This window comes from Sporosarcina sp. Y352, assembly GCF_056786535.1.
Map to the genome: position 1 here is coordinate 1 of NZ_JBXCJE010000006.1, position 56,940 is coordinate 56,940.

The following is a 56,940-nucleotide window of genomic DNA, read 5'->3' on the forward strand; positions in this document are numbered from 1 at the left end:
CCCACGCACCCGTACGTCCTACCCTGGCTACTGATATATTAAATCCTATAAAAATAAGGTCAACCAGTAAAAACTGGTTAACCTTATAATACGAAAGCACCCGTCAGTTGAATAAGAGAAATTTAATTCGATTCAATAATCAATAGAATTGGCTATCCCAACTAAAACTTCAGGAGTAATCTTTTCGGACATTCTCTTATCGAAGTTCAACAGTAAATGGTTTTAAATCTTCAGAAGAGACAAAGCTTGAAAAATCGAACAGTAGGATTGTGTTTTCCAGCTTAAAATTCTCAATCCTTTCTTCTCCGTTGAAGTCAAAAGTAGATTGGAAGTGTGCTGTTGCTTTATCAATCATTTCTACTTTATTAAATGGAATTCCGTGGTTTTTAGGAGGCCATGGATTTTCCGGGTCGATCTTGGTTAAATATTCCTTATCGACCAACCAGAAATTGTATTCCAAATTATGGTTAACTATTTCAAGTTTACGTTTACTCAAAGGATTCGGAAGCCCTGTAAATTGATAATCTATTACCAATTTCCCACCTTTTTGAGTAACATCATTTACCTGCAGGCCTAAATTAAGGCGCTCGCTTTTTAAAGTAAATGATTTCCTATCCAATAGCTGCTCTACTTTTGGGTCTGCTATATTTAACTGCGGATAAAAAGTAAGGGAAGTAGCGTTGGAATTTAGCTTGGGCATCACTGTCCGAACGGTACTATGATATCCATCTCCTTGTTCAGAATCCTCGAGGACTGTTTGGTTTCCAAACCTATATACATTTCCTTTATCATCAACAGCTTTTGAAATAATAAAGTCATCACCCTTGTATTTTTCCACAGTCTCATAAACAAGTGAAGATGACGCTTTTGCGGTAAGGATTTCTTTAATACGGATTTTGACTCCATCTTCCGGGTATCCTTGCTCATGATTTAAGGCAAGTGTAGTGTTTTTATCTTGTTGAATAGGTATATTAAAATTCCATTCACCTTTTATACCATTGATATTATGAATGGTTATAGGGAGAGTGAAATTCTCATTGAATGATTTATATGGATATTCCATTTTCCATTGAAATTTATATCCATTTTCCACTTTCTTAATTGCTCTTGGTCCATTTAACCAAGGATCATGATCCCCTTCATTGTGCTCAAAGTTAACATCAAAACTTACTTCCCCTTTTTCATTTCCCCCATTTTCAACTTCTTCGTCTACAAATCCTGTAATTGACACTACACTGCCATCAAAGTACGCACTAGTTAATTTGACAGTCACTCCATTTTTTGTAACGGCTTGATTTAGTTCAGTAACGGCATTTTGATAAGCTAAATCAACACCTGTTGGATCGTTAAATTCTTGGAAGATTGCACCTATTAAAGGTGCATTAGCCAATACATTATTCATGGTAGGATTAAAAAATCCGGAGGCCACGATGATTCCAAAAATAGCAGCCGTAGCTGTTACACCAGCAAGTACCTTCTTTTTCTTTCTCTTTCCATATCCTCGATCCACATTTTTGTTTATCCCTTTGGAAATGGCGTTAAAAACTTTTTCTTTTGGCACAGGTATTTGTTCAATTGAATCATTGAGTTCTTTGTTATCCATGGCATTTGTCCTCCTCACTTTTATAAACCTTTTTCAACTCTGCTTTTCCTCTGCTTAAATATGTTTTGACGGTATTCTCTGGGATTTCCATCACACTACTAACCGTTTTGATCGAGTAATCGTAATAATAGAATAAAATAATGGCTGTACGATAATTCAGTCTTAGCTGCTGAACGGCATGTAGAAGCTGTGAAGACTCTTCAATGTTTGAATTCGATTCATCCGGTAAGTTGGCTAATAATTCATCACTCATTGGAATAACATTGTCCCTTTTCTTTATCACGCGCCCCGAACATCTAATCACAATCCTGGTGAGCCAGGTCGTAAAATACTCCGGATTTCTTAACGAGTTGATGGATGTATAGGCCTGATAGGTTGCCTCCTGGACCACGTCCAATGCATCTGATTCGTTATGTACATAAAGATAAGCTGTCCGGTAGATTCTTTCATAGTGATGTTGAACCAACTTTTCAAAGGCGTTTTTGTTACCTTTAATTGCTTTTTTAACTAATCGGTGGATTTCCGCTTCCATCAATTCACCCCCTTCACCTATTAGTGGACTCTATCATCAATAAAAGTTTCAAGAAATTAAGATTTTTTCAATATCATACAAAAGCACTTCTTATTGAACTAACCTGCCCCTTTAGTTGAACAAGTAAAAAGAGCCGTCTAAGCGGCTCTGCAAGCTGTTACTTTAAGTATTCATTAAACCAAATTATTATTATTTTTTTAAGTCGATGACAATAGGCTCAAGCTCAATTTTTGTATGACCTTTTCCATAATTGAGACTTGCAATTTGAACAGGTTGAATGATAAGTTTACTAGCTCCCTCTTTAATCGTATCGAAATCACTTGTTCCTTTGAATGTTCTACCACTGTCAGGTGAAGTACCACCACCACTAGTTCCATTCATATACACATTACCGAGGTCATCTGTTACATAGAAAACAGGTGTCACACTTTGCCACTTTTTTAGGAGTTCACCAGAAACCACTTGTTCATAGCTAATTACAGTGGATACATCAGTGAACTCAATAGATTTAAGCGTGAAGTTCACATTTTCATTTTGTACCGTTTCATTTAACAATTCTATATTACCTTCTAAACGATTAAGTGAAAAGGCGAATGACCAATCACCTTCTACCTCTAAATCATTTGATAAACTTTTAAAGGCTTCAGGATTCCAAGTAATTTCAATCGTTTCTGGATACTTTTCATCTTCGAAATCGGGAGTGAAAGTTGCCAACCCTACATAGCGATTGTCACTAATCTTTGTAATTTTTTCACTACCTCCCTTACCTCTTGCACCAACAACATCAAACCAATTCATTGCACGGATTTCAATTTCTTGTTCAACTTCTTGTTCTGTTTCGATTGCATATAAAATAGTAACATTCGTTCCATCATAAACCGCATTGTCTATCATAACAGTCGTACCATTGCTTGTCTGTGCAAGACCAATATCAGTCGAGAAGGTTTCGAAATCTTTATAGACTCTCTCCCCATCATTAAAAAAACTAATGACATTATCCATAAATGGAATTTGTGCTGCAATAGACGGAAAAGCAAAAGCAACTGAAGTGGTAGATAACCCTAAAATCATTGCTGCTACTAATGGATTTTTAAATCTTCTCTTTTGTTGCTCTGCCTTGGCTTTTTTTATACCTATTTTAGATCTTTCATGTAGTTCTTTTGGAATTTCTATTTTTTGTAACTCTTGATCTATTTTATTGTTCACAAATATCACCCTCCTTAAATTGTTTACGCAGCTTATCTAATGCACGATAAAGAATAGATTTTGCCGTTCCAAGTGGTATTTCCAATATCTCCGATATTTCTTTAAATGTATGGTTATGATAAAATCTTAAAAGAACAATACCTTTTTCATCCCCGTCTAATCCATCTATCAAATCTTGTAATGATATAGAAAAGGAAATATCTTCATTCTCCGTTCCTAAAAATTCCTCATATTCTGGTTTTAACTGAACAACTTTTTTATTTTTCCTTACTACATTTGTTGCACAGTTCATTGTGATTCTCATTAACCACGTTTTGAAATACTCTGGCTTTTTCAATGTATTTATCTTCTTAAATGATTGATAGGCTACTTCTTGAGCAACATCTAATGCATCTTCTTTGTTTTTTACATATACATAAGCCATTCGATAAATATCTTCTTCATATTGCTGGAACAGCTTTAAAAAAGCTTTGTCATTTCCTTTTTGTGCTTTTTTTACTAATCCAATGATTGGAATTCACCCTTTCTTTTTTGTCTTACATCTATTAGACAAAACAAAGTCTAGTTTGGCTTAAATTTTTCAAAATAAAAAAATAATCGTCCGAATTAAGGACGATTACATTATCTATTTTAAACCTCTTGTTCAACTATTCTGCCCCGTTAGTTCAAGAAGAAAAAGAGCTGTTTTATTAGCTCAATGATTTTCAAGTAAAGCACCCCGTTAGTTTAATAAGAACAGAGACGCTTATTAAATAATCGCGCCCGTTTGTCGAAAACCGGTTTAATAAGTTCTCCCTTTATTGAAAACACATTGACTTTGAGTAGTGTTCTCACCTCAGAATTCACGACCACCGAGAGAATACTTCGATTTCAAAGTGTTCTAAGTCATCTTTAGACAATTTAGCTTTTAAATAATTTTCAACTTCGGGTATATGATTTTTATCGTATAAATCTATCCATATAACCGGGTCAGTACTACCAATTTGAGTGCTTTGTACTTCATATTTATCAAACAAAGTTTTTACAACCAGCTCTGTACTATATGGCTCCTGTTGCGAGTACCAAAATACTACAGACATTGCAATAAGACTCGCTAAAATTAGTGTTCCAAGTTTTCTTTTAACACCCATTTTTTTCTCCTCCGTCATTTGTTATCACAATCTAGCCCGATTGTTGAACACAAGTTAAACAACACTCTTCATTTGCTATCTATCTTGTCCAACAATAACTTTCCAACCTCTTTTTTGCTTCTGAACAGGGAAAGTTAATTTGGTTAAATTTCCCTGTTCAATCAGTTCAATAGTTGCTTCAAACTCCGTTTCATTTACCTTTTTAAGCTCTACTATTTTAGTATCAGTAACATCTGAGTGAATATCTTCGTCAAGAATACTTGAATATTGCTCTTTTTGCTCAGCTTTATCTGGAAATCTTATATCATCAGCATATTTTACCATTGATGATATATCCTTTGTTTCTACAGCTTGTAAGTAATTACTTACAAGGGTTGCAACTTTTTCATCAGTTGTTTTAGTTGAACAACCAACTAAAAATAGTAACAATAAAATCCCCAATACTATAAACTTTCTCATTCTATTCCCCCATTTCATTTAATTAAGTAAAACTATACCATTAATGTTTAAATTAAACTGCCCCGTTAGTTGAATTGAAAAGGGTGCTTAACCCCTAATTGAAGTAAAGCACCCGTTAGTTGAACAACAAATATTGTAGTTGGATAGTTAAACATCCAATTAGTGATTATTACTCTTTGATTTTATAAACTTAAAAATGAATAGAATTATAACTAAAATCATTAGAAACAGACCTAAATAGAGTAGCCCTGTTCCTATGGGGTAGTTTATTGCATATTCTTTTTGAGTTTCCAATAGCTCTTTGCTAGTTAAAAGATGAATATCTTGTATAGGGATAAGGATGGCTTGTAATATAAATCCAATTACTATTAAACAAAATGATAAAAAACTTATGCTGATAAGTGTTATCTTATTGAATATAAATGGCATAATATCACCTCATTTTTTCGCTACTTCTTACATAGACGTTTTAAGATAATAAAAGTTATCCAATACAATGAATATCCCCGAAAAGTTTACAGCATTTTCCTTTAACAGAGACTTTATTAAACACTTTCTTGTTCAACTAACCTGCCCCGTTAGTTCAATAAGAAAAAACTACCCTTACAGGTAGCTACTTATTCCGTTCTCACATTTAGAAATTCAAATAATTTAGATTACTATCTAAATTATTGTATTCCTTATATTGCATTAATGGTAAAACGTCCTTGTGGAGCTTTTATTTCAAAAAAGTATTTTTCTTTTTTCTCCAATCCATCTAATTTAATACTTTTTCCAGGGGATATTTGAAATTCATCAATAATTACATTACCCTTTTCGTCTTTTACTCTTAGTAACACATCACTTTCATTATTCGCACTATTAACAATTTCCTTCTTCCAAAAAAGACTATCATATATTACATAATCTTGATGATTAATTAAATCAGAAGAGAAGCTAATACTTTGCCAATCTTCCATACCATCCTCTATTTCTACAATTGCTATGACTTTTGGAAAAAAGAATTGATGAACGACTCCTACGTTCTGAACTATTTGATAGCCAATAAAAGTGAGCATAAGGGTCATCATAATAGCTGTAATAACTTGAAAACGTCGTTTTTTGTTGATGCGTTTAAACGGTTCCTTCGCAGCTTCCACATTTGTTTCAACTATTTGTACTGTTGGTTGCTTCATCATTTGCATAGTATCTTTGCACCCTTGGCAATGCTCGATATGTCTTTCGACTGCGGCAACTGTTTCTTCGCTACAAATACCGTCTATATAGGACGGTAATAAATCCTTTATAATATTACAGTTCATCCAAATCCATCCTTTCTGCTAATTTGCATTTTGCACGATAATATGTAACCCTCGCCCAGTTTTCACTTCCCTCAAATATGTCACCTATTTCTTTAAAACTTAAATCCAGCGTTGTTCGAAGTAAAAAAATTTCAGCATAAGGCTCCTTTAATTGTCGAATTTCTTGATGAATTACACGTAATGTACTTTCTTTCATCATTGCAATATCAGGTAAATCTTCGTTTGAACGTATATCTACACCTTTTTGCGTTAAATAATCAATACTTGTATGATTTCGATGTTTTGCCTTTTTTAAATAATCATAATAGCTATGCTTGGCAATTTGACATAGCCAGACCGAAATTTTGCATTCACCATTGTAACGATGAATTGACTTGACAGCTTGATAAAATGTTTCCTGGGTTAATTCTTCTGCTAAATCCTCACTTGATGTTAAACAAAGAAGAAAACGTTTTACTTCATTTGCATAGGATTTATAGATTTCACTTAAATCCTCCACTAGATGCCTCCTTCCACTGTTGCGATACTTATATATAGAATGAAACCGATATTCGTTACAAGAAATACCAAATTATTATTGTGAAATTAAAAAAGTATATTATATATGGACTTTCCACCACATAATATACTGTTCAAATGCTTCGTTTAAGCTTATTGCAGAAGCCTGCCCTTAGTTGAATAAAAGATATATTCAACACATTACATCGAAATACCTTACAACTGAAAAAGGTATGTAAAACAACAGTGTTCATATTCTCTTTCTTGGCGATATCTAAATTTATTGCATTTCTTATTCAACTAAACTGCCCCGTTAGTTGAACAAGGAATTAGATCACTGAACGAGTTTGTATAGTCCATACACACCAAGTTGATATAACGCCAGTTCACGGAAGTAGTTAACTTCAATGCTCAATATAAAAGGCTGCCCTGTAAAGGCAACCGATTGTTCAACTAAGCAAATTAAGTTATGGTTCTTTGTAAGTTGTTCTTTTTGGTTAACTTCGTCATTCTATACATTGTCTTTGTAATAGAAAAACCAATCATACTTCCGATTACATTTAATATAATGTCGTCTATATCAAATTGACCAAGTTGCAAAACAAATTGAAGAATTTCGATGGAAAGGCTTAACATGATCGATGCAATAAATACTCTCGATGCGAGTTTATATTTTTTAAATAAAATAGGTAAGAAAAAGCCAAGAGGTAAGAAAATTAATATATTCCCTAGTGTATTATCTATAATAAATCTTTGGTAATAACTATGCGAGCCATAAATGTAATGTATAGTATTTTGAAAAGGTATTAAGTTAGAATTTTCTTGCCAAACTTTCAAATCAAAGAATCCCCCACTAGAGTCCCGCGGATAAAAGAAATAAGGATTATATGGTTCACCTACACGAGCAGATATTGAAATACGTCCAACGATTCGCTTGAATAATAAGAGATACAAAAGAACAAATGTGTACAGACTAAATACAGTCCATGTCGCTCTCTTGAATAATTTATAAAAAGGAATTAAAGATTCTTGATACCCATTGATTAATTGTTTTTGTTCCCCGAAACTTTCTAATGCCTTTTGCGTTGCTTCTTTATGAGTAAAACCTTGCTCTATATATTCACCTTTCAATAAGTATAGGTGATCTCTCATTTCATCAATTATGTCTCTTTTATCTTCCTCGTCACAATTTAATTGACTCACGATTTTATCAATATAGGTTTCGATTTTGTCCATGCCATTCCCTCCGAACAAACTTTGATCAAATTGCTAATCTGATTCCATTCTTGTAATTTCTTTTCCAACTCTTTCTTTCCATCTTGTTTAATTCTATAATACTTCCTTCTCCCACCACTTTCAGAATTCTCCCAATATGATTGAAGCCATTCTTTATTCTCTAATCGTTTTAAGGCAGGATATAACGTACCCTCACTCATGTTATATAGTTCATTACTATTTCCCTTTAATGTCTTTACAATTTCATAACCGTACATATCCCGTTTATTCAAGAGCGATAGTAGCAAAATATCAATACTGCCCTTCATTATTTCTTTGTCCATAACTACACCTCAATTTGACTAAATATTTACAATTACATCGTAACACGATGGTGCATCGCATTACAAGGTTAATATGTAATTTTATCCAATCATACATAACAAAAGGGATACCAGAACAACCTTGTATATGCTATACACAACAGCTTTACATAACACCGATTCACGGAAGTAGTTAACTCCATTCAATTAGAAAAAGCTACCCTGTAAAGGCAGCCGATTCTTAATCTAAGCACCCGTTAGTTGAAGAAGTTATTTTACATTTTAGGTAATATTGCTTTTAGCTCAATTAAGTCATCTATTACCAAATCAGCCATAGCGAGTTCATCTTCTTGTGCAAAATCAAAATTACATCCAATTGCAATTAAACCATTATCTTTAGCCGCATTTATATCAGATAGACGGTCTCCGACTACTGCTGCTTTTTTTATATCATATTTTTTTATAATTCTTTTAACTAAATCTCCTTTATCGAGCGTTTGTATTTGTTGAATACTAAATGTTTCAGTAACCCAATTATCCAAATTATAATAGCTCACAATCGCTTTTAAATATTCCGTTAAACCATTACTCGCTATGTAAATTGAACAATTATTCTCTTTTAAATAACTGAAAATCTCTACTACATTTGGATATAAAGCACCTTTCCCACTTCTTATGTTTTCAACTAATCTTTCCAGAAAATAAGCATCAGTTTGTTCTCTTACTTCATTGGAATGATTAGGTAACAAAGCTTCCCATACTTTAGGTAAAGGCACACCCATAATTTCACGATATTTATCAATAGGGGTTACTGTATCCCATTTATTTTGTGACCGTAAATAGTTAAATGTATCATCAAGGGATAATTCTAAAATCTTATCTGTTTGAAATAGAGTTCCATCCATATCAAAAATCAGTGATTGTACCATTGCTTTCTCTCCCTATTTATCATTGTTGAATAACTACTAAAGTTTAACATAAAGACAGAATAATTTAACCAATCCCTTATTGTACTAAACTGCCCCGTTAGTTCAAGAAGAAAAAAGCTTCACTCCGTCTTGAAGTAAAGCACCCGTTAGTTATACATAAAGACTTACACATTAATTGCATATTATATAAATGATGTGACAATAAGTAATTATTTCTTACCTTTTAGTTCTAAAAGTATAGGTGCTATATTTAGTAAGATAGAAAAAATTGTCAAAAACCATAATACCCTTTCCATACCAGGTACTACATCCCCTAAAGCTGACCAATCTTCCACTTCTACCCACACCGATACAAGACTGTATTCTGCACAAAGTGTTAATGCTGTAAATGATAATCCCATCGCCATAGCAAGCTTATAATCCTTTCCTGCTTTATACATATAAAGATTTATAAAAGTTGCTACTATTGCAATAACCCCAAATATCATAAATAACATTACTAACCTCCATATATTTTTATTTTTGTCGTGTAATAATACTAATGTGCATCATCTCAATTTTTTGATCGTCTGCTTCTACTTCTGCATCAGGTCGAGGAATAGGATCCGAACCCGTTTAATATACGGGTTTGGTTTTTCATTAAATAAACATTAACCGGTCTCATCTCAAAATAGATTGTGTGATTTTGGGTGGTCTTCTTCTGCACGTAGAACAACGGTCTCAACTATTTGTTAATAGCCCCCCCACTAACCCCTTATGCCAACTTTCATTAACGCACTGTACATAGGGAGTTTAGAAGGTATTATTATCAGGATAAAATATTCTTTTTAATGGTTATTTGGCCGAAATATGACCATATAGAAAAAAGAGTAGCGGTTAGGTTAGGCTACCCTGTTAGATACTTTGCTCATATTCTTTTATTTTTCGATATAATGTCGCTTTAGCTAATCCTGTATTCTTGCCAAACTGTACAGCTGTTTGATTACCTTTTTTCCATTTATCATATTCAACTTTCCAATTCTCCGGTAAATCTATTGTTGGTCTGCCAAACTGAACGCCTTCTTTTTTAGCTAGTGCAATACCCTCTTTTTGCCTAATTTTTATGTCTACTCTTTCCTTCTCTGCAAAAGCTGATAATAAAGTTAGGATGATATCTGATATAGCTCTCTGCATAACGTCCGTTGTATCTTTGGTGTTTAACATCGGTTCATTTATAAATTCTAGGTTGATACCCTCAGTTGCAAAGTATGCATATTCATTTTTAATGTCCTCATATGAGCGTGACATACGGCTGATCGAATCAAATATGATTGTATCGCCTTTACGTGCTATACCTTTTAACGCTTGATACTGCGGTCTGTTGGTGTCTTTACCGCTTGCTTTGTCAATGAATACGTCACGTTCATCTATTCCTTTATTAAGCATCGTTTCAACTTGCCTACCCTCATTTTGTTGTTGAGATGATACACGAATGTACGCAAACTTTTTTGTGTTCATATTAACCGCCCCTTCGTCTTATTTGTTATATTTATTATATGATAAGTGCATCAAATAGTATGCTTGATTATGATACGTTTCAAAAGTTATTTCAACACTATATGATACACTTATATTTTGAATAAGAATGCTTAGGTAATGGCTTTCAATTTACGGTTGAAAGTGATTCAATATGTGTACATTACGATACAGCCAGTTCCATCTCTGGTGATTGCTTGAGGTCACTATTTATCCCCAACTAGACACACAGAGGTTATAAAAGAGTTATTCCCATTCATGCTAGTAAAAGCTGTAGTAAATCATTATCCAAGTGAAGTGTGCTACATAAAGAACCAATCCTAATGAGGTAATATGTTACGAAAATACCGCCTTAATTGATTATTTACCTGTTTGCTTATTTTTGAGTGAATCTGACGTTATAGCGGTAGATTACGTCTTAACAGGTGGTTGTTTCTGTTTAATAGGCTCGGGAGTGTTTTTGTCTCGTGGAATAACAGGACTCAATATGCATAGGAGTTCTGCTCTGTTTACATATATAATAAAGAACGTATCCGTGATGGGAGTACGCTCCATTGTTGAATTACTGTCGGCAATGATTCAATTATTTATCTAACGCTACCCTGTTGCTACCAACAACTTGGAAGTTTCTTATCGCGTTTAGATCATGCAAGATAATTCTCCAGCCGTAATCCTCACGCTCAAATGTTAAATGTCCCGCCTGCTGTAATTCGTTCAATTGGATGGATGCAGCATCTACTTTTTTACGGGTATACGCTCCGATTAGTAGGTCAAAGTCGATTGACTCGGGTTTACCTTGTTCCAATAATTTACATAGGTTACTGATTAATTTGTCCATAGTACCGCCTCCAATCATTGTCGTTTGGTTGTGCTGTTCGTCCGCCAGTGTCGTTGACATTTTCCTGTCTGTTTTTCATTTATCTATTAATGTACTTATTGGGGGTACATTTAATAGAGTATCCACATTTTTAATTACAATATATATTTAGATAGTAATTTAATATATTAAAATAAAATCTATATTATATATACCCCCAATAAGTACACTATTAGATTTACACTTAATACGGTAATTCTTCCAATTTAAAATCCAACCTATTTACAGGTTTCCTCTGCGTCTTCAACATCTCAGAGTATTCTTCCTTCTTCATAATTCTAATTTTATTATATGCTACAGGATCTTTACTGAAGGAATCATAATCATTTGTAATATAAGTGTTTGCTTTTCTATCTTTTGCACTCATATTAATTGCAAAAAACTCTTGGTTATGCTTAAAGCTAATTAAATTATGGCTTTTCAAACTACTTAGATACTTGTTTAGTGTTCTTCTAATCATCCCAGCCCCCTCAGATAAATCGTCAATGGAAACATTATACCCATCCGGAAAAATATCATTTTTATGTTTTAGGTAGGCATATAAATAGAAACCGCTACATCCAATAGCACTGTTGCTCATGCAGTAAAGGAATACTTCGAAGGGGATATTATGTGTATTGTCAATTATATAAAACGTCCCCTCTTCTCCGAAACCTTCGTCATCTAAAATTGGTCTGTAGAATGCCTTGTTTGGGTATTTGATGAAAAAGCGTTTCGAGACTTTAAGTAGATAGCTTTCGAATTCTATCATCTCGGATAGCATCGTAAACTCTAGCAACTCATAATCTAACCCCGAATAACTCCAACCAACAGGGAAATCCCTTGTAGATGTCAAGTATTCCAACTCGTCTAACAAACCATTCTTTTTTATAAGATAGTCAAGGGTTTGTGTTTTTGGATTATACCCCAAAACCTCTTTTATTTTTGCATTGTCAATGGCCTCCCCACCGACAAAGTACTTGGTATACCTGTAGAGCCACGTTACAAAATAGGTATATGTGTAAGCAAAGGCAATATGAGGTGTTTTCTTGATGTTGTTCTTTAAATCCGTGAATATTTCATTTGGCATGTGCAACTTGGATTCGTATCGTTCATCATAATTGATAAGATTATAGATTTCATCGTATTTCATTTTGTTGACCCCTTTCTCATTTTGATTTGATTTAATATTGGCGAAACGCTTTATTTAATTGACGGTATTCCTCCGCTTCCCGTAACTTCTCTATCTTTGCATAGGGGTTAATCTATTCCCATCCTTTTCCTTTTAGGAATTGGCCCATGCAACTGTATAACAAAAAAAGAAATCGTTTTATGTTGGTGACTCTGAAATACTTTTCATGCAGATTCTCCTTCCTTCATAATCCTCGATAGTTTAACTTATTGTTAAACTGGTTGAATAAGGATTCTTGTAGCAATTCTCATGAAGCTTAATGAGTTAGCCATATAACTCCCCTTCTTCTTGCTGAATTTTTTAACTGACATCTCACATAAAAATCCACGAAGAACAACCTTCCAATTAATGGTCCCCTTACACTACTTACTATCTCGGCAAAGCCCAGAAATATCAACAAGAATTTGAAATTCTTTTGTATGATTCACAAATATATATTTCAATCGTTTTCTTATCTCTAAATAGCTTGCCCTGCCATTTGTTGAGTCGTTGATTAAGTTCAATGGGGTTAGTGCGCTGAAACTGTATTCATATTTAAGTAGAGTCGATAGAATCGAGCTGTGATAGGTCTGTGAGAGTGTATAGATATGGGAGACTAAAATGGCAAATGAAAAAGGATACTTAAATGGCATCCTTTAGTAGTAGACTATTAGTTTTGAAGATTAACTTTTAGACTGTAGAACCTCTACAAATGATTGTTTGATCCAGTCTCTGATTTCTTCTTGTCTTTCTTCTGTGGATTGTGACAGTGCAGTCATACCACCTATCCTTAAATCATCTATTAATCCTAAGAATACTTTCAATGAATTATCTTGGTATAACGCCACAACGTCGGACAGAATTCTTAGCGTTTGAATCGGTGACAATAAACTCCCATCATACAACATAAAGTGGAAGGCATCAGAGTCATTGAAGTGTTTTAGATTGATTTCTGTATGGACTCCTTCTTTATCCATTACGGTTCTTTCTTCGAAAATAAATTTGTCTTTTAGCAAAGCCTCATCATAGTACAGAATTGTTTCCTCTTCATTTGTAAAAACGCGTTTCAAGTTAATTCTTAGCATTCTCCATCGTCTCCTTTTAGTTTGATATTTAGATGTTGATTTGGTTAAATCGGGATTCTTGCAGCCTTCTTGTAATATTTCTCAACTGACATCTCACTGATTTAACCTCTACACTACTTACTATCTAGGCAGAAACAGAAATCGTCAACAAAGTATTATAAATAGTTAAAAAGTACTACCTGCTATTGCTTTCTTAAAGTGATCCACCCTAAAATCAATCCATATTTACCATTCTCCTTTTGATTTTATTGAACGCAAAAAAGAGGACAGTAACTTCCCAACCTCTTCATACTCTTTTGAACTCTATACTAATAGAGGAGGTAAATTAGAAAATCCAATAAACCCCTCCATTAATGCGTTTGTAACCACTTCAAGTGTTTAATCTATATACTAAACACCCTATTAAACACCCCATCGACTTAACGTAAATCTAATAACATATGTATTTGCACTACCTATAATAAAGGTTAATTTTATATCTATTTCTAAAAAATTTAAGTTAATATAATCACAAACGCTATGCTCTGTATTATATATAGGGAAAATAGATATGTTATTAGAATTCTATAGTTTAAAACATCTGCCTTGCACCTTAGGTTATCGCTACGTTAAACGCCTTTTTCTATCAACAATTCAATATAGTTTTTTTATTCATGATTTATTTGATTTTTAGTTATATTTATCATCACGTTTTATTTAATTGAAGGTATTCGTCCAATGCTTCTAACTTCTAAATACAAAAAAGCCTCTGCTTATCGGTTAAATCATCCGACTCTACAAATACTTTTTGCATCCTTCATAGACGGCTACTAACCCAAGCTTCACGACTTTTCCTACTCAACGTACCGAGTTTAGCATCATGCTTATCAGCTAATGCAGCAAGTGTTATTTTTGTGGTTTCCCACTCCTCTGAATTTCATTCCAGTTTGGCACATCACATCACCGTCCAACTCCGTTATTTTTAGGCATAGAAAAAGCACCACAATGGGTGCTTATATTAATTAATAATATATTTAACGGCTATCTTCTCCGCTCCATCTAGAATTAATCCTAATTTACTCCTGTTAAATTCATCAGCTTTGTTCATGTCTTCATATTCCTTTATAAGCTTCATGATTTCGTCTAAAGCTGTTTGATTGCCACCAAATTTTAGTAAGCTACTCTTTAAAAACTCGTACAATAAATCCGCACTAGCAATTGAATCAATTTGACTTGGGTCAATTTCTTCCAAGATTTCGCGAGCATTCTCACCAATGAATGTTAAGTATATTTCAGACAGGTCAAAGTACTTTATCTTCTCTTCCTCTGTCAAATCACCCTCAGGCTTAAATTGATCTATGTTGAAACATTCAGCGATGATATAAGTAAGATCTCGACTTCTAAATTTATTTGCTATACTTTTAGGAATCACTGGTATATCGAACTCTTGCTCAAGCCCATTCTTAATTATTCTGACATTAAAATTTGCAATTCCATTTTTAGGCGATACATGAACAAGATTATCTTCTTTTTTTATTGTCCAAAACGACAATGTATTAGTCTCAAATATCAATTCATCATTTTGGAAGATTATTTTACTAAGTTCATATCCATCATTTATTCCCTGTAACACCTTTAAATGTTCCTCAACCGATTTTGGAACCTCCATATAAATCACCCCTTAACATTTACCTCGACACAAAAAATCGGAATTAAAATAATCTTTCAAGAATAGAAAAATCACCCTGAGAGATGCTTTACATGTTTTTATAATCTTGATCAAGATACATTCTAACTTTCCACACAAAAGTCACATCATCTTTATCAACATTTGCATCAACTGTTAGTGAAACAGGAAATACTTTCTCTTGAAAAGCTGTTATATATTGTCGCTTGGCTATAACGTTCTTTAGCACATAAATTTGTGGTTCTCCTTCGTCTGTGTACCTTAGGTGAGTAGCAATCCCGGGATTCACTTTTACTTCTTCATATCGCTCCCTATGCGGGATCATAAACTCTTCTTTAACATAATCTTGAAAAGCACAATCTTCACCAATCGCACCTGTTGTAATCGCTGACCTATACATTCCATAAACACGAGCTTGATCCACTTTACTAATGATATCCCAATATTCATCAACGCTATCACCAAATAAGGCTTGCAAAAAACTGAAAACTAAATCAGATTGTTCAATAGTTACCTCAGTATGTTTAATTTCCGATTCCATTTATTCACCCCTTCACTGACAACATTCGCCAAATAAGGTAGAAACCCTCTAACTATGTATAAGAAACAACCAATAAAACGTTCCACGGTTCTATCAGGTGTTTCCTTCGTATCAAGAACAAGCCGGTTACCCACATGTTGTGTTAACCCGTCAAACACTTGGATTAACGAGTTCACGATTCGTCCTATATGGGGGAACTGACATGTTTGGACGCTCGAACGCATCCCCTCTTTAATTCTCCCCTTCATATAGGCGTATGACAAGAAATATTTAACCGACTCTTTCCTCAACCTTTTTCTTCGCTCAGTTAATATACATTTGAACCGTCGCTTTACTGACTCCCAATGTTGCCTTCCAGTCTCCATCCATTCCATTGAGAAGGACATATCATCCATCATGCTGTTAAGTTGCGTTAAATCCATTCCGCTAGACGGATCATTCCTATCTAATTCGCTCACCATACACCCTAAAACTTTTATGCCCAATTCGTCGTCATGAAAGTCCCCCTATCACGGTCTAAAATAGCTACCCTTTTTCCTCGCATACGTCGGTCGATTTGACCCCATCTACTCAGCCCACTCCCTATTCGTCAGCTGTCCCGACGACTTGCCCCTTGTCCCTAGTACTCTTTTGCTCTACCTTGTCTGTACGAGCATCAGAAAGCCCTTTTTCAATCAGTTCCGCTTGCAACGACCTCATATCCTCACTCCTTTTTTTGAAATGAAAAAGAGGACAACAAATGACTCAGCGCAATGCTGTAATCAATCGTTGTCCTATGGTTGGCCAGGGGGACTTATTTTATTTTTTATAGCTAAGTTTTTTATCTTCACTTGCGAGTTAAAATCTGGGTACTCCATAGAGTCCCACCAAAATAGTATTTTTTCTTCGACTCTTTCATCAATTTTAACGATTAAATCTACACAATACTGCAATTGGTTTGCGACGACCTCTATATCTATATTTAATAACGGCTGTAACTCTGAAATATTTGAGTTGTCATCCATAAATGCGGAAACATGTACGTATCGATCTCTTAACTTAACAACTTTTTTATACTCTTCATAATAAACATTTATTTCTTCAATTGCGTCAGGGTAAGTTTCAAATATTAATTTTTCAATTATTTCTTTATCATTTATATTTCTTCGGTCATTCCTGTTAATCAAAGTATTATCTTTATATTTACCGCTCGACTTTATGTTGTAATAATAATAATAAAGATAACTTTCGACATAATTAACACCCAATATAATGCTCGTGCGAATAGAAGACCAATAAGAGTGGCTAATTGTTCTATATTTTTCATTTTTGTAAGACATTTGTTCTTTTTGCATTAACATTTTTTTTTCAAGTACATCATTCCAAGTATTTATTAAATCTTGATAAGCAAAGTATTCGGGAAAAGTCAGTATGGGTTCAAATTCAAATGGTTTTAGATCAATCCACCAATGCTTTAAGACCGTTACCCCCGGATAAACTCTTCCGATATCTAAAAATGAACTCAATTCTTCATGTCGATAAAGAGTTTGTTTTTCTTCCGAAAATAACCGTATATATTTTCTTACGAAATTTATTACATCGTCGATATTGTCATCGGTAATTTTTAAGTTATACTTTTCGAATAACAAAGCCCTACTTGATTTTATTGTTTCTTCAATGAGATCATCTTCCATGCGCAACTTGTCATTTCCCACAATCGACCTTTCAAAAATATGCATCACTGCTACGTATGTTTCATTGAAAAACTTCGAATCATTGAAAATCATAGTCCCGAAAAGCTCTAAAACAATGTGCTTATACAGTTTTTTAGGATTTGAATAAAGCTTTCTCACATTTTTCGCCTTAATAAATTCATCAATATTTAACAGTAGTTCCTCCACTGGAATATCATCAACAACATTCGGTATCAAAACTCTTCCCCCTCTTCCCTCCGCATCCTTCTAACTATCCCCTGATGCGTAACAATCTTATACTCCCCATGCTCCTAAGGATAACAAATGACACAGCGTAATGCTGTAATCAAATGTTGTCCTATGGTTGGCCAGGGGGACTAACTATATTTCTTCCAGTCGAGTTTCGACCTCTTTTAATTCTGCAATACTTTCTTTCCATTTTTCCGTCGTCGTCCACAAATCAGAAAAATCCTCTTCCGTTTCTTCCGGTCTAGTAACAATGTTTATATGCTCGATATCCATTAAAATGTTATTAACCAATTCTTTAATAATCGTCATCATTATAAACTCATCCGCAGGTATATACATCCAGTTAACATTGTTCATTGTTAGTTCTAGTTTATCGGCTCGCCGCTTTACACCTACTTGTGATAAATCGTAAATTTGACGCAATCCACTTTGTTTTTCTTCCTTGGCTTCGAAAAACATTTCCAAGTACCTTCTAAACATATAAACTTCTGTTCTGATTATTTTAATCGTTTTCACACTTTTTTCTAATTCTCTATTATTATTACTCTCAATTTGTTTCCCAACAGAAACAACAGCATATTTACCAGCTACTTTTGCTCCAAAATATGCTCCGAACACAGTACCCAATACAGTCATTATAGTATTGACATTCAACGACAATTTATAATCCTCTTCATAGAAATAGTAAATTAGAACAAAGATGAACAATAATGAAGCTATACTAAAGTAAAAATAAAAATTATCTCTTCGCTTCAAAACTCTTCCCCTTCTTCCCTCCTCATCCGTCTAACTTTCCCCTGATGCGTAACAATCCTATATTCCTCGTGCTCAGACAGCTCTCTCACTTTCGCCACACCCTCCGAAATAACTACCACACAGTTCATTGGTAGTTCCATTATACCAATTCCTAACAATAATGCATCCTGACTGATGTTCCTACCTGAGGATTCTTATGATGGCTGACATTAATTGTCGGCTTTTAATTTGTCCAATTTTAATAAACGCATAGCTTAACTGGGACATCATAATCCATAAAAGCATCAGCAAATATAGACTTATCAATCAGTTCCTTTAAAACACCTGAATAATAGCCTACAATATTGCGTAAAGTTTTCTTCTTGCTCGCTTGCGTTGTGATATTTAATGCTCGTATTGCCAAATCTTCGAATATCTCACCTTTATCCTCATGTATACTGAATCTCATCATTCGAATTGACTGTGACCTGTAGACTCCATAGAGCCTTCCTGCAAGCTTTTCATCTTCACCGACCGTTGATTTCAATAGTGACTTAAAGCGCTCATAAAGAGTCCTAGGCAGCTCTGGAAGATACGTATCATGTAATGATGAATTTTTATTCTCATAAGTTATTAAAGATTTAAGAGATAACGTATCGCTTTCGGATTTGGACGCTTGGTGACTTGGCGTATCTACCTTCCTAGTGACTACCCGAGTATTCATTTCCGACTGTTCATTGAATGTAAGAATGGCGTAGATATTAGCTCCAAATCCTTTCAGAACGCTTCTTATAGTTGTTCACGTTCTATGATATTGAGCCGAGTAAGCTTAACGATGGAACGTCTAATAGTAGAGACTGACTTTCCCAGTGAATTTGAGATAGTAATATGCTTCAAGTGTGCTGCTCCATATTTTACAGAATATCTACGGATCATATCTAAAACTGCCCTATCAGTTTTGTTAAGCTGATTCCAATTGGCTGAGATATGCTGATTAGTCTTTGTCCATATCGTGTTTGTTGAAGTGTACGCAATTCGATTAATAGATTGACATGAGTGAGAGTCCCCTTTTGCACATAGACAATCAAAAAAGGAGTCTCCACCGAATTGAAACGGTAAAAACTCCCCATGTGAAATTCCTGAATCTTCACTGTGTTTTTGATACAATGGGTACAACAAGAAGTTATGTAGGTGTTTTCCGCTGTGTTTGGTACAGTGGATTAACGGTTGATTCTCGGACGACAATCCGATTTCAACGCTCATGACTTCTATTTTTTTATGCCTAAAATGTGCTTATAATTGCTACCAAAATCAATTGGTAGAAACCCACACCCTTCAAAAAGGCTGATATAGAGCCATTTGCAAAGATGGTTGTCTTTGATAGCAATTATATTGATGTAAGCTGCGCAGCCTTTTTCATCAATTGACTTAGAATGTTTTGTGACATTTGGAATGGCAATGAGAATGAGAACCGAGATGATTAATAATACGATCATCATTTCGATTAATGTGAACCCTTTTTCATTACGAATTAATTTCATATAACCCCTCCTATAATTTATCCATCATTCCGTAAACGGGTAATAATAACGCGAGATACGCTGCTAAAATACAAATTGCGATGATACTGAATAAAGCTGGTTGAAGAACCGCTAAAGCCTTTGTCAGATTTTCGTCGATTGTTTCACTGAGTTGCTCGCTGTACAGTTGCAACTCTTTCGGTAGAAAACCGCTATCCGCACCATGTTTGGCAAATGCAGATAACTGCTCCTTTAATCCCTTTGTTCTGCTGACAGCAGTATGAAATGATTCTCCGAAAATGACTTGTTCTTTTACATTTCCAGCAATTTCACTTAACACTGAATCCACTTTTTGATGAATTAATATATCTAGCGCGTCTTGCATAGATAATCCCGATTGAAGTAAGCTTCCAACTTCACTTGAAAAGTCTCGGGTCTTTACTGTTGAAAAAAAAACTTCCTGCGATAGGAATAGTCATCATTACTTGTATTTTAGTTTCGGGTAGCAGTTTACTATAAGCAAAGATGCCAATAACCGTGAGCAGTGCCGTTATTAACGCAATACTTATAATGACATCAGGAATTTTCGTAACAAGTGAGGGCAACATTGAAACGAACCCATCCCCTTCATTTCCCCTTGAAATTGCAAGGTTTTCCATATTGGGCAGAAAAAACTTACGAAACGCTATTAGCAGTGCTGAAATAATAAGAAAAAGGAAAATCGGATAAATTAAAAGGTTTTTTAATTTTTTCTTTTTTTCTTCAGCTCTTTCGAGACGTACAGACACCCCCTCCAAAGCTTGTGCAACGCGCCCATCTATTTCCGCAATCGCAACAGGAAGGAGTACCCCCGATGAAAATCCTAACCGCGCCAACACGTGGGTCACCCCAAAACCTTCTTTAAAATCGGCATCCATCATTTCCAACATTGGATGAAAATCCTTCATATGATGCGGCAATAGTAAAGTAACGCCATCATAGAATGTATAGCCTTCTGTTAGTAAAACAGATAGTCTTTTCAGAAATACCGGTCGATTTTGAAGAATTCTCTTTTTACGCGACATTGATTTACTTAAACGTCTATCCATCCCGTATCACACTTGAGCGGCTATACTTCCGGATGAGCGACTCCACTTTTAAATCATCCGGTACGATTACTCTTTCCCCGCTCATAATTGAGTCAGTAATTTGGGCAAGCCTATCTCCTTGAATAATTTCAAATACAGCCCCTCTTTCTCCGGAACTATTTCGAATTAGGCGTTGAGCTGAAATGCATACGATTGTTTGCCGTAATTCTTCCGCGGAAACACCAAAATCCATCATCCTATAAAAACAACCGACAGGATCCTTGGAGTGAACTGTAGTTAATACCAAATGACCGGTCAATGCTGCTTGAACCGCGATTTTAGCAGTTTCACTGTCTCGAATTTCACCAATCATGATCACATCAGGTGAATGGCGCAATATCGCTTTAAGGCCAGCGGAATATGTCATGCCGGAACGCTCATTTACTTGAATTTGAAGGAGATGTGAATGATTATTTTCAACGGGATCTTCCAATGTAATCACATGTCGCTCAAGATTATTTACACAATGGGCCGTTAAAGAATAGATAGTGGTCGTCTTCCCGCTTCCAGTCGGACCGGTCAATAGAAGCAGTCCCTGCGGCTCAGACATCGCCTGACGCAATTTATCTGCCCATTCTTTCTCCATACAGAGCTCGTCGATGGAAACAATCCGGTCATGCCTTTGCAGCCGAATGACAACACTTTCTTTCATTTGAATTGAAGGGATTGTTGATACGCGAAAAGAAAAATTCTCTCCTTGGAATTGTTTGTGAAATGAACCACTTTGGGGTTTACGTTTATCGCTGATGTCGAGTGAGGACAAAAATTTGTAAAATGAAATCATACGGCCCGCTAACTGTGGGGGAATTGTTCCAGACCGATCCAGTTTCAAATCTTTTTTGAAGGATATATCATATCCTTCCTTCGTGGGGATAAGGTGGATATCTGAAGCTTCATATTTAATCGCTTTTTCTAAGAGTTGAAAACTTTTCTGTTCTACTACGTTGTCATTTCTAATCATTAAACACCCCTCTTTCTTTTTAAATGTAACGGTATTTAACTGTTTAATAGGTTGAATAATCTGCATTCAACCTATGTCATATTATACGATTTTGAATTGCAGATTGGAATACTTTCCTTCAAAGTCGAATTGTGTATCACGGAAAAGAAGGGATATTTCATATTTGACCTTTTTTCACCTAGTAAATCTCATTTTTCATAAAAATACAGCTTATACACGTCTTTGTCACAATGAAAGAACGATTGGAGTTTACATCTGCAGTTGTTATCCTTTATAATGAATGGGAGCTTATTGTAATGTTTTATTAAGGAGGGACGCACATGGATAACATGTTTAAGTTGATGGGCTTCTGGACTGGTATTTTCGCAGTAATGTTTTATATTGGAGACATGCTGCCAGCCGCACTTCTTTTTGTTGCGAACACAGGGTTCTTCCTACTACTTGGATATTTGAACCTGACAGAGCGTATGTACATGTACCTATTCGGAGCTTATCTGATGGTGTTTATGGTTGGTTTCAGCTACTACTCAACGTTTATTCACGTACCTGGCGCTGGCCACTAATAGTACATACAAAAAAACAGCCTATTTCTGGCTGTTTTTTTGTTTTAAATGAATCATTCGCTTAAAATCCGTTCAAAAAAGGGTTTGAGTCTTTTTCATCCCCGGGATTAGTTGGAGCTCCATGTCCAGGGTAAATAACAAAATCATCATCTAAAGATAATAACTTGTCATGAATAGATGTTAGTAAAACTCCCGTATTTCCTCCAGGTAAATCCGTCCTACCAACACCTTGCTTGAATAATGTATCTCCTACAATCGCGAAGCGAGATGATGTAAAGACGTACGAAACACTTCCTGGAGAATGGCCAGGTGTATGCCTTGCCTCAAAGGTAAATGGTCCAATAGACATTATTCCTTCATTGAAAATAATTTCATCTGCTTTTTTGCAATATATATCCGGTAGTTGTGGATATTTGGCAGATCCATTCAGTTTTGGATCCAGGAGCCAATCTTGCTCCTCTTCATGAATATAGACTGGAATGTTATAGCGATCTCTAATACTCTCAACTGCTCCGATATGATCGAAGTGCCCATGAGTCAGAAGAACCGCAATTGGGGTTAGTTCCTTGCTTTTTATCTTATTAATAAGCCGTCCACTTTCTTCACCAGGATCTATGATTAGGCAATTACCTGCTTCATCACTTATGATGTAACAATTTGTCTGTATCGGTCCAAGCGAGTATGTATTGATTTTAAGCATGGCCTCCACCTCCTTCAAAACATATTACGCAAGATGAAATACAATTTCAAATAATCGTCACTTATATACCTCGACAAAAATGATTGGAAACAGTACAATAGAAGAGGAATATCGCTAAATCGGCATTCATTTTTTATTGTTGAAAGGAGTGTCATCCCTATGAACTTATTGATGGTCATTTTTGGACTCATCGCAATCTTAGCGGTTGTTGGTACAGTCCAAGCATTCAAGCAACGAAACGCTTTAAGTATTTTATTTAATCTTGGAGCTGCAGTTATTTTCGGCGGCTTCACAATTGCTACACTTGTTTTTCAAGGGTTCCCACCTACTGCATAATTAGAACAAAAAGTCTCTCCTGCATTAATTCGCAGGAGAGACTTTTTTTGAATAGAACTATTAACTTCTCAAAATATAGTCAATTCACAAATCCATCCGGGTCGTGCTTTAGCAGACGCCCAGTCTTAGTGTTCTATCATTCAGTAAAATTTAGCCACAAATTCTCAACCGCAGAAACTACATCAATCAAATTTTCCGAGGAATTGCCTGTTAAACATTTTTCTCCCGAAGGTGAACAACGAAGAAGGCCAGATGCGATTTCATCAGCTACAACATCTTGACGTCCTTCAGTTACTCGTATTAGTCGATAGGGTGAAAGGAGTTCATCAAGTTGCCCCCCCTCTACAGGAGAAGGAAGCAATACGGTATCCTTTGAAATCCATTCAACTTTAGGGATAACCCATTCCGAATAATTACTAATAACAGGCATCATCCATTCAGAACGAATCTTTCCGTCCTTGTCCATAATGGAGTAATGCGCATCTGTCTCCTCATTCACTGTAACAACAAGCAGTGACTCTTCATATGTATCAAAATAAACGACTTCATCCACCTCTAATTGGTCCCATTTTTCAGTGGCGGGCTCAAAAATATGTATTTCTCCTCCATCAAGTATGTGCCCCTCAATTTGACTGACTGCAACCTTGTCTTTGCCAAGCCATTTCGGAAAAGGATCTTCAATCGCTAAAAGTTCTAGAGATTTCTTTTCCCCATTATATAATAGCAAATCGAATGTCCAATCTTCATGAAAAGCTGTGAAAAGGATGAGTGATGGATCGATATCGTTCCATTCAATTTCCAGCTCTGTGGATGCAACTTTAATTTCATCATGTATCGCGCCATCCATACTTACTATCTTAATTATTGCAGACGTGGAATTATCGCTAGTATGTAGTAAAAAATAATTCTTAGAAGGGTGGATTAGAACATCAATAATTATAGAACTTTCTTCATGAACAATATCTGATTGACCTGATTCCAAATCAAATGTTTTCAATAGATAAAGCCCATTTTCCTTTTCGACATAGACAATCTTGGTCTCTGTTAACCAATCCACTACAAAATGGAACTTTGCGGAGTCAGCTGTTAATGTCTTACTAATTTCTTTTTCTTTCACTTCTTTAAACGCATTTTCTTCAAGGTCTTTTGAGTTTTCAATGATTTCATCAGTCTCTTCTGTACATCCTGTTACCAACAGGAGTGCTACACAAAAGATGAATAACCTTTTTCTCACCGCGTCTCCCCCTTTTCCGTATTTAGGTTAAAAAAAGGCTGCACGGAGAGTTCCGTGCAGATCCAATTCACTTTTATTCTTTACTATTTACTGCAGGTAAATTTGTCTGTTCATCTTTAAATCTAAGTAAGTCTCCGTTAATAATCATATCCGAATAATTAAGCTCAGTCATAGCACGTTCAATAAACGGCTCACACTCGCTTATATCAGTTTCCTCTTCGGTTTCACTATCATAACAAACCTCTTGCGTGTAGACATTTTTATCAGTTACAAAACGTCCATCACGGAAAATTGTAAATGGTTCATGACTTGGAGAGAAGATGTCAGCACCAAGTTGCATATCATCCTTGGTATCTATACCCATTAAGTGAAGAATTGTAGGTTTCAAGTCTACTTGTGATGAAACTTGGTCAACTGTTTTTCCTTTTCCATGACCTGGAATATGGATATACAGTGGAACCCTTTGCAGTTTCGCATTATCAAAAGGTGTAATCTCTTTGTCCAAGTACATTCCCATTGCCTTATTATGATTTTCGGAAATGCCGTAATGATCGCCATACATGACGATAATTGAATTATCATACAAACCGTTTGCTTTCAAGTCATCGAAGAGAACTTTGATAGCCTCATCCATATATCGCACGGCTTGGAAATATCTATTCAATGTGGCTGAATTGGATGTATACTCTGGAATAAGTTTATCTTCTTCATCCAATGTGAATGGATGGTGGTTAGTTAATGTAAGCAATCTCGAATAGAAAGGCTGCGGCATATCTTTCATAATGTCCACTGACTGTTCTAAGAATGGTATGTCTTTCATACCCCAGTTGACTGCTTGCCCCTCACCCACACTGTAACTTTCTAAATCATAGAATTTATCGATTCCTAGAGAGTTATACATGATATCTCTATTCCAGAAACTCCGATTATTTGCATGCATTACATTTGTGAAATAATCTTCTTCGCCAAGTCTTTCAGCCATTGAATTGTACGTATTTCCACTATTCGTGAAGAATACTGCGCTACCATTTCTAGGGTAAAGTGAATTTTCAAGAATGAACTCTGAATCCGACGTCTTTCCTAAACCGGTGTTATGATAAAACTCAGGAAAATAGAATGTATCAGGATCCTTCGATAATTCATTTAAAAATGGTGTAATGACATGTCCATCCATCTCTTCATTAATGACAAACGACTGTAAGGACTCTAGAGAGATGGCAATTACATTACGACCTTCCGCAGCACCAAACATCTCTGGATCGGGAGCAGCGTAGTTCGCATTAATATAGTTACTTACTTCGACAAGTTCACTGCCATCTGCAAGCGCACGTTGAGCGTGGGTCTTGGACTGAATGAACAAATCATAAATATGGTAGTTATACGTTCCGATATTTTTCACGAGAAGTTCTCTATCAAAACTACGTGTTAATAATTGTGGTCTTTCCATTTCGGCAAGGCCCAAATTCACCATCATAATTGCAGCTGACATGACAAAGTAAAGTTTGCGTGCAATTTTACTCCGTTGTTCAACGCTATTATTTTTCGGAATAAAGCGGATTGCCAACAAGATGATTAGCACGTCCGTGAAAAAAAATATATCCGTTGCATGAATATTGGCAGTAACCGATGATGTAAGATCACTGAAATTACTCGTTTGAAATAGAACAGGTACAGTAATGAAGTCATTAAAGAATCTATAAAAAACTGCATTACTAAACATAATAATTGAAGTTAACATACTTACTGTAAGTAAATAGAAGTTACGTCTTTTCGTACTCTTGATGAATAGCGCAATACCATATACGAATAGAAGAAAACTAAGAGGATTCAAAAACAGAATGAATTCCTGCATCATATTATCGATTTTCATATTAAAACTTGTAATATAACCGAAATATGTTGTTAACCATGTTGCGACAATTGCGACGATGAGTACGGAATGTTTAGGCCATACTATTTTTTTCATTCCTTCTCTTCCTTTCAAAAAAAATGATATAAAAACAAGTCGTTCTTAATCTTACTACATTTTAGACGTTGTAACTGAACAATAGTTTCACAATACGTTGAAAAAAAGTTCATGAGAATGATATTCCCAGTCCCTATTTCATAATTTAGCTGCTTCTTGACGTAATATGAGGATAGCTTTCAAGTAGTCTTCCTTCATCAGGAGTCCACTTTCGTATAAGTCCTTTACTTCGGATTGTACAAAATCAATATCATCAATTTTATTTCCTGTATAGACATATATGCCAAATCGCTTTAGTAATTGGAGGACCCCATAAAAGTCTTTCACTCACAGTCTCCTCCATTTTGGCTGATGATAACCTTTTCTTCGGTAAAAATTTTATTGACAGGAACATCGTGGGATTCAATAGGGACCTCTTGACCTGTCTGGCATAAAAATGCCAATGATAATGTAGCACCTTTAAAATCGCTCATGTAACGGTCATAATAACCCCCACCAAAACCAATTCTGTAACCCTCATCGGAAAAAATTACGCCGGGTACAATTTGCAAATCAATTTCATGTTTTGCAACAGGAACCGTTTCTTCGATAATTGGTTCCAAAAGATTGACATAGACCGTTTCTAAACTGTTGAACGTAGTAATAGAACGAAAATCCATTTCACGGGTTGCATGCAAACATTTAGGTACAGCAATTCGTTTCCCAGTTTTCCAAGCCGCTTCGATAAGCGCACGTGTGTCCACTTCGGGATAACGAGAAATCGTTATCCCGATTGTGCTCGCACTTTGAAATTCATCCGATTCAAGTACTTTTTCAGTAATTTCCAACGACTTCTTTTTGTGATCTGCGTTGCTCATATTATTCAATGTAACTAGCATTTGTCTCCTCAAAAAATCTTTACTCAATTTTATTACCCCCAGTTCTGAAATGAAAAGACCAAAACCGATGAAGGTTTTGGTCTGAGCGATTATTTCGTTTCACGATGCAAAGTTTGTTTCTTTTCACGTGAGCAGTATTTTTTCATTTCAATCCGTTCTGGATTGTTACGCTTGTTTTTCTTTGAAATATAATTGCGCTCACCGCATTCTGTGCAAGCAAGTGTAATATTTACGCGCATTGTTGGTCCCTCCCACTCATCAGGAATGTAAAATTTTATATGAGCATGATTTATACGACTAATTAAGTGTACCACATCAGAAGTATATGTCCACTAGAAAGATTGAAATTACCATAACGAAATGCATATGGTAAAATGGTAGCAAAAGAAGCAAGCAAAGGAAGTGATGAAATGGACATTCCGATAATTCTTCTTGTTATTGGACTTATAAGTATACTGGCATCATTTTTTATCGGTAATTCCGCGTCCCACTATGCGGACGAATTGGAGAAAGTTTCAATTAGTCTCCACCAAGAAACGAATAGCCTAAAAAAAAGAGTAAAAACTATCGAAGAAGAGTTAATGATTGGTGCCGGTTCTCTCCCTTCAAGCAATACAGCTAAAAAGCAAACAAAACCAGTACATGAAATCATCGTTAACCAAATCTTGTCTTTACATTCCCAAGGATATTCCGTTAATGATATTGCTAAACGCTCTTCCTTAACAAACGGAGAGGTAATCGCAGTATTGCAATCTAGAGGTGTGGTTTCATGATAAAGGATATGTTACGCATACTCGGGACCGCGTGTATTCTTACCGGAGGGATTCTCTATTTCTTTAACGAAAGCGAACGTATAACTCCTTCCAAAGCACAGCAATCGCAAAGTGAAATCGTAGAACTTCGAGAGGAACTCACCAAAACAAAAGAACTTTTAGCTATCGCTCAAACCATATCAACCGTTAAGGAGCCTGACCTAGCGAAGAATGAGGAGAAAGTGAATGACAAGCAAGATTTTGTAACTGAAAGTAACTCCCCAACCACAGACACTGCTACATGGACAATTTTAAGGATTGAATCGGGTTCGAATTCTGCAATCGTCTCAGCTGATTTGGAAAGAATGGGTATTATAGAAGATGCATCCATATTTGATACCTTTCTTGCTGGTAATGGGCTAACGGGTAAAATTCAGATTGGTGAACATAAAGTAGATTCGTCAATGGATTTCCATGCGATTGCTAAAGAAATAACGACTGTAAAATAGAAAGTAGGGAAACCATTTTTCTGGCTTCCCTACTTTCTTTCTATTTACCAGTTTCCACTTCAGGTGTCTGGATGATTGGTTGAGTTACGCTTGGTGTGATTCCTTCTGAAGCCCTTGTTGCCTTCAGAGTGAAATATTTGTCCACAGCTTGCTGAATAATTTCATTCTGCGCATATGGATAGCTTCTCTGATTTGTCGATATGTTAGGAATTATGATTGCATATGCAATTTCAGGGTTTTCAAAAGGGGCAAAGCCGACATGTGATAAATTGATTGTCGGTTTTCCTGAACTGAATGCTTGTGCGGTTCCCGTCTTCCCACCGGCATCATAATCTTTTCCAGCAAAGAGATTCTTGGCTGTCCCGTTTTGACCGTAATAGACATAGTGCATACCGCGCTTCACTTGGTTGATCTCCGCTTCAGTATTTTTTATTCTGTTTAAAACATTAATGTCCGTCTCCTGAATAAGTGGACCTAGAGTTTTTCCATCTTCAGAAGGTTCGCGAATCTCCTTAAGTACCTTAGGAGCTATCCGATAGCCGCCATTTGCGATCGTAGAGACAAACTGGGCGAGCTGAAGTGTTGAATAAGTATCGAACTGTCCAATGGATAAATCCATTAAAATACCTATTGAATTACTATCGCCAATCAGGCCGCCTGACTCACCCGGTAAGTCAATGCCGGTTTTTGTTCCTAATCCGAAAGATGCAAAAGATTGTCGGAAAGTATCAAATGCATTTGCTCTAATAAGTGCCGAATCTTCAGAACTATAGTTAGAATTCGCCAAGGCCAATGCAATACGGAACATATAAACGTTTGAAGACCTACCGATTGCTTGAATATCATTTACAGCAACCCTACCGTTTTGATTAAACAGTGATCTTTTTGTAAAACCACCGATTCTAATTGGTTCATCTATCTTCGTTTCGCCGATACGTGCCACATTTTCCTGATACCCCGTAAGAAGCGTCGCCATCTTGATTGTTGAACCCGCTTCATGGAGTGCAGTGAACGTACCAAATGCATAATCCCAAATTTCGAGCTTACCTGTTTCTTTATTAGTAACGACTTGCTTTCCAACAAGTGAAAGAACCTCGCCATTATTAGGATTCATCATAACTAAGAAAGCCTTATCCAGTTCCCCCGAATTTGGTCCCCTTTTCAATTCCAAAAGTTTATCAGACACAACTTTCTCGAGTTCCTGTTGCAGTTCACTATCAATCGTTAATATTAAATCCTTACCGGGTTCGCCTTCGTTTATTGTCTTTGTTTCGACGACACGGCCGCTGCGGTCTTTAATATTCTTTACAATTGTTTTCTGCCCTTTTAGCAGTTCTTCATAATATTGTTCGATGTAACTTCTTCCAACCCTGTCATTTCTAGAGTAATCTCTTGCCAAAAAGTAATCTTCCCTAGATTTAGGAATACCTTCAATCGGACTTGTAGTTGATCCAAGTATCGTATTATCCGATTTTTTAACTCTTTCCCAGTCCGTCGTTGTATCGACACCTGGCAATTCTCCAAGGCGCTCGGACACCACTGCGAATTCCTCTTCCGAGACATTTCCACTTTTAACGATTTGCGGAGAATAGGCATAACCTGACATCATTTCCCTGTAAATCGCCAACACCTCAAGATCTTTTTCAGAGAAAGAATCTATTTCCTTTTTTGTAACTCGTTCTCGTGTAAGTCCATTTATCTTCCGCTGAACTTCCATTCGTGAAAGTGAACTGTCCTTCTGAATCGTCATCAATTCTTTTTCAGAAACTTTTTTAACTGCTTCTTCGGGATGATTTAATATCCAAAAGTCCCTTTTATCGCCCGCCGTTATCCTTTTCGTATCTTGTTCAATCAATTCGGATAGTTTTTTAGCGATATTCAGCATTTCTAGCGAACTGGTAGATGTCGTCTTCGTATATGTAATGGCATTTTTCGGATCATTATCAACAAGGACATGTCCCATTCTATCAAATAACCTGCCCCGAGGTACGCTTGTATTAACGGCGATTTCTTCCGTTCTTTCCAGCGCACGGGAATAATCTTCACCTTTGACGATTTGTAAATAGCCAAGACGGAAAATTAACATTGAAAACAGGATAAAAATAGAAAAGAATAGGAAGTTCATCCGAAAAGCGATATGTTTCCGTTGGCGTATTTTAGCTTGATCCGCCTTACCTATCTTCTTTTTCATATTGTCCTCCTTTCTCCGTTTATCCATGTTGAATTATAACATTCAAAAATAGAAAAGCACACATCTTGACGAACAAGATGTGTGCTTGGTTCCTTTTCATCGAAGAATTTAGTAGATTAAAAATTAATTACTGAAACGTTTTGCTACCGCATCCCAATTAACAACATTCCAGAATGCTGAAATGTAGTCAGGACGACGGTTTTGATAGTTCAAGTAATATGCGTGTTCCCAAACGTCAAGACCGAGAAGAGGCGTTTTACCTTCCATGATTGGTGAATCTTGGTTTGGAGTTGACGTGATTTCAAGCTCTCCGCCGTTTAGTACAAGCCAAGCCCATCCAGATCCGAAACGAGTTGCTCCTGCTTTAGCGAACTCTTCCTTGAATGCATCAAAACTACCGAATTTCTTATCTATCGCTTCCGCTAGTGCACCTGAAGGATTACCGCCGCCTTCTGGTGAAAGTAGTTCCCAGAATAGTGAGTGGTTCGCATGACCTCCGCCATTGTTGCGGACAGCAGTACGTTTGTCTTCTGGAACTGCATCAAGATTCGCAATTAGATCTTCGATTGATTTGTTTAGAAGTTCTTCATTTCCTTCTAGTGCGTTATTCAAGTTCGTCACATATGCATTATGGTGTTTCGTGTGGTGAATATTCATCGTTTCTTTGTCAAAGTGTGGTTCAAGTGCATTTTCTGCATAAGGTAGTTCTGGTAGTTTGTAAGCCATTTGTACATTCCTCCTCGAGAGATTCATAAATACGTTACGCATTCAACATTAGCAAAATTATTGAAAACGTTCAAACAAAATGGACTATTACATCATTTTTTATCTAACATAGAATACAAATACAATAATCATAATAACCATAACCAGCCCTTTTGTCACCACTGAAGTTAAAAATCCGACTAGCGAACCAATACCTGTTTTCACCGCTTGCTTCACTCCCGCGCGCGATACGGCTAGTTCTGCAATGACTGCTCCTAGAAATGGGCCAATTAAAATACCCGCAACCGGAATAACAAAAGGACCAATTAAAAGTCCGATTGTACTTCCCCACATACCAGCCTTAGAACCACCGAACTTTTTCACACCGACGAGATTCGACAATGTATCTGCGCCGAACAACAAGATAACGAACAACACTTGAATAATCCAAAACCATATAGTCATTCCGTCAAATGTATCGATAAATCCATATAGGAGGAAACCTCCAACTATAAAGAGGGCTGACGGAATGATTGGATATACGAGTCCGGCAAAAGCAATAATAAACATAGCAATCGCAACAATCCAACCTACAAACTCCATAAATTCATCCCCCTAAAAAACGATTATGCTCTGTTTCCAAGAATTGCTTCCGCGATATTCACAGCATGGTCACCGACTCGCTCTAAATTAGAGACAATATCTACAAACACCATTCCCGATTGCGCTGTACAACGACCCTCATTTAGCCTTAAAATGTGATTCTTTCTGAATTTCCGTTCCATCCTATCAATGAGAACCTCTTTTTCAGCCACCATTCTGGCCAAATCAACATCATTCGAGTTAAGTGATTCGACGGCTTTTTGAACTGTTTCAATCGTTAATGTGAACATTTCAGTTAAGTCATCCATTGCATCTGCTGTCAGTTTAACTCGGTTTACATCGCGGTAATCAATAAGTTCTACAATGTTTTCGAAATGATCACCTATCCGCTCAATATCACGCACAGTATCCATAAGCATGAAGTGACGTGCAGATTCTACCGGCGAAATACTTACTGTTGTAATCTCAACTAAATAGTCTGTAATTTTTCTATCAAGGTTATTGATGGCATCTTCAATGTGATATGCCGTCTCCGCATGTTTTTTATTGCCTGTCTTTAAATACTCAAAAGACTCTTGCAAACCACGCACCCCAAATTCGCCCATTCGAATGATTTCTTCTTTCGCTTGTCCAATTGCAACAGCTGGTGATTGTTCTATAAAATTCCTGTCCAGATGTTTCGGTTTGTACTCGATCGTAACATCTTCGCCGGGAATCAATTTTGTAACCAACCAAGCCCAAGCTCCAATTAAAGGAAACTGAATAATCGTATTCACAATATTGAACGTACCGTGCGCAAAAGCAATTTGCATTTTATTTTCAAGATTGAGTACATCTGATAACCACACTACATATGCCGTGAAAGGTACCAGTAACAACATAAAGATAATTGTCCCAACAATATTAAACAATACATGTGTAGCAGCCGCACGCTTTGCCGCTACTGATGCGCCGATTGACGCAAGAACCGCTGTTATTGTCGTTCCAATATTATCACCAAATAGAATTGGCAGAGCTCCGTGAATGTCTACAAGATTTTCAGCATAAAGACCCTGTAATATTCCAACGGTAGCACTCGAGCTTTGAACAATTAGTGTAAATACCGTTCCAACAACGACACCTAACATTGGTTGGTCACTCATGGAAACCATAAGATCCGTGAATGTTTCCAATTCCCTGAGAGGCTTCATACCTCCACTCATTAGTTCAAGGCCCAGGAATAGACCTCCAAAGCCAAAGATGACTTCACCCAAGTTTCTAATTGAGCTCTTTCTAATGAAAAAGATTAGAAATGCACCAACAGCCATAATTGGAAGTGCATACGCCCCTACATCTAATCCGATGATAAAAGCCGTAATCGTTGTCCCGATATTTGCACCCATTATCACGCCAATCGCTTGACGAAGTGTCATGAAACCGGCACTGACAAGTCCCACCGTAATGACAGTTGTACCTGAACTAGACTGAATCAAGACTGTAACAATAATTCCGACCAATACGCCCATGAACGGGTTCGTCGTGAAACGATCAAGAATTGCACGCAACCTATCCCCGGCTGCTTTTTGAAGTCCGTCTCCCATATACTTGATTGCGAACAAGAAAATTCCGAGTCCACCAAGAAACTGGAACAACATCTCCTGCCAGTTAACTTCCATTATGCAGTCGACCTCCATCTAACTTTATATAGTGCATCTTATTATGGGAATAGCTGTATCGAATTGTAAATAGAAGCAATCCAAACTTTACAATCCCTTTACAATCAGTTTTAGAAGTGTCATCATACTGTCAGATATTGTTGTGGACAAAATGATAGAATTAGAATAGATGGAGGAGGTAAAAAATGAAGTTCCACCAGCTATTTAAAGCATCCCTATTTGAACCCAAAAAACTTGCTGCATTCCGCTTACTTCCGATTGGCAAGGTGTTCAGCTATATATTCATTTTTGTTGCTATTTTTACAACCCTCTCACTCATACGTTACCTGGGAGGGAACGAGGTTCTCTTCGAGGCCTCACCCGAACAATTGGAACACGGTGAAACAATTGGCGGACTGGTGTATCCAATGGCTTTCCTGCTCCAACTCGTCATCAGCACTTCCTATATATTCCTCAGGGTTAGTCTTTTTGGATTAATAGGAATAATTGTGTTGAAACTGATGAAAAGACGTGGTGAGTATCGTCATATGTGGAGAACTTCTGCTATTGCGATTACCTTACCAATTCTTATGACGATAGGACTCGATTTCTTGCCTGCACTAAAGACCTTCAGTACAGTAATCACATTTTCTATTCATCTAGCATATATCGCAGCGGCGGCTAAGTATTATCCAAAAATAACTAGATGAATATTCCCCCCTTACGTGCATATAGTGGCGGAAGGGGGAATTTCCATGAGAATACTACTACTCGCAGTTTTACTTTTCGTAACGTTCCATTTCATCCGAATTGATTTAGTGGAAGGCACTATCCCACTCGCTTCTTTTAAGAATGAACAAAAACAATGTGAAGAAGAAAAAAGTACATCCATAACTGTTACGACAGTTGCTGGGGACACTATTGAAACGCTATTTGCACTTTACCCGGATACTGAATCCAGTTTCATCGATAGGTTGTCTTCCTTCTATTCCTTTAATCCTCATCTTCAAAACCAGCAGATTATTGGCGGAGAAAAAGTTGTTCTACCACTATCCAGTCTGCTAACGGAGAAGTGTGCAGGTTCTAATTGATAAGGGTTGTCCCTTGTCTTTTTGGCATGAAGATTGCTAAAATAGTTATAGTTATAAGGCTAATTGCCAACTAAGGAGAGAAACAAATGAGTGCAATGATAAATAGAAAGAACACACGTCCCGTAAAAGTCGGTAATTTGACTATTGGGGGAAGCGATGAGCTATTCATTCAAAGTATGACGACTACCAAAACGCATGACATTGAAGCGACAGTAGCAGAAATTTTGCGCTTGGAAGAAGCAGGGTGTCAAATCGTACGAGTTGCCTGTCCGGACGAACGTGCAGCTTATTCAATCGGTGAAATAAAAAAACGGATTAACATTCCTCTCGTTGTCGATATCCATTTCGATTACAAGTTGGCGTTAATCGCTATTGAACAAGGTGCCGATAAGATTCGCATCAATCCTGGAAATATCGGTAGACAAGCCAAAGTCGAAGCAGTCGTCAACGCTGCAAAGGCAAAAGGCATTCCGATTCGAATCGGTGTTAATGCCGGTTCACTTGAAAAGAAAATTCTTGAAAAGTACGGGTATCCAACTGCTGATGGTATGGTAGAAAGCGCTTTGCACCATATCAAAATTCTTGAAGACCTCGATTTCCACGACATCATTGTGTCATTGAAAGCTTCAGATGTAAATTTAGCGGTCGAGGCCTATCAAAAAGCGGCGGCAGCATTCGACTATCCATTACACCTGGGCATCACGGAGTCTGGAACACTATTTTCAGGGTCTATTAAAAGCTCTGCCGGTTTAGGTACACTTCTATCCGCAGGCATTGGCAACACGATGCGAGTCTCATTAAGTGCTGATCCTGTTCAAGAAATCAAAGTAGCTCGCGAATTACTAAAAATATTCGGTCTTTCTTCCAATGCAGCAACACTTATTTCATGTCCAACCTGCGGAAGAATTGAAATCGACCTCATTACCATAGCAAATGAAGTAGAGGAATATATTTCACATATTAAAGCCCCACTAAAAGTTGCAGTTCTCGGCTGTGCAGTAAACGGTCCCGGCGAAGCACGTGAAGCCGATATTGGAATTGCAGGAGCACGTGGTGAAGGTCTCCTCTTCATGAAAGGGAAAACAGTTCGAAAAGTTCCAGAAGCAACTATGGTGGAAGAATTGAAAATTGAAATAGACAAACTCGCAGAAGAATATTTCGAAAAGAAAAGACAAGAAGAACTTCTCATACAAGCTGAGAAAGTCGAATGAGAAACCTTCGCTTCGGCATTGATATCGACGGTACAGTAACTTGCCCTACTTCTTTACTGCCACATATCAATGAGCAATTCGGATGCAATCTTGTTCTAGATGATATAAAAGAATATGATCTGACAAAAGCATTTCCGGTTGATGAAAAAATCTTCTTCGAGTGGTATAAAGGAGCCGAAACGAGCATTTACGAAACTTCTCCTGCACAAAAATACGCTAAACAAGTTTTGACCGATTGGAAAGCAATGTTCGAACTTTATTACATTTCTGCAAGGGGTCATCAAGTATATGATTCCACACTTGATTGGTTCAAATTGCAGGATATTCCTTACGATCATATCGAACTCATCGGTAGTCACAATAAAATTGCAACAGCGAAAAAGTTTGATGTTCATGCATTTTTTGAAGACAAGCATGACAATGCAGTTGAAATTCATGAAGAGCTTGATATTCCAGTCATATTATTCGATACACCGTATAATCGGAATCCCATTCCCGATGGTGTCATCCGAGTTTATGACTGGCAAGAAGCAAATAATGTTATCAAACAGCTATTCCCAGTTTTGATAGCTTAAATCGAATATAAAAACGGTGTGAATCTCTATTAAAAGAGATTCACACCGTTTTCTAGTTTATGACACATAATGGACATTTGCCGTATATCTCAAATTTATGCCCTTCCACTTCATAGTCAGGTAAATTGACAGTAATCATTTCCATGGGGCAATGTGTTATGCTTCGTGTCTTTCCACATGTTGTACATATAAAGTGATGATGATGAACGCCCGGATCACACTGCATTCGGAAGTGCCGGTCTCCATTTAAATCGGTTTCTTCTAGTATACCTAGTTCTGAAAAGGTTGATAAATTACGATAAATTGTATCGAAGCTAATTCCAGGATTATCGTCTTCCATAAAGTTTTTAACTTCCAGAGCTGTTAAATAACGATCATTTTCAGAGAATAACTGTAATATGGTATCTCTATTTTTTGTTCGTTTAAACTGTTTTTCCTGGAGAAGACGCCAAGCCTCATCAAGTGTCATACCAATTCCTCCTTAACCGCATGGGCATTGCGCCCTCCCTGTATTTTCTTCCAAACAAGAACGACTAATAGAACCAGTACTGACGTAACGACAATTGTTCCCCCCGGTGCGATATCAAGATGATACGCGGAAATAAGTCCAATAATAACAGCCAATTCGCCAAATATAATTGAATAGATCATCGCACCCTTAAAGCTTTTTGCGAGTTGAATTGCCGATGCCACTGGAATCGTCATGAGCGATGAGACTAACAAGATACCAACAATCCGCATAGAAGCCCCAATGACAAGAGCTGTTATAATCATGAGGATCATTTGGATATACCGTGAATTAATACCTGAAACCTTTGCATACTCCGCATCGAATGATAAGACAAATAATTCCTTATACAGAAAACGGATATATAATACCACGATGATTCCAATAACGACAACAACAAGTAGGTCCTGTCTGCTAACCGCCGAAACGGAACCGAATAAATAGCCGATTAAATCGGAGCCGAACCCTTGCGATAATGAAATGAAAATTGCTCCGACCCCTATTCCCGCAGACATGATAACCGGAATAGCTAGTTCCTCATAATGACGATATGCACCTCTTAGTTTTTCAATTAGCAACGATCCGCCCACAGCGGATGCAATCCCAAAGTAAACAGGGTTCAATGCACTGAAAAACAGCACCTGCTGGCTCAAGTAAAGGCTTCCGGCGATTCCAGCAAGAGCAACATGGCTAAGTGCGTCAGCGATGAGTGAAAGCCTTTTGACGACGATAAACAAGCCAAGTAAAGGAGCAATAACTCCGATGATTAATCCGGATAAGAATGCATTCTGTAAAAACTCATAGGATAAAATATCATTAATCATCGTTTTACCTCATTCGTTTGCTGGTGAACGCGTCGAACAGGGTGGCCATACCATCTTGAAACGTCTTCGTCTTCCATTTTTTTATAATCTGATTGTCTGCCATGAAAATGAATCGACCGATTTAAACAGGCTACATGCGTTGCGAGATCCGTCACGAGGTCAATTTCATGTGTTACAAGCAAGATTGCTATTCCATGCTCACGGTTTAGTTTATTAAGCATAGAATAAAACGATGCCACATTCTGTTGGTCAATTCCAACAGTGGGTTCATCCATAATAAGAAGATCCGGTTCCCCTGCAAGCGCTCTTGCTATAAAAACACGCTGCTGTTGGCCACCAGATAATTCACCCATATTCCGACTGACAAAACGATCCATTCCAACGATGCGAAGTGCTTCCAATGTTCGGTGCTCATCTTTTTTCGAAAAACTCTTGAACAATCCTACTTTTCGAGTCAAACCGCTGCGCACGACTTCACGGACTGTCGCCGGAAAACCAGAATTGAATGAATTAGATTTCTGTGAAACATAACCAATTCGTTCCCGGTGTCTAAATGAATTTATATCTGCACCAAACAATTTTATCGAACCACTGGATGGCTGTAATAGACCAAGAATAATATTGATAAGAGTTGATTTACCGGACCCATTTGGTCCTATCAAGGCCCAAAATTCCCCTTCTCCTACTTCGAGAGAGATTTGATCAAGAGCGATTGCCTGCTCATAACTGAAACTGACATCGTCCAATTGAATAATGTTATTTGTCATTTTACTATTCCTTTCACGAAACAGGAATCATTACGATTCACTCGTCAAATTATAAACTATTGTACGAGGGGATACAACCATTTAAGAAAGAAGGAATCAATAATGGATTATGTTCAACTATTAAATGAAGTGAAGACACGTAGCGATGCTGAAGTCAAAGTCATTGCAGGACAATATGGTATCGATCTTTCAAAATCAGAAATTAGGGCGCTTCGCCCTTTACTGGATGAAATTTCATTTCATTGGCTATTCACAGGTGTCCCTGAAACGTTCATTAATAAAGTTAGAATCGTTATAGGTGATAAAAAAACAGAAATACTATTCAAGAAATATTTAGACTCCACCCAGTGAAAAAACGTAAACACCCTTATACACTAAAATCCCGCCTGCACTTTGTAACTTTGCAGGCGGGATTTTCTTATTAGACTCTTAATAAATCAATTACATCAGGCTGAAATGATTTCGCTTTAAACATTTCTATTTCATATTTATAAGGTGCAGTTTTCTTTTTAGGATCAACACCTACAAATGGAGTTTCAAGAATTTTAGGCACCGTCTGGAATCCCTCGTGGTGCACGATATAAGAAAGAGGTTCGAAACCGATATGACCGAATCCGATATTTTCATGCCGGTCTTTCATTGCCCCTCGCTCATTCTTACTATCATTTACGTGAATGACTGAAATTCTATCCATTCCAACAATCTTATCGAACTCCATTAGCACACCTTCGAAATCATTTACGATATCATACCCAGCGTCATGGACATGACAGGTATCGAAACAAACAGATAAACGTTCGTTATGTGTCACACCATCGATAATTGCAGCTATTTCATCAAAACTACGGCCACACTCAGTCCCCTTACCCGCCATCGTTTCGAGGGCTATGCGAACTGGGTAGTCTTGTGAAAGTACTTCATTTAATCCTTCGATGATTTTTGCAATTCCGAGATCTACACCTGCTCCGACATGTGCGCCTGGATGTAAAACAATTTGGTCAACGCCAAGTGCAGCCGTCCGTTCAATTTCACTTTGCAGAAAATCAACACCGAGTCTGAAAGTTTCAGGCTTAAACGTATTCGCTATGTTGATGATGTACGGAGCATGGACGACGATATTAGATTGTCCATTTTCCTCCATATTTAGATGACCTGCTGCAATATTCAGATCCTCAATCGGTTTTCTCCGCGTATTTTGCGGTGCACCGGTATAAATCATAAATGTAGTTGCTCCGTAACTTGCAGCTTCCTCACTCGAGCCCAGTAGCATTTTACTACCACTCATCGAAACATGGGAGCCAAGCAATAATGGTTTATCATTTATCATTTTTTACGTTTCAATCTCCTTTCCCTCTTTTTAAAACTTTCAACTTGCTGAGCCATTTTCTTCTTATAGCCAGGTTTTACTTTCGATGGCTTTGGTACGAACGAAATTGCTTTGCGGTCAATATCGTCTGTTTCCTTAACTCTATTTCTTCTTGAATGGCGTTCTTTTACTTCAACCCATTCACCATTTTTCACTTCTTCATGGACAAAAGGAATACCCATCTTTTCAATTCTCACTACTTTGTCGTCCTCAGAAGGTTCATATAATGTAATTGCTGTCCCCTTAAGCCCTGCTCGTGCAGTACGACCCACGCGGTGAATGAAAAACTCAAGGTCATCAGGAAGTTCAAAGTTGATTACATGGCTGACACCCGGAATATCAATTCCGCGCGCTGCAAGATCTGTCGCTACTATATATTGGAATTCAAGATCACGAACCTGTTTCATCATCCGTGTCCGTTCGCGCGGTGTTAAATCTCCATGAATTCTTCCGACTTTAATGCCGCTTTCTGCAAGGAAAGTTGCAAGTCCTTCAGCATTTTGTCTTGTATTCATAAAGATAATTGCCAAATAGGGATTAATTCCCTCCATTACTTGCAACAATTTCTTTCTTTTGTTCATACCGCGAACAGGAACGAGAGAATAGCGCATCCCTTCCGTCAATGGTTTACGTTCACCAATTTTCACATGAACAGGTGACTCCATATATTTCGTAAGGAACGGTTTTAATTTCTCTGGAATCGTAGCAGAGAAAACATACATTTCCAATTTAGCGGGCATTTTCGATGCAAACTTATCGATATCCTCGATAAAGCCCATATCAAATGCAAGATCCGCTTCATCGATAACTAAAATTTTTGCAGTATGGATAGCAAGAGCTCCATTTTCAGACATATCACTGATTCGCCCTGGTGTTCCAACGATAATATGGGGATTTGATTTTAGTTTCCCAATTGATCGTTGCTTGTCTGTACCACCTATGAGTAGTGATGTACGTACTTCAGTACCTTCAGTCATCTTAGCAAGCTCGTTAAACAGTTGCGTTGCAAGCTCTCTTGTTGGTGCGGTGATGACTGCTTGCAATTCATCAACAGATACATCTGTCCGTTCCAGTATTGGAATGAGGAAACTGTGTGATTTACCTGTCCCTGTATGTGCTTGTCCAATCGCATTTGTCCCTTTCAGGATAAGCGGTATAATTTCCTTTTGAATCGGTGTCGGATTCTCAAAGCCGAGCCTCCCGATTGCTTCACGTATAAACGGTTTAAATTGATAATCTGTAAATTTAGACATTCGTAACCCTCCTAATGTACACCTATTGTAACATGATTTCGTTCCGCCGTATGCGATTTTCGCATAGTATACTATGTGAAAGTTCATTCTGATTTATTGAAAGGAGATAATTATGAGGTATGAGTCCTTTTATCCATTTGCGCGACAACAACCGCCACCCCATCCAATGGGACAATCGGGCTTCGGACAGCCCCCTCGAGTGGCACCACCACAAGCACACAGACAACCATTCATGAATGGTCCGTCGAACAATCCATTTGGCGGTCCGACGCCTGGCCCAGGTTCGCAACAAGGGCCATCAAAAATGGAGGAATACATGCAAACGGCTAATCGTTTCCTAAACACTGCTCAGCAATTCGCACCTGTCGTCCAGCAATTTGCGCCGATGGTTCAAAACTTGCCCGCGATGTGGAGATTATACAAAGGCTTTCAATCGCTCCCACCCGCAGGCGGAACGGCATCTACACCAACAAGGGCAACAGTTGCGAATGTCGCACCCGGCCCATCTGTCCCCCGAATATTTCAGCCGCCCATTCGATAATTTTGAAACAGCAGCCCAACTCCGCTATAATGGTGGTAGATCCTATTAGAGGAGTGAGTCTGTATGAAAGTATTAAAGATTACCCCTAGAGGCTACTGTTACGGGGTTGTCGATGCAATGATCATAGCAAGAAATGCGGCACTCGACAAAACATTGCCGAGACCCATTTATATACTCGGAATGATTGTTCATAACAAACATGTTACGGATGCCTTTGAAGCAGATGGCATCATAACACTCGACGGAGAAAATCGTTTGGAGATTCTCGAGAAAGTCGAAACAGGGACAGTAATCTTCACAGCACACGGTGTTTCACCTGAAGTGCGTGAACTAGCGAAAAGAAAAGGCCTTGTTTCGATTGATGCGACTTGTCCGGATGTAACTGTAACGCATGATTTAATCGGAGAAAAGACTGCGGAAGGATACGATATCGTTTATATCGGTAAGAAGTATCATCCCGAGCCGGAAGGTGCAATTGGCGTGGCCCCCCATGCTGTGCATTTAATTGAATCGATTGAAGATGTGAATAACCTGGAGCTCGAGACTACTAAATTGCTCGTTACAAACCAGACAACCATGAGCCAATGGGACGTCGTTCACATTATGGACGCACTTAAGGAAAAATATCCACATATCGAAGTTCATAAAGAAATTTGCCTAGCTACACAAGTTAGACAAGAGGCTGTTGCACAACAAGCAGGGGAATCTGAGCTTCTCATCGTCGTTGGGGATCCTAAAAGTAATAATTCGAACCGTCTAACACAAGTTTCCGTTGAAATTGCTAACACACCTTCATATCGGATTTCCGATGTTTCCGAACTTGATGTAAAATGGTTGGAAGGTATCAAGACTGTTGGTGTCACAGCTGGTGCCTCGACGCCAACATTGGTCGTCCGTGAAGTGATTGCATTTTTGGAAAACTTCAATCCAGAAGATCCATCTACACAAATTCCAGAACGCAAATTTCCACTGGAGAAAATTTTACCGAAAATCAAACATCCTACACCTGTCATACGAATTGAACCATATGCAACAACCTAAAGAAACCGGCCTCCGTAGTAAGAGGCCGGTTTTTATTGTTCTTTACATGAAAATGAATGGCTCCGTGATGATTTCTGATTGAAGATATGTAACATCGTATCCAGCTTCTTTACTCGCATTTTGCATGTGAACTGCAACCCCTTCAATCATGACCTTCTCAATATTATGACCCGGGTCTATAACCGCTAAATTCAACGCTTGTGCATCATGAGCTATATGGTAATTCAAGTCTCCGGTTACAAGGACATCTGCGCCACTGTACTTAGCGGCAGTTATATATTTGTTACCGTCCCCGCCAAGAACTGCTACCTTTTGAATTTCTTTTTTTGGATCACCAACGAATCGAAGTGCAGGCACAGCAAAAATACTTTTCACTTGTTCCGCAAAATCTGCAAGCGTCAATTTTGTTGGTAGTTTTCCAATTCTCCCTAGGCCATATTCGGTCCCTGGCTGATCAAGTTCAAAGAAATCATACGCTGGCTCTTCGTAAGGATGGGAATTAAGCATCGCCTTTAGCACCTTACTTTTGAGTGGTCCTGGCACAACAACCTCGATCTTAACTTCCTCAACTTCTTCCCTTTGGCCGATTACGCCAATAAATGGATCCGCCCCTTTTGTTGGTCTGAAGCGGCCAATTCCGGGTGAACTGAAACTGCATCCGGCATAATTCCCAATTGCACCCGCACCAGCCTTTGCCAACACATCCCTAATCGCATCCGCATGGCTCTCTGGACTGAAGACGACTAGTTTGTATAATGACTCAACAGATGTTGGTTCAACGATTTCCGTGTCAACTAAGCCTAGTTTTTTTGCTAACATATCGTTCACTCCGCCAGGTGCGATGTCGAGATTAGTATGTGCCGCATAAACGGAAATATCATTCTTAATACACTTTTCGAACATTCTACCTTGGGGTGTGTCCGTTAAAAGTCTCTTTAATGGCCTGTAAATCGGTGGGTGGTGCGCAATGATAAGATTTGCGCCTCTTTGGATTGCTTCGTCTACAACTTCCTCATTTACATCCAGTGTGATGAGGACTTTTTCTACCAACCGGTTTAACTGTCCGATGTGCAGGCCTACCGGGTCCCCTTCCACCGCAAAACGTTTCGGAGACCAGTTTTCAAAAAGCTCTATAATTTCATTACCGTTCACTTTTTTCATTTAGTTAACACCTTCCCAACTAATTCGATATGGCTTCTCAATTGTTCTTTTTTCACCCTAACCGCATCTGTTTCCGTTGCATTTTCGAGCGAATCAAGCACACGATTCCATTCTGATAACTCAATTCCCCATTTCTCAATGAATACATCCGTTTTAGATATGAGCAGGATGGGTCCCGCCATCATTTCCAATTCACTATACGTAGTTCTACCTTTTTCCAACACGAGAATTTCGTATATTTTTCCATCTTCTTTTAAAATATGTTCATCAACAACTTTCCAATCATTGGATACTGCCCATTCACGGACTGCCCTCGCATATATGTTGGGCTGTGCGATGATTCGATTTACATCAAAAAGGCGATCTTTGCCGTTTTCTAAAATAGAGGCTATTAGTGGGCCTCCCATTCCAGCTATCGTCACCGTATCAACCCCATCATTCTCCTCTATGGCAAATAAACCATCTGCCAAACGAATAGAAATAACATCCAATAGGTTTTCTCTCCGTACATTGCTAACGGCGGATTCATATGGCCCTTTAGCTACTTCACCTGCAATTGCCTTTCTTGCCATCTTTGAATGGATTAGAAAACAAGGCAAATAAGCATGATCACTGCCGATATCCGCAACAACTGCTCCTTCCTTAACGAAAGAAGCAACCGACATCAATCTGTTCGATAATCGTTCGGAATTCATTACATCCACATCCTTCCTTAAAATAGTGTCTACGATATTAACCATTTTACACGATACACAAATAGAAAGAGCCATCAGTCAACAAAAACTTCTGCTGACTGACAGCTCCTTGCAAATTCAAGAATTATTTAAGTGATAAAATGTAATCCGCCATTGCATCTAGCTCGGCATCGTCTTTAACTAGTCCGCCCGGCATTCCGCCGTCAGTACCATGTAATATCACGTCTTTAAGTTCATCTTTAGATAGACTAGTTCCAGCCAACGCTGGTGCCATTCCACCTGTTAGATCTCCACCGTGACAACCGATACATTTCCCTTGAGCAACTGCTTCAGCATCAAAATCGGCTGTGTCTGCTGGTGCGACTTCTTCAGTTGCCCCATCTTCACCTTGTTCAGCAATTTCTTTTTTCTGATCAAGTCCGTAAAGAGACATGAAGAAAATTAGACCAATTCCAAGTGCGAAAATTAAGATATAAGGTACTATTGGATTTCTACTCATTAAATTACCCTCCTTTATCAGGATCTATTCTGTAATGAATACAGTTCACAACTATTATTGTACTGTATCTAATAGAAAACTGAAAGAGTTATTGCTGATCTTTTCGCCCTTTGTGACAAATTCGACAAATATTTCAGTTTAAATCAGCAAACTTCTCGGAATCTGGTAAGTTCTTAACAGCCGATTAGTCTTGCAATGACCATTCGTTGGACTTCTGAAGTCCCTTCTCCAATCTCAAGAAGCTTTGCATCGCGCAAATAACGTTCGACCTCATACTCTTTCATATAGCCGTATCCACCATGAATCTGTATTGCTTCACTTGCAACTTCCATAGCGATTTCTGAGGCATATAATTTACACATCGACGCCTCTTTTGAAAAAGGCCGTCCCTGGTCTTTCAACCAAGCTGCTTTATAGACCATATTACGCGCCAGTTCTATTTTCATTGCCATATCAGCCAACTTGAATTGCGTTATTTGAAATTCGGAAAGTGCCTTCCCGAATTGTTTACGTTCTTTCGAGTAGCGTAGTGCCCGATCAAACGCCGCCTGAGCGATTCCTAACGCCATAGCGCCGATCCCGATGCGTCCGCCATCTAGAGTGACCAAGAACTGCCTGAAGCCGTTACCTTGGATGCCGAGAAGGTTCTCTTTCGGGACACGTACGTTTTCCAATACCAACTCCGTCGTATTAGAAGCATTAAGGCCCATTTTTTCATAATTATCGATAACCGTGAAACCTTCTGCATCGGTTGGCACAATAATCGCACTAATTTCTTTCTCCCCGCCTTTATTTCCTGTAATGGCAGTGATTGCAATGTGCTTAGCGTAGCTTGCATTTGTGATGAACACTTTTGAACCGTTGATGACAAAATCATCCCCGTCCAATTTTGCAGTCGTTTGCGTCCCCCCCGCATCGGATCCTGCATTAGATTCTGTCAAACCAAATGCACCAAAAGATTCCCCAGTACAAATTGGCGTCAGGTACTTATGTTTCTGCTCTTCCGTTCCGAACAGGTTGAGCGGTGCTCCTCCCAGTGATATGTGCGCGGAGTATGTAATCCCCGTCGATGCACATGCTCGGCTAAGCTCCTCCGTGACAATGGCAAAACTTACCGTGTCAGAACCTCCGCCTCCATATTCTTCCGAAAACGGCAAGCCCATCATTCCCATATCAGACAGTTGCTTAAAAATTTCCACTGGAAACTCTTTAGTCCGATCGCGATCAATTGCACCGGGTGCAACAACTTCATCCGCAAACTCCCGAATCATTTTTCTAATCATCTGTTGTTCTTCAGTCAAATCGAAATTCAACATCTTCATCCCCTTTTTTGTGAACGCTTACAATTCCAATTATAACGAATTGTTTTCTGTTTTCACAGCATATCTTGAAAGTTAGTTGGATTTTTAGAACGAAACGATTAGAAATCCGATGATTAAAAGCAAACCTACAATTCCAGAAATCGTCAAATATGCCAATTTGTGCAAACGACCGGCAATTAGCCAAAGTGAGCAGTTCAAAATGAGCAACCCAATGAGAAGCATTCTATTTCCTTCGAAAAAGACCATCCATAACTTGAGGGACATAAACAACAATAAGAAAGAAGCCAGTATGTATAGTAAAGGAGTAATCCGCATTTGGACAGTTGATTTACGTAGTGTAGACAGTAGAAATAGAAAGATTACAAATGCTGCTAAAGATAGCGTCAGTATAGGATGATGGATAAAAACGAACATGCAAACGCTGATAAAAGTCGTTAACATGGTGAGCATAATAATTGTTCGGTTTAATTTCTTTTTTTCCTTAAGTAGTACTCCTTCGACAATTTTTATTTCATTTTCATCTTCACCCTGGGTGTACAGAGTGACAAGGAAATCACAGTAATGCTCAGGCAACAGCTTATTTTCTTTCCAATACTTAATTTCAGAAATAATCATCCTTTTTCGCTGTGGATTCATGGTCATAATCGCTCCTTGATGAATGTAGGGAGAAGCCAATGCAAAAAATCAGCTACTTGTTATCTGTGTAGACACAAAAGCACTAGAAGTTGCCAGCACTGATAAAGATAAAACCTTCAGGGTTGTATAACCTCCTAGTAAGATTTCTACAACTTCTTCGTAAGTAGTAAAAAAACACCGGCAATAGTTATGCCGATGCCCGTTTATTATTCTAAGAAATCTTTTAAACGTTTACTTCTTGAAGGATGACGCAGTTTACGAAGTGCTTTAGCTTCAATCTGGCGAATTCGCTCACGTGTAACACCGAACACTTTACCAACCTCTTCAAGTGTTCTTGTACGACCATCGTCGAGACCGAACCGTAGACGAAGGACATTCTCTTCCCTGTCCGTCAATGTATCAAGTACATCTTCTAATTGTTCTTTCAATAGTTCATATGCAGCATGATCGGATGGAGATTGAGCCTCTGAGTCTTCGATGAAGTCACCAAGATGAGAATCATCTTCTTCCCCGATTGGCGTTTCCAAAGATACAGGCTCTTGTGCGATTTTTAGAATTTCACGTACTTTTTCAGCAGTCAAATCCATTTCTTCCCCAATTTCTTCTGGAGACGGTTCACGACCAAGATCTTGTAGCAATTGACGTTGAACCCGAATCAATTTATTGATCGTTTCAACCATGTGTACAGGAATTCGAATTGTTCGGGCTTGGTCTGCGATTGCGCGGGTAATTGCCTGACGTATCCACCATGTTGCATACGTACTAAATTTGAAACCTTTCGTATGATCAAACTTCTCTACTGCTTTTATAAGACCCATATTACCTTCTTGTATTAAGTCTAGGAACAACATCCCGCGTCCCACATATCTTTTTGCAATACTGACGACAAGACGAAGATTGGCTTCAGCAAGTCGCTTCTTAGCTTCTTCATCACCATCGAGAATTCGAATTGCGAGTTCAACTTCCTCTGCACCCGTCAATAAATCAACACGGCCGATTTCTTTCAAGTACATTCTCACTGGGTCGTTGATTTTAACACCTGGCGGTACACTAAGGTCATTCAAATCGAATTTCTCTTCCGGCACTGCTTTGCCATCTCCAGCTTCTTCGTCACCCTTACGATCCATTTCAATGCCCTGCACTTCAATCAAATCGAGGAACTCTTCAAACTGTTCAGGTTCCATTTCAAAAACAGATAACTTTTCTGTAACCTCATCGAGAGTGAGTTCACCTGTTTTCTTTCCGGCTTCCAACAGGTTTGCTTTCACTTCTTCAACAGTCAATTCAATTTCCATATCTTCGGATTTCTCTTTTTTACTCATCTAACCCGTTCCTCCTTAGTACACCGGAATACGACTACAATGCCGTCAATGATTTCCGGAGCTGTATAATTTCCCTGGCCAGCTCCAGCGCCCGGGTATGATTCTTCATCTTTTCTGCTTCTTTTGACTCGTGCATTTTTGACTGAATTGCTAAACTAATCCGATACTTTTTCAAATGAGTGATGCAATCAGAAATTTCTTCATCGGCATGTTCAGGATCTCTTTCCACCATCGCAGAATCCAGTACAATTTTCCTGAGTTCACGGTCTTCCAATGACTCAGCAAATCTGTGAAAGTCAGGTGCTCCATGTTGTTCGTAAAATCCGGCTAGCCGGATGAAGATGGCGATATACCCTTCCCGAATGAACAAACTTTCCTTTTCCTCACGTAAACGGTCGAATAAGTCAACGTCACTTAAGAGATGGTACAACAATAAACGCTCAGCACGTTCTGTACCTGTCTTTTTTCGAATTGGAATCGTATTCTTTGGTTGGACTATCTCTTTGCCTTGCGGTTCTGTCTTAGCTCTTTTCGCTTGATTACCTGCCATTTTTATAAACTGCTGATTAATTGCCTCGACAGAAACACCTGTCACAGTTGACAGTTGTCGGATATAAAGATCCCGTTCTACTGGTGATGAACGCTTCGCCAATTCTTCCAGCACTTCATGGATATATTGCAATACATCGTTTTCATATGATAAGTTCTTGGATCGCTTAGCATATGCCATTATAAATGACATAAATGAATGTGGATTGCCAATAATCTTTTCGCGGAAAGATTCACCGCCATGCTCTGTGATATAGTCGTCAGGGTCCATTGTCCCTGGCAATAAAGCGATTTGAACGTCCATTCCTTTTTGTGTAACCATGCCAGCAAATCGTTTGGCTGCTTCCCATCCGGCATCGTCCCCGTCACAGCAGATGATAATATCTTTGGCAATTCTTTTTAATTTAAGAAGATGCGTGTCTGACAAAGATGTGCCCATTACTGCAACACTATTCATCACGCCAACTCGATCTGCGGATATCGTATCCATAAATCCTTCAAACAGTATTACTTTACCCGATTTCCGGACGTTAAGACGTGCATTGTGAAAATTGTATAAGATATGACTTTTTTCGAATATTGGTGTTTCAGGACTATTCAAGTATTTAGCGTCCTGTTTCATACCCGATATAGTCCTTCCGGAAAATGCCACAACGTTTCCAAAGTCATCACGGAGAGGAAACATAATACGTGCTCGGAATCTGTCGAAGTAGCCTGTCCCATCATCTTTCATGATACATAGTCCCGCTCGTTCCATTTCCATCATGTTGAAACTTTTACGTTTCAGAAGGCTTGATAAAGCTTCGTTATCATTAAGCGACCATCCGATTCCATATTTTTCGATATTCTCTCGCGTAAACCCTCTTTTTTCAAGATATTCTAATGCTGCCTCTCCTTCGACAGTGTTTAGTAAGAGGTGACTATAGAAATTTGTTGCAAGAGCGTGAGCTTCAATCATAGATTTAAATTCATTATTCGGTTTGACCCCGAATCCTTCGCTCACTACTGCATCAATTTCAATACCTGTACGCTCAGCGAGTTTTACGACAGCTTCAGTGAAGGGACTGTTCTCCATATCCATAACGAATGTAATTGCATTACCGCTGGCTCCACATCCGAAACAATGAAATAGTTGTTTATCTTCTGACACGGAAAAAGAAGGTGTACTTTCACCATGGAACGGACACAGTCCAAACCAATTCTTTCCCCTTTTTGTCAATTGAACATATTCCCCTATTAAATCCACAATATCAGTCTTCGATCGAACGGTTTCTATAGTCTCTTCTGGTATTCTAGTCAACTTATCACCAACCACTCTATCTAAGTATAAATTCTAGATAGTATTCAAAAATCCTTCATATTCGACAAATTATTTTCGATTATACTCGGAATCTTTCATATTACACTAATTGCATGACTTTATCCTATTACAAAGCTCATATTTGATAAAAAAACTTTAAATCATCCGCAAAAGAAGAACCGCCCTATTTAAACAGGTGGTCCTTCTGCAGATTTTATCGGTTGCGGTTCGTAATTTCGTTTAGTATAACATTTGCTGTTTCTTCAACAGCCCGATTTGTTACATCAATTACTGTACAGCCGATTTTCGAAACGACATTATTAAAATGATTGATTTCTGCTTCAATTCGATCAACTCGCGCATAATTCGCATCATCTTTTAAACCAAGTGCGATGAGTCTTTCCTTACGTATAAAGTTCAGCTTTTTAGGCGATATGACAAGTCCGAAGCATTTGTTTGGGTCAATGGAATACAACTCTTCCGGCGGATCTACTTCAGGTACTAAGGGTATATTGGCAACTTTATATCTTTTATGTGCAAGATACTGTGACAAAGGTGTTTTCGAAGTTCTGGAAACGCCAATGAGAACAATATCGGCTCTTAAAATACCCCGTGGATCTCTACCATCATCATATTTCACGGCAAATTCAATCGCTTCAATTTGTTTGAAATAGTCTTCATCAAGTTGCCGGACAAGTCCCGGTTCCTCTAAAGGTTTCTCACCGAGTTCTATACCAATCCGTTTAATAATTGGACCAAGTAAATCTAGGCAATGAATACCTTTAAGAAGACATTCTTCTTTCAGTTTCTCACACATCGTACTTTTTACTAGTGTATAAACAATAATCGCATTTTGTTGTTTCGCTAAATAAACGATTTCATTAAGTTGAGATTCATCATCAATATGTGAAAATCTTTTTATCGAAATAGTTTCAAGTCCTTGTTTGAATTGACTTGCCGCAGCTTTTGCAACAAGGTCGGCCGTTTCCCCGACTGAGTCGGAAACGATGAATAAAGTTAATCTTCTCATAGTATCCCCCTCATAATTCATGGTCATCCGCAAGTGAAAGGAAGGCTGCGGTAATATTCGTTTTGGTGATTCGGCCAACAACCTCAAGTCCGTCGCCGCTCTTATTAACAACTGGGAGTGAGTCTATTTGCTTATCTATCATTTTCTTTGCCACCTGAAGAAGCATATCCTGTTTTTCGCAGTACGTAATGTTTGGCATCCGGGTCATAATAACATGCACCGGTATTTTTTCTAATTCATTATTGCCCAGGCTTGTCCGTAACAAGTCCTTCCTTGAAAGAACCCCTGTAAGATGTGAAAATCCGTCGACAACGAATAAAGTTCCTACATCTTCAAGGAACATCTGGCAAATTGCGTCATAGACGGATATATTCTCTTCAACAACGACTGGAATAGATTGAAAATCACGTACCTTCATACCAATCATACTATCGGCCACCGATTGAGTGGGTCTCTTTCCTGAATAGAAATAACCTACACGGGGCCTAGCATCTAAAAAACCAGCCATTGTTAAGATAGCTAAGTCAGGACGGATTGTTGCTCTCGCAAGCTTAAGCCTTTCTGCAATCTGCTCGCCAGTAATCGGGCCATCAGCTTTAACGATTTCAAAAATCTCCGTCTGGCGCTTATTCAGTTCCATAAAAGTCACCGCCCTAAGCGTTCAATTGTTTATCCTTGATTATTATATACGAAGATGCCCGCTATTGCGAAGAAAGAGGAACCATGTTAATATGAAAGAGAACTAAATAGGCGAAGATGGGTTTATAAGTAATGTCAAATTAGAGCGAACGGGGACAGTGGAAGCCCGTAACGACGTGAAACGGCAACCTGGAGCTAATGCACTATTAAAGTGGGCTGTTTACGCAGTCAATTAGGGTGGAACCGCGGGTTATCATGCACTCGTCCCTGGACATATTGTCCAGGGATGGGTGCTTATTTTAATTGGAGGGATTAATTATGTCAATGGAACAAGTAGTTAACTTAGCGAAGCAAAGAGGTTTTGTTTTCCCAGGATCAGATATTTACGGTGGGCTCGCAAACACTTGGGATTACGGTCCCCTTGGTATCGAATTGAAGAACAACATCAAGAAAGCATGGTGGCAAAAGTTCATTCAAGAATCGCCGTATAACGTCGGTCTTGACTCAGCTATTCTTATGAATCCTAAAGTTTGGGAAGCATCTGGTCATATCGGCAACTTCAATGACCCGATGATCGACTGCAAAAAATGCAACACGCGTCACCGTGCAGACAAACTAATCGAGGATGCACTCGATGCGAAAGGTATTGAAATGATTGTCGACGGTCTGTCGTTCGACAAAATGGCCGAGCTAATCAATGAACACAAAGTTGCCTGTCCTACTTGCGGCGCTTTAGATTACACAGAAATCCGTCAATTCAACTTGATGTTCAAAACTTCACAAGGCGTTACTGATTCATCTGCAAACGAAATTTTTCTACGTCCTGAAACAGCACAAGGTATTTTCGTGAACTTTAAAAACGTTCAACGTTCGATGAGAAAGAAATTACCTTTCGGTATTGCACAAATCGGAAAAAGCTTCCGTAACGAAATTACACCAGGGAATTTCACATTCCGCACGCGCGAGTTTGAACAGATGGAACTTGAGTTCTTCTGTAAACCCGGTGAAGACATGGAATGGTACGCGTTCTGGCGCGATTTTTCAAAACAGTGGTTATTGAACCTTGGTTTAACAGAAGACAATATGCGTCTGCGTGAACATGATGAAGATGAACTCTCCCACTACTCGAATGGGACTGTTGACATCGAATACAAATTCCCGTTCGGCTGGGGTGAACTATGGGGCATTGCGAACCGTACTGACTTCGACCTAAAACGGCATATGGAACATTCCGGTGAAGATTTCCACTACCTCGACCCTATAACGAACGAGAAGGTCGTTCCTTATTGTATTGAACCTTCTCTAGGTGCAGACCGTGTAACACTTGCGTTCCTTTGCGATGCGTTCGCTGAAGAGGAACTGGAAGGCGACGACAAACGGACAGTTCTCCGTTTCCACCCAGCATTAGCACCTGTTAAAGCTGCAGTTTTGCCTTTGTCAAAAAAACTCGCGGATGGTGCGGATGAAGTTTACGCCGAACTACGCAAGCATTTCAATGTCCAATACGATGATTCACAATCTATCGGTAAACGCTATCGCCGTCAAGATGAAATCGGTACACCGTTTTGCGTTACGTACGATTTTGATTCCGAAGAAGATCGTCAAGTAACTGTTCGTCACCGCGACTCTATGGAACAAACACGTATGCCCATTACTGATGTAAAAGATTACATTGCAAAACATCTTGAATTTTAATGTTAGCTAGTACAAAATGACACACATAAAACAATAGAAACTACCTGGCCGCCAAATCTCATTGGTGTCAGGTAGTTTTTCTTTAAAGATAGCTGATTATGTTCTTCAGTTTCAATGGAACGCATGATTAGACGCTCTGTATCGATAAACAGCTTTCCCCCTCATCATTTCTACTATATTAATGCAATGAGATATTTTTGTATCAATGTTCGTAACGAGGCGAAATACTACCATCAGCTGCCGATTTCCCTTTCTAACTGATTCAAAAAATCCACCATATAGTCATGTCGCTGTTGTGCGAGTCTTTTCCCTCCTATTGTCACCATCAAATCTTTTAACAGTAATAACTTTTCGTAAAAATGTGTAACTGATGCTGTTTCCTTGCTACGATATTCTGCTTCGGACATATTTTCACGTATGATTTCATCTGTGTCATACAACTTTCTTCCCCTTGCTCCGCCGAACGCAAATGTTCGCGCAATCCCGATAGCTCCGATTGCGTCAAGCCGATCTGCGTCACGCACGATAGCCCCCTCGATGGATGTGATATCTTTCGCATTCCCCCCACTGAATGATACACTAGCAATACAATCCTCCACTTTCTGAGATAGTTCAGCATTAGCACCAATGGACTGTAAAATTTCCAAAACGGAAGGATTTTCATTCGTTTTGTATTTAGCATCTTCTATATCGTGTAACAATACAGCAAAACGGACAACGTCCTGATTAACAGACGGTTCATGAATCATAATTTCTTCCGCATTTCTCATTACACGTTCAATATGTGCAAAGTCATGACTTGCATCAAAACTGTCATATATACCCTTAACAATATTCCTGCATTTCACAATTAGTTGTTCCATTCAACCACTCCTGTAATATATTTAATATTTAAATAAAATTATGTCTGAATAATTAGGCATCTCATTGACGCACAATGTCGATTCATGTATAGTAAATACATCCATGCGTTTGATGGATAGGACATCGAATCGCCGAGGAGGAATGTACATGTACCAGGGAAAAGTGAAATGGTTCAGCAATGATAAAGGTTATGGTTTCATCGAAGCGGATGACGGAGAAGATGTGTTCGTCCACTTTACCGGTATTCTATCTGAAGGCTTTAAAACGCTTGATGAAGGACAGTCCGTATCTTTCGAAATCATCGAAGGGAACCGTGGTCCTCAGGCAGCGAATGTCTTAAAACTTGGTGATGAATGATTGAATGCAAAATCCCGCTGATGTAATTTCCAGCGGGATATTATTTTGTTATTTTATTCATTTCCTGACCTAGAAATTTAAGCTGGTCACCGATTGTACACGTGGTAATACAAAACTTATGCGATCCTGGCTTCCCTTTGTCTTTCGACAGTTGTGTTTTAAGGAAACAGCCTTCGCAATAGGTATCCAAAATTCCATCAATGTCATTCATGATGATTGTCTTATCCATTATAGAACCTCCCAAAAACACGATTCATTAATTCTAATACGCTTTGTAAATTGGTGCAACTATCTTAGATGATTGAGGTGTTACTAAATGATTGAATTATACGTTGATGGTGCAAGTGCGGGAAATCCTGGGGAAAGCGGAATCGGCATTTTTATAAAAGGTGAAGGTCATTTAATTAAGTTATCTGAACGCATTAATCCAACAGATAATCACACCGCAGAGTTTATAGCACTATTACGCGGAGTGGAAGAGACAGCTAAATTGACATCCGGCGTAGTATCAGCGCGTTCAGATTCACAAGTAGTCGTTATGGCCGTTGAAAAAGAATTTGTTAAAAATGAAAACTATAAAGAGTACTTGAAGAAAATACTTGAAATTGCTAATAAGTTTGACTTCTTTTTCATCAAATGGATTCCCGATTCCGAAAACCGTGCCGCAGATGCACTTGCGCGAGAAGCTATTCACAAAAAAGACTAAACAGATTCTGTTCAGTCTTTTTTGTTATGCTTTCATAAAGGTAACTGTACTTTTTAAAAAATCATACAACAGCCACTCGCAATCATCTTTTACAGCCCCTACATTTACAAGAATACTTTCCCCGCTAACATCATAAGGTACGTCAAATATAATTTGTTGGTGAATCCCATTATGCATTAATCCAGAAGCATGACTATGTCCATAAAAAACAAGGGATTTATCCGCTTCCTTGTAGATAGGCAGACGCGGCTCCCCACTCCACTTCCATTGATGTCCATGGATGATTTTGGCGCGATGAATATCAAGTGTCTCTGGCATTGTTGCTAATTTTTCTCTGAGGGGATTTTCTGTTTCAGTGATTAAAACAATCCGTTCTTCTTGATTTCCTCTGACGGAGAGGAATGGTAGCAGCTCAGTAAATCCCTCCGGAATAATCATTACGTCTTGAAGCTTCGTAAATTTCTTTTCCGTGATATCTCTTTTACTAATTATGCACTCATACAAATCACCTGTGCCAACAATAGTTGCTTCAGGTGATTTTACTACAATATCAGCGAGTACTTTTTCTAAATCTTCTTTTGATGAATGGATATCTCCAAGTAATGCATAATACAAATTTGTT

General features: G+C 38.1%; 67 protein-coding genes. 14 read left to right on the top strand and 53 right to left on the bottom strand.

The genetic code is table 11. The features are described from left to right. Nucleotides 1-196: 196 nt before the first annotated feature. The 26 genes from AC1TO6_RS11655 to comGA all read right to left on the bottom strand — a co-directional run bounded on the left by AC1TO6_RS11655 (nt 197) and on the right by comGA (nt 22,295). On the bottom strand, nt 197-1,603 hold the full coding sequence (locus AC1TO6_RS11655) for a DUF4179 domain-containing protein (protein WP_482101779.1): 1,407 nt from the start codon (nt 1,601-1,603) through the stop codon (nt 197-199). Continuing rightward, nucleotides 1,596-2,135, bottom strand: coding sequence for a sigma-70 family RNA polymerase sigma factor (locus tag AC1TO6_RS11660; protein ID WP_482101780.1), 540 nt, complete (start codon nt 2,133-2,135; stop codon nt 1,596-1,598). Before AC1TO6_RS11660 ends, AC1TO6_RS11655 begins: the two co-directional genes overlap by 8 nt. Nucleotides 2,136-2,324: 189 nt before the next feature. Then, nucleotides 2,325-3,341 carry a DUF4179 domain-containing protein gene (locus tag AC1TO6_RS11665; protein WP_482101781.1) on the bottom strand — a complete coding sequence of 339 codons (1,017 nt, stop codon included), beginning with the start codon at nt 3,339-3,341 and terminating at the stop codon, nt 2,325-2,327. Beyond that, nucleotides 3,331-3,858 (bottom strand): sigma-70 family RNA polymerase sigma factor, encoded by a 528-nt coding sequence (locus AC1TO6_RS11670; protein ID WP_482102013.1) that lies wholly within the window; start codon nt 3,856-3,858, stop codon nt 3,331-3,333. Before AC1TO6_RS11670 ends, AC1TO6_RS11665 begins: the two co-directional genes overlap by 11 nt. A gap of 325 nt (nt 3,859-4,183) precedes the next feature. Further along, nucleotides 4,184-4,471, bottom strand: coding sequence for a YolC/YozM family protein (locus tag AC1TO6_RS11675; protein ID WP_482101782.1), 288 nt, complete (start codon nt 4,469-4,471; stop codon nt 4,184-4,186). Nucleotides 4,472-4,546: 75 nt separating this feature from the next. Next, nucleotides 4,547-4,930 (bottom strand): hypothetical protein, encoded by a 384-nt coding sequence (locus AC1TO6_RS11680; protein WP_482101783.1) that lies wholly within the window; start codon nt 4,928-4,930, stop codon nt 4,547-4,549. Between the two features lie 680 nt (nt 4,931-5,610). Next, nucleotides 5,611-6,231 carry a zf-HC2 domain-containing protein gene (locus AC1TO6_RS11685; RefSeq protein ID WP_482101784.1) on the bottom strand — a complete coding sequence of 207 codons (621 nt, stop codon included), beginning with the start codon at nt 6,229-6,231 and terminating at the stop codon, nt 5,611-5,613. Continuing rightward, nucleotides 6,221-6,730 carry an RNA polymerase sigma factor gene (locus AC1TO6_RS11690; RefSeq protein ID WP_482101785.1) on the bottom strand — a complete coding sequence of 170 codons (510 nt, stop codon included), beginning with the start codon at nt 6,728-6,730 and terminating at the stop codon, nt 6,221-6,223. The genes AC1TO6_RS11685 and AC1TO6_RS11690 overlap by 11 nt, the downstream gene beginning before the upstream one ends. Nucleotides 6,731-7,191: 461 nt before the next feature. After that, complete coding sequence (locus tag AC1TO6_RS11695) at nt 7,192-7,965, bottom strand: VanZ family protein (RefSeq protein WP_482101786.1); 774 nt, start codon at nt 7,963-7,965, stop codon at nt 7,192-7,194. Continuing rightward, on the bottom strand, nt 7,929-8,288 hold the full coding sequence (locus AC1TO6_RS11700; protein WP_482101787.1) for a PadR family transcriptional regulator: 360 nt from the start codon (nt 8,286-8,288) through the stop codon (nt 7,929-7,931). The genes AC1TO6_RS11695 and AC1TO6_RS11700 overlap by 37 nt, the downstream gene beginning before the upstream one ends. Before the next feature lie 254 nt (nt 8,289-8,542). Then, entirely contained in the window at nt 8,543-9,196 is a 654-nt protein-coding gene (locus AC1TO6_RS11705; protein WP_482101788.1) for an HAD family hydrolase, read from the bottom strand. Between the two features lie 209 nt (nt 9,197-9,405). Continuing rightward, complete coding sequence (locus tag AC1TO6_RS11710; RefSeq protein ID WP_482101789.1) at nt 9,406-9,693, bottom strand: hypothetical protein; 288 nt, start codon at nt 9,691-9,693, stop codon at nt 9,406-9,408. Nucleotides 9,694-10,090: 397 nt separating this feature from the next. Continuing rightward, nucleotides 10,091-10,693, bottom strand: coding sequence for a recombinase family protein (locus AC1TO6_RS11715; protein ID WP_482101790.1), 603 nt, complete (start codon nt 10,691-10,693; stop codon nt 10,091-10,093). Between the two features lie 601 nt (nt 10,694-11,294). After that, the gene (locus tag AC1TO6_RS11720; RefSeq protein WP_482101791.1) at nt 11,295-11,609 is read right to left on the bottom strand and encodes a hypothetical protein; all 315 of its coding nucleotides are present in this window, start codon (nt 11,607-11,609) and stop codon (nt 11,295-11,297) included. Nucleotides 11,610-11,772: 163 nt separating this feature from the next. Further along, nucleotides 11,773-12,720, bottom strand: a complete 948-nt coding sequence (locus AC1TO6_RS11725) for a hypothetical protein (protein WP_482101792.1) — start codon at nt 12,718-12,720, stop codon at nt 11,773-11,775. Nucleotides 12,721-13,421: 701 nt separating this feature from the next. Next, on the bottom strand, nt 13,422-13,823 hold the full coding sequence (locus tag AC1TO6_RS11730) for a hypothetical protein (protein WP_482101793.1): 402 nt from the start codon (nt 13,821-13,823) through the stop codon (nt 13,422-13,424). 997 nt (nt 13,824-14,820) lie between these two features. After that, nucleotides 14,821-15,471, bottom strand: a complete 651-nt coding sequence (locus AC1TO6_RS11735; protein WP_482101794.1) for a hypothetical protein — start codon at nt 15,469-15,471, stop codon at nt 14,821-14,823. 88 nt (nt 15,472-15,559) lie between these two features. Then, entirely contained in the window at nt 15,560-16,030 is a 471-nt protein-coding gene (locus AC1TO6_RS11740) for a hypothetical protein (RefSeq protein ID WP_482101795.1), read from the bottom strand. A 773-nt stretch (nt 16,031-16,803) separates the two neighbouring features. Further along, the gene (locus AC1TO6_RS11745; RefSeq protein WP_482101796.1) at nt 16,804-17,940 is read right to left on the bottom strand and encodes a hypothetical protein; all 1,137 of its coding nucleotides are present in this window, start codon (nt 17,938-17,940) and stop codon (nt 16,804-16,806) included. A 144-nt stretch (nt 17,941-18,084) separates the two neighbouring features. Next, nucleotides 18,085-18,612 (bottom strand): hypothetical protein, encoded by a 528-nt coding sequence (locus AC1TO6_RS11750; RefSeq protein ID WP_482101797.1) that lies wholly within the window; start codon nt 18,610-18,612, stop codon nt 18,085-18,087. Nucleotides 18,613-18,704: 92 nt separating this feature from the next. Continuing rightward, on the bottom strand, nt 18,705-18,884 hold the full coding sequence (locus tag AC1TO6_RS11755; protein WP_482102014.1) for an XtrA/YqaO family protein: 180 nt from the start codon (nt 18,882-18,884) through the stop codon (nt 18,705-18,707). Between the two features lie 62 nt (nt 18,885-18,946). Then, the gene (locus AC1TO6_RS11760; RefSeq protein WP_482101798.1) at nt 18,947-19,234 is read right to left on the bottom strand and encodes a hypothetical protein; all 288 of its coding nucleotides are present in this window, start codon (nt 19,232-19,234) and stop codon (nt 18,947-18,949) included. A 721-nt stretch (nt 19,235-19,955) separates the two neighbouring features. Further along, nucleotides 19,956-20,228, bottom strand: coding sequence for a competence type IV pilus major pilin ComGC (gene comGC / locus AC1TO6_RS11765; RefSeq protein ID WP_482101799.1), 273 nt, complete (start codon nt 20,226-20,228; stop codon nt 19,956-19,958). 10 nt (nt 20,229-20,238) lie between these two features. After that, nucleotides 20,239-20,592, bottom strand: a complete 354-nt coding sequence (locus AC1TO6_RS11770) for a type II secretion system F family protein (RefSeq protein ID WP_482101800.1) — start codon at nt 20,590-20,592, stop codon at nt 20,239-20,241. 31 nt (nt 20,593-20,623) lie between these two features. Beyond that, entirely contained in the window at nt 20,624-21,295 is a 672-nt protein-coding gene (locus AC1TO6_RS11775) for a type II secretion system F family protein (protein ID WP_482101801.1), read from the bottom strand. Then, nucleotides 21,288-22,295 (bottom strand): competence type IV pilus ATPase ComGA, encoded by a 1,008-nt coding sequence (comGA, locus tag AC1TO6_RS11780; RefSeq protein WP_482101802.1) that lies wholly within the window; start codon nt 22,293-22,295, stop codon nt 21,288-21,290. Before comGA ends, AC1TO6_RS11775 begins: the two co-directional genes overlap by 8 nt. A 320-nt stretch (nt 22,296-22,615) precedes the next feature. Here comGA and AC1TO6_RS11785 point away from each other — a divergent pair, with 320 nt between their 5' ends. Then, nucleotides 22,616-22,858: a DUF2626 domain-containing protein gene (locus AC1TO6_RS11785; RefSeq protein WP_482101803.1), complete on the top strand. Its 243-nt coding sequence runs from the start codon at nt 22,616-22,618 to the stop codon at nt 22,856-22,858. A 61-nt stretch (nt 22,859-22,919) separates the two neighbouring features. On the opposite strand, the gene AC1TO6_RS11790 is transcribed toward AC1TO6_RS11785, so the two are convergent. Then, nucleotides 22,920-23,558 carry an MBL fold metallo-hydrolase gene (locus AC1TO6_RS11790; RefSeq protein WP_482101804.1) on the bottom strand — a complete coding sequence of 213 codons (639 nt, stop codon included), beginning with the start codon at nt 23,556-23,558 and terminating at the stop codon, nt 22,920-22,922. Nucleotides 23,559-23,717: 159 nt separating this feature from the next. Between AC1TO6_RS11790 and AC1TO6_RS11795 the strand changes: the two genes are divergently transcribed. Continuing rightward, nucleotides 23,718-23,894, top strand: coding sequence for a DUF2759 family protein (locus AC1TO6_RS11795; RefSeq protein WP_482101805.1), 177 nt, complete (start codon nt 23,718-23,720; stop codon nt 23,892-23,894). Between the two features lie 136 nt (nt 23,895-24,030). On the opposite strand, the gene AC1TO6_RS11800 is transcribed toward AC1TO6_RS11795, so the two are convergent. The 5 genes from AC1TO6_RS11800 to rpmG form a co-directional block, all read right to left on the bottom strand. After that, on the bottom strand, nt 24,031-25,128 hold the full coding sequence (locus AC1TO6_RS11800) for a YqgU-like beta propeller domain-containing protein (protein WP_482101806.1): 1,098 nt from the start codon (nt 25,126-25,128) through the stop codon (nt 24,031-24,033). A gap of 73 nt (nt 25,129-25,201) precedes the next feature. Continuing rightward, on the bottom strand, nt 25,202-27,094 hold the full coding sequence (locus tag AC1TO6_RS11805; protein ID WP_482101807.1) for an LTA synthase family protein: 1,893 nt from the start codon (nt 27,092-27,094) through the stop codon (nt 25,202-25,204). Nucleotides 27,095-27,232: 138 nt separating this feature from the next. Next, nucleotides 27,233-27,421: a YqgQ family protein gene (locus AC1TO6_RS11810; RefSeq protein ID WP_482101808.1), complete on the bottom strand. Its 189-nt coding sequence runs from the start codon at nt 27,419-27,421 to the stop codon at nt 27,233-27,235. After that, nucleotides 27,418-27,999, bottom strand: a complete 582-nt coding sequence (locus tag AC1TO6_RS11815) for a 5-formyltetrahydrofolate cyclo-ligase (RefSeq protein ID WP_482101809.1) — start codon at nt 27,997-27,999, stop codon at nt 27,418-27,420. The genes AC1TO6_RS11810 and AC1TO6_RS11815 overlap by 4 nt, the downstream gene beginning before the upstream one ends. A gap of 62 nt (nt 28,000-28,061) precedes the next feature. Beyond that, nucleotides 28,062-28,211 (bottom strand): 50S ribosomal protein L33, encoded by a 150-nt coding sequence (gene rpmG, locus AC1TO6_RS11820; protein WP_179391711.1) that lies wholly within the window; start codon nt 28,209-28,211, stop codon nt 28,062-28,064. A gap of 171 nt (nt 28,212-28,382) precedes the next feature. Between rpmG and AC1TO6_RS11825 the strand changes: the two genes are divergently transcribed. Beyond that, nucleotides 28,383-28,745, top strand: coding sequence for a hypothetical protein (locus AC1TO6_RS11825; RefSeq protein WP_482101810.1), 363 nt, complete (start codon nt 28,383-28,385; stop codon nt 28,743-28,745). Continuing rightward, on the top strand, nt 28,742-29,233 hold the full coding sequence (locus AC1TO6_RS11830; RefSeq protein ID WP_482101811.1) for a hypothetical protein: 492 nt from the start codon (nt 28,742-28,744) through the stop codon (nt 29,231-29,233). Before AC1TO6_RS11825 ends, AC1TO6_RS11830 begins: the two co-directional genes overlap by 4 nt. A gap of 40 nt (nt 29,234-29,273) precedes the next feature. On the opposite strand, the gene AC1TO6_RS11835 is transcribed toward AC1TO6_RS11830, so the two are convergent. The 4 genes from AC1TO6_RS11835 to AC1TO6_RS11850 all read right to left on the bottom strand — a co-directional run bounded on the left by AC1TO6_RS11835 (nt 29,274) and on the right by AC1TO6_RS11850 (nt 34,387). Then, nucleotides 29,274-31,424 carry a peptidoglycan D,D-transpeptidase FtsI family protein gene (locus AC1TO6_RS11835; protein WP_482101812.1) on the bottom strand — a complete coding sequence of 717 codons (2,151 nt, stop codon included), beginning with the start codon at nt 31,422-31,424 and terminating at the stop codon, nt 29,274-29,276. A 123-nt stretch (nt 31,425-31,547) separates the two neighbouring features. Beyond that, the gene (locus AC1TO6_RS11840; RefSeq protein WP_482101813.1) at nt 31,548-32,150 is read right to left on the bottom strand and encodes a superoxide dismutase; all 603 of its coding nucleotides are present in this window, start codon (nt 32,148-32,150) and stop codon (nt 31,548-31,550) included. A 99-nt stretch (nt 32,151-32,249) separates the two neighbouring features. After that, the gene (locus AC1TO6_RS11845; RefSeq protein ID WP_482101814.1) at nt 32,250-32,732 is read right to left on the bottom strand and encodes a DUF456 domain-containing protein; all 483 of its coding nucleotides are present in this window, start codon (nt 32,730-32,732) and stop codon (nt 32,250-32,252) included. A gap of 23 nt (nt 32,733-32,755) precedes the next feature. Next, nucleotides 32,756-34,387 carry a Na/Pi cotransporter family protein gene (locus AC1TO6_RS11850; RefSeq protein WP_482101815.1) on the bottom strand — a complete coding sequence of 544 codons (1,632 nt, stop codon included), beginning with the start codon at nt 34,385-34,387 and terminating at the stop codon, nt 32,756-32,758. Nucleotides 34,388-34,572: 185 nt separating this feature from the next. Between AC1TO6_RS11850 and AC1TO6_RS11855 the strand changes: the two genes are divergently transcribed. The 4 genes from AC1TO6_RS11855 to AC1TO6_RS11870 all read left to right on the top strand — a co-directional run bounded on the left by AC1TO6_RS11855 (nt 34,573) and on the right by AC1TO6_RS11870 (nt 37,243). Further along, nucleotides 34,573-35,076 carry a DUF1189 family protein gene (locus tag AC1TO6_RS11855; protein ID WP_482101816.1) on the top strand — a complete coding sequence of 168 codons (504 nt, stop codon included), beginning with the start codon at nt 34,573-34,575 and terminating at the stop codon, nt 35,074-35,076. Nucleotides 35,077-35,121: 45 nt separating this feature from the next. Further along, the gene (locus AC1TO6_RS11860; protein WP_482101817.1) at nt 35,122-35,457 is read left to right on the top strand and encodes a hypothetical protein; all 336 of its coding nucleotides are present in this window, start codon (nt 35,122-35,124) and stop codon (nt 35,455-35,457) included. Nucleotides 35,458-35,543: 86 nt separating this feature from the next. Then, a complete protein-coding gene (gene ispG, locus AC1TO6_RS11865; protein WP_482101818.1) occupies nt 35,544-36,668 on the top strand; it encodes a flavodoxin-dependent (E)-4-hydroxy-3-methylbut-2-enyl-diphosphate synthase in 1,125 nt (374 codons plus the stop codon). Continuing rightward, nucleotides 36,665-37,243: a 5' nucleotidase, NT5C type gene (locus AC1TO6_RS11870; protein ID WP_482101819.1), complete on the top strand. Its 579-nt coding sequence runs from the start codon at nt 36,665-36,667 to the stop codon at nt 37,241-37,243. The genes ispG and AC1TO6_RS11870 overlap by 4 nt, the downstream gene beginning before the upstream one ends. Nucleotides 37,244-37,295: 52 nt before the next feature. Here the strand turns inward: AC1TO6_RS11870 and AC1TO6_RS11875 are convergent, their stop codons facing one another. Genes AC1TO6_RS11875 through AC1TO6_RS11885 form a run of 3 tightly spaced genes read right to left on the bottom strand, consistent with a single transcriptional unit; the run spans nt 37,296 to nt 39,342 of the window. Next, complete coding sequence (locus tag AC1TO6_RS11875) at nt 37,296-37,712, bottom strand: Fur family transcriptional regulator (RefSeq protein WP_482101820.1); 417 nt, start codon at nt 37,710-37,712, stop codon at nt 37,296-37,298. Beyond that, nucleotides 37,709-38,575, bottom strand: coding sequence for a metal ABC transporter permease (locus tag AC1TO6_RS11880; RefSeq protein ID WP_482101821.1), 867 nt, complete (start codon nt 38,573-38,575; stop codon nt 37,709-37,711). The genes AC1TO6_RS11875 and AC1TO6_RS11880 overlap by 4 nt, the downstream gene beginning before the upstream one ends. Then, nucleotides 38,572-39,342, bottom strand: a complete 771-nt coding sequence (locus tag AC1TO6_RS11885) for a metal ABC transporter ATP-binding protein (protein ID WP_482101822.1) — start codon at nt 39,340-39,342, stop codon at nt 38,572-38,574. The genes AC1TO6_RS11880 and AC1TO6_RS11885 overlap by 4 nt, the downstream gene beginning before the upstream one ends. A gap of 102 nt (nt 39,343-39,444) precedes the next feature. Between AC1TO6_RS11885 and AC1TO6_RS11890 the strand changes: the two genes are divergently transcribed. Further along, nucleotides 39,445-39,693 carry a hypothetical protein gene (locus tag AC1TO6_RS11890; RefSeq protein ID WP_482101823.1) on the top strand — a complete coding sequence of 83 codons (249 nt, stop codon included), beginning with the start codon at nt 39,445-39,447 and terminating at the stop codon, nt 39,691-39,693. 70 nt (nt 39,694-39,763) lie between these two features. Here the strand turns inward: AC1TO6_RS11890 and AC1TO6_RS11895 are convergent, their stop codons facing one another. Further along, nucleotides 39,764-40,669, bottom strand: a complete 906-nt coding sequence (locus AC1TO6_RS11895; RefSeq protein ID WP_482101824.1) for a deoxyribonuclease IV — start codon at nt 40,667-40,669, stop codon at nt 39,764-39,766. Beyond that, nucleotides 40,666-41,961: a DEAD/DEAH box helicase gene (locus AC1TO6_RS11900; RefSeq protein ID WP_482101825.1), complete on the bottom strand. Its 1,296-nt coding sequence runs from the start codon at nt 41,959-41,961 to the stop codon at nt 40,666-40,668. The genes AC1TO6_RS11895 and AC1TO6_RS11900 overlap by 4 nt, the downstream gene beginning before the upstream one ends. 112 nt (nt 41,962-42,073) lie before the next feature. Here AC1TO6_RS11900 and vrrA point away from each other — a divergent pair, with 112 nt between their 5' ends. Together vrrA and AC1TO6_RS11910 are read left to right on the top strand one after the other, a co-directional pair. Further along, nucleotides 42,074-42,502, top strand: coding sequence for a VrrA/YqfQ family protein (gene vrrA, locus AC1TO6_RS11905; RefSeq protein WP_482101826.1), 429 nt, complete (start codon nt 42,074-42,076; stop codon nt 42,500-42,502). A gap of 63 nt (nt 42,503-42,565) precedes the next feature. Beyond that, a complete protein-coding gene (locus AC1TO6_RS11910; protein ID WP_482101827.1) occupies nt 42,566-43,543 on the top strand; it encodes a 4-hydroxy-3-methylbut-2-enyl diphosphate reductase in 978 nt (325 codons plus the stop codon). A 42-nt stretch (nt 43,544-43,585) separates the two neighbouring features. Here AC1TO6_RS11910 and AC1TO6_RS11915 read toward each other — a convergent pair whose 3' ends face one another. The 9 genes from AC1TO6_RS11915 to ccpN form a co-directional block, all read right to left on the bottom strand. Next, nucleotides 43,586-44,704, bottom strand: a complete 1,119-nt coding sequence (locus AC1TO6_RS11915; protein WP_482101828.1) for a Nif3-like dinuclear metal center hexameric protein — start codon at nt 44,702-44,704, stop codon at nt 43,586-43,588. Then, nucleotides 44,701-45,399, bottom strand: a complete 699-nt coding sequence (locus AC1TO6_RS11920; RefSeq protein WP_482101829.1) for a tRNA (adenine(22)-N(1))-methyltransferase — start codon at nt 45,397-45,399, stop codon at nt 44,701-44,703. Before AC1TO6_RS11920 ends, AC1TO6_RS11915 begins: the two co-directional genes overlap by 4 nt. A gap of 124 nt (nt 45,400-45,523) precedes the next feature. Continuing rightward, nucleotides 45,524-45,898, bottom strand: coding sequence for a cytochrome c550 (gene cccA / locus AC1TO6_RS11925; RefSeq protein WP_482101830.1), 375 nt, complete (start codon nt 45,896-45,898; stop codon nt 45,524-45,526). Nucleotides 45,899-46,071: 173 nt separating this feature from the next. Further along, a complete protein-coding gene (locus AC1TO6_RS11930) occupies nt 46,072-47,211 on the bottom strand; it encodes an acyl-CoA dehydrogenase family protein (RefSeq protein ID WP_482101831.1) in 1,140 nt (379 codons plus the stop codon). 93 nt (nt 47,212-47,304) lie between these two features. Continuing rightward, on the bottom strand, nt 47,305-47,856 hold the full coding sequence (locus tag AC1TO6_RS11935; protein WP_482101832.1) for a hypothetical protein: 552 nt from the start codon (nt 47,854-47,856) through the stop codon (nt 47,305-47,307). A 206-nt stretch (nt 47,857-48,062) separates the two neighbouring features. Further along, nucleotides 48,063-49,178, bottom strand: a complete 1,116-nt coding sequence (gene rpoD / locus AC1TO6_RS11940; protein ID WP_482101833.1) for an RNA polymerase sigma factor RpoD — start codon at nt 49,176-49,178, stop codon at nt 48,063-48,065. 34 nt (nt 49,179-49,212) lie between these two features. Then, nucleotides 49,213-51,027 carry a DNA primase gene (gene dnaG / locus AC1TO6_RS11945; RefSeq protein ID WP_482101834.1) on the bottom strand — a complete coding sequence of 605 codons (1,815 nt, stop codon included), beginning with the start codon at nt 51,025-51,027 and terminating at the stop codon, nt 49,213-49,215. 214 nt (nt 51,028-51,241) lie between these two features. Beyond that, nucleotides 51,242-52,057, bottom strand: a complete 816-nt coding sequence (locus AC1TO6_RS11950; protein WP_482101835.1) for a pyruvate, water dikinase regulatory protein — start codon at nt 52,055-52,057, stop codon at nt 51,242-51,244. A gap of 10 nt (nt 52,058-52,067) precedes the next feature. Beyond that, a complete protein-coding gene (gene ccpN / locus AC1TO6_RS11955) occupies nt 52,068-52,697 on the bottom strand; it encodes a transcriptional regulator CcpN (protein ID WP_482101836.1) in 630 nt (209 codons plus the stop codon). Between the two features lie 314 nt (nt 52,698-53,011). Between ccpN and AC1TO6_RS11960 the strand changes: the two genes are divergently transcribed. Further along, nucleotides 53,012-54,391, top strand: coding sequence for a glycine--tRNA ligase (locus AC1TO6_RS11960; RefSeq protein WP_482102015.1), 1,380 nt, complete (start codon nt 53,012-53,014; stop codon nt 54,389-54,391). A gap of 233 nt (nt 54,392-54,624) precedes the next feature. On the opposite strand, the gene AC1TO6_RS11965 is transcribed toward AC1TO6_RS11960, so the two are convergent. Then, nucleotides 54,625-55,254: an HD domain-containing protein gene (locus AC1TO6_RS11965; protein ID WP_482101837.1), complete on the bottom strand. Its 630-nt coding sequence runs from the start codon at nt 55,252-55,254 to the stop codon at nt 54,625-54,627. 148 nt (nt 55,255-55,402) lie between these two features. Between AC1TO6_RS11965 and AC1TO6_RS11970 the strand changes: the two genes are divergently transcribed. Continuing rightward, nucleotides 55,403-55,612: a cold-shock protein gene (locus AC1TO6_RS11970; protein ID WP_067210265.1), complete on the top strand. Its 210-nt coding sequence runs from the start codon at nt 55,403-55,405 to the stop codon at nt 55,610-55,612. A 40-nt stretch (nt 55,613-55,652) separates the two neighbouring features. Here AC1TO6_RS11970 and AC1TO6_RS11975 read toward each other — a convergent pair whose 3' ends face one another. Continuing rightward, nucleotides 55,653-55,841, bottom strand: coding sequence for a zinc-finger domain-containing protein (locus AC1TO6_RS11975; protein WP_482101838.1), 189 nt, complete (start codon nt 55,839-55,841; stop codon nt 55,653-55,655). An 87-nt stretch (nt 55,842-55,928) separates the two neighbouring features. Here AC1TO6_RS11975 and AC1TO6_RS11980 point away from each other — a divergent pair, with 87 nt between their 5' ends. Next, nucleotides 55,929-56,318, top strand: a complete 390-nt coding sequence (locus tag AC1TO6_RS11980; RefSeq protein WP_482101839.1) for a ribonuclease HI family protein — start codon at nt 55,929-55,931, stop codon at nt 56,316-56,318. Between the two features lie 24 nt (nt 56,319-56,342). Here AC1TO6_RS11980 and AC1TO6_RS11985 read toward each other — a convergent pair whose 3' ends face one another. Continuing rightward, the gene (locus tag AC1TO6_RS11985; RefSeq protein WP_482101840.1) at nt 56,343-56,933 is read right to left on the bottom strand and encodes a metallophosphoesterase family protein; all 591 of its coding nucleotides are present in this window, start codon (nt 56,931-56,933) and stop codon (nt 56,343-56,345) included. Nucleotides 56,934-56,940: the final 7 nt, after the last annotated feature.

Coding starts and splice junctions, on each gene's coding strand:
- AC1TO6_RS11655 (WP_482101779.1), bottom strand. CDS start 1,603: ATGGATAACAAAGAACTCAATGATTCAATTGAACAAATACCTGTGCCA.
- AC1TO6_RS11660 (WP_482101780.1), bottom strand. CDS start 2,135: ATGGAAGCGGAAATCCACCGATTAGTTAAAAAAGCAATTAAAGGTAAC.
- AC1TO6_RS11675 (WP_482101782.1), bottom strand. CDS start 4,471: ATGGGTGTTAAAAGAAAACTTGGAACACTAATTTTAGCGAGTCTTATT.
- AC1TO6_RS11680 (WP_482101783.1), bottom strand. CDS start 4,930: ATGAGAAAGTTTATAGTATTGGGGATTTTATTGTTACTATTTTTAGTT.
- AC1TO6_RS11685 (WP_482101784.1), bottom strand. CDS start 6,231: ATGAACTGTAATATTATAAAGGATTTATTACCGTCCTATATAGACGGT.
- AC1TO6_RS11695 (WP_482101786.1), bottom strand. CDS start 7,965: ATGGACAAAATCGAAACCTATATTGATAAAATCGTGAGTCAATTAAAT.
- AC1TO6_RS11700 (WP_482101787.1), bottom strand. CDS start 8,288: ATGGACAAAGAAATAATGAAGGGCAGTATTGATATTTTGCTACTATCG.
- AC1TO6_RS11705 (WP_482101788.1), bottom strand. CDS start 9,196: ATGGTACAATCACTGATTTTTGATATGGATGGAACTCTATTTCAAACA.
- AC1TO6_RS11710 (WP_482101789.1), bottom strand. CDS start 9,693: ATGTTATTTATGATATTTGGGGTTATTGCAATAGTAGCAACTTTTATA.
- AC1TO6_RS11715 (WP_482101790.1), bottom strand. CDS start 10,693: ATGAACACAAAAAAGTTTGCGTACATTCGTGTATCATCTCAACAACAA.
- AC1TO6_RS11720 (WP_482101791.1), bottom strand. CDS start 11,609: ATGTCAACGACACTGGCGGACGAACAGCACAACCAAACGACAATGATT.
- AC1TO6_RS11725 (WP_482101792.1), bottom strand. CDS start 12,720: ATGAAATACGATGAAATCTATAATCTTATCAATTATGATGAACGATAC.
- AC1TO6_RS11730 (WP_482101793.1), bottom strand. CDS start 13,823: ATGCTAAGAATTAACTTGAAACGCGTTTTTACAAATGAAGAGGAAACA.
- AC1TO6_RS11735 (WP_482101794.1), bottom strand. CDS start 15,471: ATGGAGGTTCCAAAATCGGTTGAGGAACATTTAAAGGTGTTACAGGGA.
- AC1TO6_RS11740 (WP_482101795.1), bottom strand. CDS start 16,030: ATGGAATCGGAAATTAAACATACTGAGGTAACTATTGAACAATCTGAT.
- comGC (WP_482101799.1), bottom strand. CDS start 20,228: ATGAAATTAATTCGTAATGAAAAAGGGTTCACATTAATCGAAATGATG.
- AC1TO6_RS11770 (WP_482101800.1), bottom strand. CDS start 20,592: ATGCAAGACGCGCTAGATATATTAATTCATCAAAAAGTGGATTCAGTG.
- AC1TO6_RS11775 (WP_482101801.1), bottom strand. CDS start 21,295: ATGGATAGACGTTTAAGTAAATCAATGTCGCGTAAAAAGAGAATTCTT.
- comGA (WP_482101802.1), bottom strand. CDS start 22,295: ATGATTAGAAATGACAACGTAGTAGAACAGAAAAGTTTTCAACTCTTA.
- AC1TO6_RS11785 (WP_482101803.1), top strand. CDS start 22,616: ATGGATAACATGTTTAAGTTGATGGGCTTCTGGACTGGTATTTTCGCA.
- AC1TO6_RS11790 (WP_482101804.1), bottom strand. CDS start 23,558: ATGCTTAAAATCAATACATACTCGCTTGGACCGATACAGACAAATTGT.
- AC1TO6_RS11795 (WP_482101805.1), top strand. CDS start 23,718: ATGAACTTATTGATGGTCATTTTTGGACTCATCGCAATCTTAGCGGTT.
- AC1TO6_RS11805 (WP_482101807.1), bottom strand. CDS start 27,094: ATGAAAAAAATAGTATGGCCTAAACATTCCGTACTCATCGTCGCAATT.
- rpmG (WP_179391711.1), bottom strand. CDS start 28,211: ATGCGCGTAAATATTACACTTGCTTGCACAGAATGCGGTGAGCGCAAT.
- AC1TO6_RS11825 (WP_482101810.1), top strand. CDS start 28,383: ATGGACATTCCGATAATTCTTCTTGTTATTGGACTTATAAGTATACTG.
- AC1TO6_RS11830 (WP_482101811.1), top strand. CDS start 28,742: ATGATAAAGGATATGTTACGCATACTCGGGACCGCGTGTATTCTTACC.
- AC1TO6_RS11835 (WP_482101812.1), bottom strand. CDS start 31,424: ATGAAAAAGAAGATAGGTAAGGCGGATCAAGCTAAAATACGCCAACGG.
- AC1TO6_RS11840 (WP_482101813.1), bottom strand. CDS start 32,150: ATGGCTTACAAACTACCAGAACTACCTTATGCAGAAAATGCACTTGAA.
- AC1TO6_RS11845 (WP_482101814.1), bottom strand. CDS start 32,732: ATGGAGTTTGTAGGTTGGATTGTTGCGATTGCTATGTTTATTATTGCT.
- AC1TO6_RS11850 (WP_482101815.1), bottom strand. CDS start 34,387: ATGGAAGTTAACTGGCAGGAGATGTTGTTCCAGTTTCTTGGTGGACTC.
- AC1TO6_RS11855 (WP_482101816.1), top strand. CDS start 34,573: ATGAAGTTCCACCAGCTATTTAAAGCATCCCTATTTGAACCCAAAAAA.
- AC1TO6_RS11860 (WP_482101817.1), top strand. CDS start 35,122: ATGAGAATACTACTACTCGCAGTTTTACTTTTCGTAACGTTCCATTTC.
- ispG (WP_482101818.1), top strand. CDS start 35,544: ATGAGTGCAATGATAAATAGAAAGAACACACGTCCCGTAAAAGTCGGT.
- AC1TO6_RS11870 (WP_482101819.1), top strand. CDS start 36,665: ATGAGAAACCTTCGCTTCGGCATTGATATCGACGGTACAGTAACTTGC.
- AC1TO6_RS11875 (WP_482101820.1), bottom strand. CDS start 37,712: ATGACACTTGATGAGGCTTGGCGTCTTCTCCAGGAAAAACAGTTTAAA.
- AC1TO6_RS11880 (WP_482101821.1), bottom strand. CDS start 38,575: ATGATTAATGATATTTTATCCTATGAGTTTTTACAGAATGCATTCTTA.
- AC1TO6_RS11885 (WP_482101822.1), bottom strand. CDS start 39,342: ATGACAAATAACATTATTCAATTGGACGATGTCAGTTTCAGTTATGAG.
- AC1TO6_RS11890 (WP_482101823.1), top strand. CDS start 39,445: ATGGATTATGTTCAACTATTAAATGAAGTGAAGACACGTAGCGATGCT.
- AC1TO6_RS11895 (WP_482101824.1), bottom strand. CDS start 40,669: ATGATAAATGATAAACCATTATTGCTTGGCTCCCATGTTTCGATGAGT.
- AC1TO6_RS11900 (WP_482101825.1), bottom strand. CDS start 41,961: ATGTCTAAATTTACAGATTATCAATTTAAACCGTTTATACGTGAAGCA.
- vrrA (WP_482101826.1), top strand. CDS start 42,074: ATGAGGTATGAGTCCTTTTATCCATTTGCGCGACAACAACCGCCACCC.
- AC1TO6_RS11910 (WP_482101827.1), top strand. CDS start 42,566: ATGAAAGTATTAAAGATTACCCCTAGAGGCTACTGTTACGGGGTTGTC.
- AC1TO6_RS11915 (WP_482101828.1), bottom strand. CDS start 44,704: ATGAAAAAAGTGAACGGTAATGAAATTATAGAGCTTTTTGAAAACTGG.
- AC1TO6_RS11920 (WP_482101829.1), bottom strand. CDS start 45,399: ATGAATTCCGAACGATTATCGAACAGATTGATGTCGGTTGCTTCTTTC.
- cccA (WP_482101830.1), bottom strand. CDS start 45,898: ATGAGTAGAAATCCAATAGTACCTTATATCTTAATTTTCGCACTTGGA.
- AC1TO6_RS11935 (WP_482101832.1), bottom strand. CDS start 47,856: ATGAATCCACAGCGAAAAAGGATGATTATTTCTGAAATTAAGTATTGG.
- rpoD (WP_482101833.1), bottom strand. CDS start 49,178: ATGAGTAAAAAAGAGAAATCCGAAGATATGGAAATTGAATTGACTGTT.
- AC1TO6_RS11950 (WP_482101835.1), bottom strand. CDS start 52,057: ATGAGAAGATTAACTTTATTCATCGTTTCCGACTCAGTCGGGGAAACG.
- ccpN (WP_482101836.1), bottom strand. CDS start 52,697: ATGGAACTGAATAAGCGCCAGACGGAGATTTTTGAAATCGTTAAAGCT.
- AC1TO6_RS11965 (WP_482101837.1), bottom strand. CDS start 55,254: ATGGAACAACTAATTGTGAAATGCAGGAATATTGTTAAGGGTATATAT.
- AC1TO6_RS11970 (WP_067210265.1), top strand. CDS start 55,403: ATGTACCAGGGAAAAGTGAAATGGTTCAGCAATGATAAAGGTTATGGT.
- AC1TO6_RS11975 (WP_482101838.1), bottom strand. CDS start 55,841: ATGGATAAGACAATCATCATGAATGACATTGATGGAATTTTGGATACC.
- AC1TO6_RS11980 (WP_482101839.1), top strand. CDS start 55,929: ATGATTGAATTATACGTTGATGGTGCAAGTGCGGGAAATCCTGGGGAA.